Source organism: Helicobacter magdeburgensis, assembly GCF_000765825.2.
Lineage (GTDB): Bacteria > Campylobacterota > Campylobacteria > Campylobacterales > Helicobacteraceae > Helicobacter_C > Helicobacter_C magdeburgensis.
Map to the genome: position 1 here is coordinate 1 of NZ_JRPE02000013.1, position 51689 is coordinate 51689.

Here is a 51689-nt window from a genome sequence, read left to right on the forward strand (position 1 = left end):
GTGCTATTACAGATTCCATTTATAAGTGATTGTGTTGTATATGGAGAATCTAATGCTATCACAGGGCAAAGTGTAAGTGTAAAGGTGGTGTTAGATTCTGAAAAAATAGAAGCAGTAGAATCTAAATCCCACGCTAATTCAAACTTAACGCTAAAAAAACATATCCGCACTTTCTGCAAAGACAAACTCGCCCCCTTTAAGATTCCAAGTAAAGTAAGCATTGTGGAATCTTTGGAAGTGAGTGAGAGATTGAAAAGGAAAAGAAGGTGAGAGAGAATATTATCATTTTAGAAAATAGTAAAGAGAAATTGGACCATAAAGCTGAGATTCAAAGTCTATTTCACACAATCTTTCGTAAGCCTATGCCGTATTATGAAAGATTCTTTACCACCACACCATTTGGCAATAAAATGATTTGCTATACTCACAATAATGCGATTAAAGGTATGGGGAATATCACAAGAATCCAAGCCAAGCTTAATGAGCAAAGCTACAATTATTATCTCTTTACAACATCAATGATTGATGAAAGTGTGCGGAAAGACGGAGCGTATTTTGCCATTCTCAACACCATAAAAGAAGTAGCTATGGAAGATAAAGTTGATTTTATCCTTGCCTTTCCAAATGCTAATGCCTATCCTATCTTGTCAAAACTCGGTGGTTTTGAGCTTATAGGTAAATATGCTTTTTCAACCCTGCCCTTACATCAGGTTCTGTCTCTGCCTTGGCAACAACTTCGCTTTACGCAAGGAATGTTGCAGTGGAGATTATCATTCCATCAATATTATAAGCATATTGATACAAACTACCAAATCATTTACAAGCTTTATAATGATGTGATTGATGTTTTACACATCTTTGATAATCAAGTGCAAATCCCTATACCAACGCAAAATTTTAATCATAAGGAAGTACTAATGCCACTAAAATTCGAGAGTAAGGTTCATAAAAATACTCAGCCCATTTGTATGACTTTTTTTCCTGTGCTGAAAGATAAAATCTCTTTAGATTTTTCACCTATTTTATCGGATGTGTTTTGATGAAAAAGATTCTAGCCTTTAGCTCTATTCGTTCAGAATATGACCTCTTAAGTCCATTGTATAAACTGCTTACACAAGATTCACAAATAGATTTTCGCCTTTTAGTGAGTGGAGCACACCTTTCGCATATTTATGGATATTCTGTGAAAGAAATTGAAAAAGATAATATCCCTATCCTTGCAAAAATAGAAACACTTCTTGCAAGTGATTCTAAAATATCAAGGATTAAAAGTGCTAGTCTTTTATTGCAAAATTCACTAGAGATTATTGCAGATTTTGCCCCAGATGTCTTATGCTATGCGGGAGATAGGGAAGATGTGATGATTTACAGTATGATAAGTGGTTATCTTGGTATTCCTTCAATTCACTTTTTTGGTGGAGACCACGTCCGTGATGGCTATATTGACAACCCAATACGACACGCCACATCAAAGCTATCAAGCCTACATTTTGTATCGTGTGAAGCACACTTGAAACGACTTGTAGCAATGGGGGAAGCAAGGGAGAGAATCTATAATATTGGAAGCATTGCCCTAGATAAATTTGTGGATTTTAACCCTATGCCCTTGAAACAGATTTTTTCAAAATTCAATAGAGAACAATTTGAAAGATTCGCCATTCTTATTTTTCACCCTGTTACACAAGAGGCAGGTATTGTTGATGTGATTTTTACAAATATTTTAGAATCTTTACAAGAAGCAAATATAGGAGCTTTTGTAAGCTATCCAAATGTTGATTATGGCAATCAAAAGCTTATTGCTACAATAGAGCGTTTCAAGACACATCAAAATTTTATTTTTTACGCAAACATAGATAGAGATTTATTTTTATCTATTTATAAACAAGCGGAGTTTATAATAGGAAACAGCAGTTCTGGGATAGGCGAGGCAGCTTCTATCCCAATACCTGCGATTAATGTCGGTATGCGACAAACCGGTCGTATGGCAGATAAAAATGTCATTTTCTGCTCATCAAACAAACAGGATATTAAAGATTCTATTACCAAAGCAACAAGCATAGCATTTAGAGAATCTATCCAAAACATACAAAATAGCTATGGTGATGGCAGAAGTGCAAAAAGGGCGTATGAGCTTATAAAAACTTTGGACTTTTCTCAATTTTTAAGCAAAAAAGAAGATCCTCTCGATCAAACCTTGAGATAAAATAAAGGATACAAATGAATAAAGACATTCTAGTTATTGCCACGCACCCTGATGATGAGACGCTAGGGGCTGGTGGGACGCTTCTTAAGCACAAAGCTAATGGCGATAGAATCCACTGCATTTTTTGCACAGATGTTTTTGAAGAAGAGGGCTTTAGTCAAAAAGTAATCCAAAAAAGAGAGCAAGAAATCGCCGCTGTATGCGAAGCCTATGGATTTTCAAGTGTGCATAGACTAGGGCTTAAAACAATGAAAGTTGATGAATATCCAAAAAGCAAGATTATTAACGCATTTTCTGGCATTTTTAAGCAAATAGAGCCCAATGTCATTTACCTGCCCTTTGCCTATGATGTGCATAGTGATCATCGTGTGATTTTTGAATCCGCCTTTGCCTGCACGAAGTCTTTCCGCTACCCAAGTATTGAACGCGTATTAATGATGGAGACTTTGAGTGAGAGTGAGTTTGCCCCGAGCTTTGCTGTACAGAGCTTTGTGCCAAATGTGTTTGTAGATATTAGTGAGTTTTTTGCTAAAAAATGCGAGATTATGGCAATTTATGAAAGTGAGATAGGCACTCTGCCCTTCCCCCGTTCAATGCCAAACCTCAAAGCCCTAGCACTCTATCGTGGCTGCACCCGCGGAGCGGACGCGATTTCTACGGATAAAAACGGCTTGATTTTAGCTGGGGGGGGGGGCGATAGATGAAGTCCCCCTTTACGCAGAATCCTTTATGCTCCTTAAAGAAAAACTCTAAACCCCTTAAGTCCATAGCTCTAGTAACCGGCACTCGTGCGGAATGGGGCTTACTCTACCCTCTTGCTAAAGCCCTAAAAAATACTCCATTTTTTAAGCTATCCCTTATCGTTACGGGTGCTCATCTTAGCAAAACGCTGGGCAATACCTATAAGGAAATACAATCCGATGGCTTTAAGATTGATGTTAAAATCCCCATTTTACAAGATTCTAGCTCCACTCAACTTGACATAGCTAAATCCCTATCTGCCGCGATTACAGCTTTTAGTCAGTACTTCTCTCACACTCCTTATGATATGGTGATTATTTTAGGCGATAGATATGAAGCCTTTGGAGTCAGCATAGCCTGTGCTAATCTCAATATCCCCATAGCTCATATTAGCGGTGGTGAGACCACACAAGGGGCGAATGATGAGTATATGCGACATTGTATCACTAAGATGAGTTATTTACATTTTACTAGCACAGAGATATATAGGAGACGCGTTATTCAGCTAGGTGAAAACCCATCGCGTGTGTTTAATGTCGGCTCATTAGCGGTTGAAAATATCCATAACACACCATTGCTTACTCAAGCAGAGCTAGAATCTACGCTTCAAACCCCTGCGGATTTTCTCCATTCCTTTTGTGTGCTGACTTTTCATTCCACGACTTTGGAATCTACAAATCCAACGCAAGAAATTACACTTATTCTAAACGCCCTTTTACAAAGCCCATATAAGATTCTAGCCACAAAGGCAAATGCCGATAGTGGCGGAACTCTCATCAATGAAATACTAGAATCTTATGCAAAAAAATATCCGCAAAACATTGTGCTTTGTGCGAGTTTAGGCAGAGTGCTGTATCTCTCAAGCCTGAATCTTGCAAGCTTTGTGATAGGCAATAGCTCAAGTGGTTTAGGCGAAGCCCCGATTTTACACACGCCTACAATCAATATCGGCGATAGGCAAAAGGGGCGGTTAATGCCCGAATCCGTTCTTACTATGACGCCAAATCCAAATGATAAAAAGGCGTATATCCAAGCAATTTTAGATTCTATACACACCATTACAAGCAAAGATTTTATGAACAAAGCCATCACTCACCCCTTTGGCAATGGCACAACTTCACAGCAAATGATACAAATCTTACAAAATACACTTTATAACGACACAATCAATCTCAAAAAAGCCTTTTATGATATAGAGCCTTGAATCTTAGCCACTTTGACATTACCAAAGAGTGAAGCAAAGGTGTGCTTATCATTGATTTGCAAATCTCCATATTCATCTTTGCTAAGTAAGCCTTGCTGCTGCATTTTCTGCAAGATTCTACTGAGCGTTTCAAGCTTGATATTGAGCTCGTGTGCTATGACTTGCCTTTGGACTTTATTGAACCGCTCTAGCTCGGTATAGAGCAGATGCCCCACACGCGAAGTGCTGTCATACACTTCTTTGAAGTTAATAAAATTCTTAAACACAATCACCTTGTCCATAAAAGCCGATAAAAAAGCATTGCTTATCTCAATATCCTGCTTAATCAGTAGTTCCAAAGATTCTAATTCAATAAACGCCACCACACTTGGCTCTATGCCCCGCACACTCGCAGCTGCCTCATAAGGCTTAAAAGAACCAAAAGCATTTATCAGTCTCACCCCCTTAGCCCTACTCTCCACATAGCACAAAAAATAATTCATTATCATTTTTATCCATTTTGTATAGCTCCAAACGCCCACTTATAAGCATACAAGCCCATTTGAGTAAATCCCCTTCATAATACAAAATCTCATTTTTATCTATCTGCCTTATCTTTGTGATAGATTCTAAAGATTTTAAACTCTTTTCACTTATATGCTCAAAATCTCCTATGTGCCGTAATGATTGCTTTTTCATCTTCTTTTCCTTATTTTTTCCTTATTTGTTATTTATCCGCGTGAGAATAGCAAAAAATAACCATTCTAGAGTAAAATACGCTCAAAAATCTTTAAGGATTCTAATGGAATATGATGTTTTAGTCGTGGGTGGCGGACACGCTGGGCTAGAAGCGAGTATAGCAAGTGCGAAAATGGGAGCAAAAACACATCTGCTTACACTTTTGGTGCAAAATATTGCTCTAGCAAGCTGCAACCCCGCAGTAGGTGGGCTTGGCAAAGGGCATTTAGTAAAAGAGATAGACGCATTAGGGGGCGTTATGGGGGAGATTACCGATAAATGCGGGATTCAATTTAGAATCTTAAACTCTTCTAAAGGTCCTGCTGTGCGTGGTACAAGAGCGCAAATTGATATGGATAGATATAGCATTATCGCTAAAGACATAGCCCTAAACACGCCAAATCTCACGCTCTCACAAGAAAGCGTAGAATCCCTTATCTATGAGAAAGATTCACAAGGGCGATTTATCGCTAAAGGTGTGAAAACAAATATCGGCAAAGCTTATTATGCTAAGGCTGTGATTCTTACCACAGGGACTTTTTTGCGTGGGCTAGTGCATATCGGGGAGAGTAAGATTCAAAATGGACGCTTTGGCGAGATGAGTCCGCAGAATCTTAGCACTTCCCTGCAAGAGCTAGGCTTGTCTCTAGGGCGGCTTAAAACAGGGACTTGTGCTAGGATTGATGGGCGGAGTATTGATTTTTCACGCCTTGAAACGCATAGTGGCGATAGTAACCCTCCGCATTTTAGCCATAAAACAAAGGATTTTGCCCCTACACAACTGCCCTGCTATGTAACCTACACAAATGAAAAAACGCATAATATTATCCGTAGTAACTTCCATCGCGCTCCGCTTTTTACAGGGCAGATTGAAGGGGTGGGACCGCGATACTGCCCAAGCATTGAAGATAAAATCAACCGCTTTGCCGATAAAGAGCGACATCAGCTTTTCTTAGAGCCTCAAACACAAGAAGCGGTGGAATATTACATTAATGGGCTTACAACCTCTCTGCCTATTGATGTGCAAGAGCAAATGATTCATAGCATTGAAGGGCTAGAAAACGCCCATATCACGCGATATGGCTACGCCATAGAGTATGATTATGTAGAGCCAACCGAGCTTTACCATACGCTAGAGACTAAAAAATGTGCGAATCTTTTCCTGGCTGGGCAGATTAATGGCACAACAGGCTATGAAGAAGCTGCCGCTCAAGGCATTATGGCTGGAATCAACGCTGCCCTTTCATTAAAGGGAGAATCTTTTAGCCTCGCACGAAATGAAGCCTATATAGGCGTGATGATTGATGATTTGGTAACAAAAGGCACAAAAGAGCCTTATCGTGTTTTTACCTCTCGTGCGGAGTATCGGCTGCTTTTGCGTGAGGATAATGCGTATTTGCGGCTTGTGCCTTATGCCTTTGCTTTGGGCTTAGTTACAAAAGAATATTATGAAAAAACTATGCAAGATAAAGAGCATATCACAAATACGATGAACTATTTACAAAATAATTACCTTACCCCATCGCAAATCTCACTTGATATGCTAAAATCGCTTAATCTCTCGCCCATTAGCGATAAGACTTTGCTTATTCATATCATTGGAAGACAGGAGCTAGAAGCCCAAACACTTAAGACACTTTTAGCAAAATGTGGGGTAGAAAATGTGGAATCTATGAGCAAGGAAGCCATTGAGCAGATTTTCATAGAATCTAAATATTTTGACTATATCCAAAAACAAAAAAAGCAAATCGGGCAGATGAAGCAAATGCTACAAGTGGAGATTCCACGGGATTTTGTGTTTGATAAGATTCCCGGACTTAGCCTTGAAGTGATAGAAAAGCTCAAAAAATTCACACCAAAGAGCCTTTTTGAAGCAAGTGAGATTAGCGGTATTACCCCTGCTAGCATTGATGTCCTGCATTTGTATATCCATTTACATCATAAAAAATCAGCTTTGGTATAATCTTTTTAAGTCAAAAGGAGTGGCAAATGAAACATATCAATACCATTAAAAACTATGCAATGGTTGGCGGACTTGGGGTGATGGCTGTTTTTGGACTAAATGCTTGTGATTCAGGTAACAACAATAACAACCTTAACTCCACTTTGCAAAATACGCAGAAAAACGGGGCGTTTGTGATTATTGAAGAGCAGTTTGATGGGAGCTACAAGGTGCTTGAAGAATATCCAAGTGAGCAAACACGCGTTATGCTTAAAGATAAAAATGGCGGGGAAAGAATGCTAAGTCAAGCTGAAATTGATGAGCTTATCAAGCAAGAAGAAGGCAAGATTAATGCTGGGACAAGTGAGCTAACAAACCCAAATGGCGGAGGACTAGGGCTTGGCGGGGCGATACTAGCAAGTGCGGCTGGGGCGATTCTAGGCAGCTATATTGGCAATAAGCTTTTTAATAATCCCAACTATCAAGCTAATCAACAACGCAACTACAAATCCCCACAAGCCTATGAAAGAAGTCAAAATAGCTTTAATAATAAAAATGCTACAAGCACAAGCGGCACAAAAAGCAATACTGGAAAAAGTGGATTTTTTGGGGGCAATAATGCGGGAGCAAACACAAATAGAAGCACACAAAATTACGGCGGATAATCACGACATATAGAATCTATTAAACGTGTAAAAAAACACGACAACAAAAGGAAATCAAATGACAATCACTACCCTTTCACTGCCTAGCATACAACAATTTGAATCTATGGGACTACAATGGCATACAGACTTAGATAACACCTCTTATATCAGTGATGAGCTTATCCATATCACAGAGCAGGAAGCAAATGCCTTTTATGAAGCGGGAAATACGCTGTATGATATGTTTGTAGAAGCAGGAGAGTATGTTATAAAAAATGATTTATTTTTTGAGCTTGACATTCCCCCTAGCCTTATTGGTGCGATAAAACAGAGCTGGGAAGAAGACATACATTGGCATTTATACGGACGCTTTGATCTTGCTGGTGGGATTGAAGGCAAACCTATTAAGCTATTAGAATTTAATGCCGATACGCCAACAATGCTTTATGAAACCGCCCTTTTGCAATGGGCGTTACTCAAACATAATGGACTAGATGAAAATAAGCAGTTTAATAATATTCATAACGCTTTAAGCGAAAATTTTAAGCGACTTATTACGCTTGATAAAGACACTTCTAGCTTTAGCTCACTCTATGAGGGCTGGAAAATACTCTTTTCTTGTATCACAGATTCTAGCGAGGATATTAGCACAACACGATTTTTAGAGTATATCGCTAGGGAATCTGGCTTTATATGCGACTTTGCCCCTATTGATAAGATAAATTTTTCTGCGACCCAAGGGGTTAGCTTTGAAGGGGTAAATTATGAATTTTTATTCAAACTCATTCCGTGGGAGAATATTGCCATTGATGAGCCTGAACTCGCCTTGCTGATGAGTGAAATGATGCAAAATCACAACACTATTTTTCTAAACCCCACCTACACACTGCTTTTTCAAAGCAAAAGAATGCTAAAGATTTTATGGGATCTTTTTCCAAATCACCCATTATTGCTCCCTGCGAGTTTTGAGCCACTGCCAAAAACAAAGCAAGTGCATAAAAGAGCGTTTGGCAGAGAGGGGGCAAATATTGAGATTATAGATTCACAAGGCAAGATTTTAGAATCTAAAGATGGCATATACACTCATCACAAAAGCGTGTATCAAGCCTATTATGAGCTAAACTCACACAAAGACGCCTATTATCAACCTAATGTGTTTTTTGCCTATGAATCTTGTGGGCTTGGATTCCGCAAGGGCGGGAATATAATAGATAATTTTTCAAAGTTTGTAAGTCATTGTATAAAGTAAAATCTATAATTACGCCCCATAGCCCACCCAAAATGGGCTTTGCAAAAGACAGGATTCTAGAATCTTTACAAAATCTTAAGGCTGTAAAATATCAAGATTCTTATCATAATCTTGTGTCTGCACATTTAAAATATGTAAAAGTGTATGAAATACATAATCCTGACTAAAATCCTGCTCCACTCTTTTTCTTGCTAAATGCGGAATCTCCCCCCACGATTGACTAAACCACATAATTGAGGGGATATGTTTTTGATACTTTGGAGCTAGAGTATAGCCAAGTCCGCCGTGCATATACAGCCCAAGCTCCCCCAAACTCTCGCCGTGATCACTCACATACCACAGCATAGAACGCACAGGGTTAGAATCTTTACTTGTAGAATCCTTTTGAAGCATACCTATCATTTGAGCTAAAACCCAATCTGTGTAAAGCAATGAATTATCATAAGCATTGCTTATCTCTTTAGTCGTGCATTTTGATAGCTCCTTTTGCTCACACACAGGAGTAAAACGCTCAAACTCCTTTGGGTAACGGCTCGTATATGAAGCCCCGTGGCTACCATAGCCGTGAATGACAATAAATGTGTTGCGATTATTTTGCTTTGCTTTTTCCACAATCTTGGCAATGTCTTTTAGCATTACACCATCAAGGCTATCTGTGGGATAAAAAAGCGTGTTGCGGATATTCCTATCACAGCCTCCCACACATTTACCGCCATTATTCCCCAAATACCACACATCATATCCTACACTTTGGGCAATATCAAGGATATTATTGACATACAATGAAAGGTTTCTGTGCGTATAAGTCTCTCTCGTATAATGTGTCAGCATACACGGCACAGCAATAGCTGTAATCACACCGCAAGAATAAAATTCCCTAAAACTTATGACATTGAATGCTTTTGTATAGGGATTTGTCTCTTTTTCATAGCCATTGAGTGAAAAATTTGCACTCCTTGCACTCTCGCCAATCACAAACAGCACAATTTGCTTTGGGGAATCCACGCTCAACACCGCATCTTCAGCCACAAGTATAGGGGTAAAATTTTTCTCTTTTGAATGCTGGATATACTGCACAAAGGAGCGGATAGGGGCAATGGGATTTGGCATATCCCCAAGCACTTTTTGCGTTTTAAACACAAAAGTAATGTCTTTTCCCATAGTTGCGTAGCTTCCGCTAATCATAATGGTTAAAGCCGCTACAAAGAAAAGTTTCTCTCGCAATGCTTTTTTTAGGCTAAAACGCTTTATTTTTGTAAAAAATACAAGCACACTTGGTAAAACACCAAAAAGCAAAACATACGCGATAAACCCAAAGCTTATCATATCCAAGGCTTCATCGGTATGTGTCTCAAACACACTTTGGATAATGTCCTCATCAAGCACCACACCTAAAGATTCCATATAGAATCCACACACACTACACAAAAGTAATACAAAAATCACAACATATTTAACACTCAATCTTAAGCTTAAAATCTCAAATGCCAAAGCTAAGATGGCTATATGCACGATATACTTTGCCCATACAAGATAGCCAAACCCAGCTTGCAAAGCAACATTATCAAATGTCTTATGAAAAGAATGATTAAGACATAAGACAATATAGGCACTCACGATAAGAATAAGCCAATGATAACTGATAGAATGAGAAAAGATTTTTTTGAAAAGTTTAAGCATTTATGTATTCTAAAGTCCTAAGCCCCACATTTGCAGAGCTTAGATTCTAAAAAAGTTTAAGATTCTTAGAGAAGTGAATCTATTTTTTGGCGGATAACATCTTCTGGCTGAACACCAGTGATTTGATCAACAATCTCTCCATTTTTCATAAACAACATAGTGGGGATATTGCGGATTCCAAATCGTCTTGAAAGCTCACCCTCATTATCCACATTCACCTTGCAAATCTTTGCCTTACCATCATATTCCTCTGCAAGTTTATCAATCACAGGGGATAGCATCTTACAAGGATTACACCAAGGCGCCCAAAAATCAACCAACGCTACGCTATTTGCGATCTCTGCATCAAAATTATCATTACTTAGCTCTATATACTTAGCCATAACAAACTCCTTCTTTAAGGTTGTTTAAAATTATTTTAACCTTGCATTGCAAGTTTAAAATCCGCTCATTATACATTGCTTTTTTCAACAAAAAATATCTTTTGTAATATTTTCACAATCTTTGTTTATGATTCTTAGGATAGCAACCTGCCTTTGCTTCTTGCTTTACCATATTTGCAAAACCCACTTTTCACACTATCACTTTTTGTAACTTTTATTTAAAAATATTTTACTTTTTCTCATAAGCCACAATTTTATCTTAAGAAAATCCCAAAAATAAGATAATATTCCAAGAATTTCAAAACAACAAAAGGAGAATCTGCAATGAAACTACAAGATGCAAATGATGAGCTGTTTAAGCAAGCTTCCAAACGACTTGATGAGTTAGCCAAGCTCCCCGCACACAATGGCAATAAAAATTTGATACAAGAGCTAGAATCTAAAGGTTTTTCTCGCCGTGATTTTATGAAATGGTCTGGTATGATGACAGCTACACTTGCCCTGCCTGCGAGTTTTGCTCCCTTGACTGCAAAGGCTGCTGAAGTGGCTAATCGCCTACCTGTTGTGTGGCTACATATGGCAGAATGCACCGGTTGTAGTGAGAGTTTATTGCGAAGCGATGCACCAAGTATAGATTCTCTTATCTTTGATTACATTAGCCTTGAATACCACGAAACCGTTATGGCAGCGGCTGGTTGGCAAGCAGAGCAGAATCTTCATCACGCTATTGAAAAATACGCTGGAGAATATATCCTTATGGTAGAAGGTGGGATTCCAAAAGGAAGCAGTGAGTTTTATCTCACTATCGGGGGACACGCACGCACAGGAGCAGAGGAAGCAAGAATAGCAGCAAAAAATGCAAAAGCCATTTTTGCCATTGGCACTTGTTCTAGTTTTGGCGGGATTCAAGCCGCTCACCCAAACCCCACAAATGCCGTGCCACTTAGTGAAATCACAAGTCGCAGTGTGATAAATGTGCCGGGCTGTCCGCCGAGTGAAAAAAACATTGTCGGCAATGTCTTGCACTATATCCTTTTTGGCTCACTTCCTACACTTGATGCCTATAATCGTCCAACTTGGGCTTATGGACTTAGAATCCACGATTTATGCGAAAGACGCGGGAGATTTGATGCGGGGCAGTTTGTAGAACATTTTGGCGATGAAAACGCTCAAAAAGGCTATTGTCTTTACAAAGTCGGGTGCAAAGGTCCTTATACATTTAATAACTGCTCAAAGCTTAGATTCAATCAACACACAAGCTGGCCTATTCAAGCAGGACACGGCTGTATAGGGTGCAGCGAGCCACATTTCTGGGATACGATGAATCCATTTGAAGAACCCATTGGCAACAAGCTTTATGCAACAAGCTTTAATGGACTAGGAGCGGATAAGACTGCGGATACAATAGGGGCTGTTGTGCTTGGGGCGACAGCCATTGGGATTGCCGCTCACGCGATTATCAGCTCAACACAAAATGCAAAATAAGGAGTAGAAAATGACAAAGCGTATTATTGTAGATCCTATTACAAGAATTGAAGGGCATTTGCGTATTGAGGTGATTGTTGATGAAAATAATGTTATTCAAGATGCGTTTTCTAGCTCAACACTTTGGCGCGGAATAGAAACGATTGTAAAAAACCGAGATCCGCGTGATGCTGGATTTTTGGTGCAGAGAATCTGCGGTGTCTGCACTTACTCACATTACAAAGCTGGGATTGTGGCGGTTGAAGATGCGTTGGGGATTAAACCTCCGCTCAATGCCATTCTCACACGCACTTTGATGAATATCTCTCTTTTTTTACACGACCACGCGGTGCATTTTTACACACTGCACGGACTTGATTGGTGCGATATTACTTCAGCTTTGCAGGCTGATTGTGCCAAGGCGGCTAAACTTGCTTTCAAATACACTAAAAATCCGTTATGTGCGGGAGAAGCGGACTTAAAAGTCGTGCAAGAAAAAGTGAGTGCCTTTGTCAAACAAGGTGCGTTAGGACCATTTGCAAACGCATATTGGGGGCATAAGACTTATAGATTTTCCCCAGAGCAAAATCTCATTGTGCTTTCACACTATCTTAAACTCCTTGAAGTGCAACGCGTCATCGCTCAAATGATGGCGATTTTTGGTGCGAAGAATCCCCACCCGCAAAGTCTAACCGTTGGTGGTGTAACTTCTGTTATGGATATTTTAGATCCCAGCCGTTTGGGCGAGTGGCTCACTAAACATTTAGAAGTGGTAGATTTTGTTAATCGTGCGTATTGGGCGGATATTATTATGGCAGCAGAAGCTTATAAAAATGAAGATTCTGTGCTAAAAGGCTGTGGGGTTAAAAACTTCATTAGCTTCCAAGAAATGCAGGTGGGAGCTGAAGAGTGGCTTTTCAGCAGTGGGATTGTCAAAAATGGCGATTTAAGCAAAGTTTATCCTATTGATGAAAGCAAGATTACAGAAGAGGCTACGCACTCGTGGTATGAAGATAATGAGCCGCTCCACCCCTATGATGGTAAGACAAATCCACACTACACAGGCTTTAGAGATGCTCAAACTATTGGAGCTGATGGCAAACTTGTAGATTCTAAAATCCTTGATGAGAGTGGTAAATACTCGTGGATTAAATCTCCACGCTATGATGGTGAGCCTATGGAAGTAGGGCCTTTAGCGAGTGTTGTGGTGGGATACGCAAGTGGCAATAAGGCAATTGTAGATGTTGTGAATGAATTTTTACAAGCCACAGGTTTGCCAAAAGAAGCACTTTTTAGCACACTTGGTAGGACTGCTGCTAGGGCTATTGAATGTAAGGTTGTCGCAGACCACGGAGTGAAGGCGTTTAACGCACTCAAAGATAATATCGCAAAGGGCGATAAAAGCACTTGTGCGCCTTATAGCATAGATAAAAATAAAGAATACAAGGGACGATTTATCGGTAATGTGCCACGCGGAATGTTAAGTCATTGGGTAAGAATCAAAAATGGCGTGATTGAAAACTATCAAGCCGTTGTGCCTTCCACTTGGAATGCAGGACCACGCGATGCCAAAGGGCAAAAAGGACCTTATGAAATGAGCCTTATTGGCACACAGGTTAAAGACATTACCCAGCCACTTGAGATTATCCGCCATATCCATTCCTTTGACCCTTGTATTGCTTGTGCGGTGCATTTAATGGATACACAAGGCAATGAACTCAGTCAATACAAAGTAGAGCCATCATTTGCTAGACTCCGCTAGAACTTAAAAGGAAAAAGTATGAATAAGGTTGAAATGTTTAAAAAAGAACTCCATATGCACGAGGAGTTTTCAGGGCTTACGCGGATATTCCATTGGATTAGAGCATTGTGTATTTTTACACTTATTGCCACTGGATTCTATATTGCTTATCCTTTTATCAGCTCAAACCCAGAGATGACACAAGCCACCCTGCAAGGTGTCATACAAGGCGAGATTGTTACAGAACAACAAGTAGGTGCAGTGAGTAATTCCTACCTTCAAGCCTACATCCGCAGTGTGCATTTGATTATGGGGTTTGTGTTGATTGGTATTTCATTTTTTAGAGTCTATCTTTTTATTTTTGATAAAAAATCTTTACCAGAAAGAGTGTCGTTTGCTCAAGTCAAACAACCAAAAGTGTGGCTAGATACCATTAAAGCCTACTTATTTATAGGCGGTCATCCACACATTGATGGTGCATATAATCCATTGCAATTTGCCACTTATCTTTGCCTTGGCATACTTGTTTTACTGATTTCACTCACAGGTGTTGTGCTATATTACAATGTCTATGATGATGGACTTGGAGCGATTTTAAGCTTTTGCTTTAAATGGGTAGAGGTGCTTTTTGGTGGGTTATCAAATGTGCGTGATTTACACCATATCCTTACTTGGGCATTTGTAATTTTTATCCCTGTGCATATTTATCTTGCTGTGTGGAATTCTGTCAAATACCCAAATGGTGGCGTAGATGCGATTGTAAGCGGTATGCGTTATACTGATGATGTGAAAGTTTAAGGCAGAATGAAGATTCTTGTCCTTGGCATTGGCAATATTCTTTTTGGTGATGAGGGCATTGGGGTGCATTTATCCAATCTCTTAAAGCTCAATTACCGCTTCAGCGGGGAAAATAAAGTGGATTTTGTAGATGGTGGCACACTTGCTTCTATGCTTATCCCCCTTATCACTTCTTATGATAAGGTGCTTATCCTTGATTGCGTGAGCGTTAAGGACGCCAAAATAGGCGATGTATATTATTTTGATTTTGATAATGTCCCACAAATCATCACTTGGGCAGGGAGTGCCCACGAAGTAGAAATGCTCCAAACACTAAGAATGACAGCCATTTATGGCGATTTACCCCCGGTTAAAATCATTGGCATTATCCCAGAAATCATCGGCGAAGACACAGCTTTCACCCTTTCATCAGCAGTCAAAAATGGAGCAAAAACAATGGAGCAACTCGCCCTAGACTTTTTAGCAGAAAATGGAATAACTGCCCACAAAAAAGATGATAGGGATTTACAAGAGGTTGCCAATGGCTCATTTAGAGGCTATGAATGATATATGATTTTAGATTCTTAAATACAAGCGAAGATGCGGATTTTTTTCTCTATCTGCTTGCTTCACAAGCCAAAACTCTAAACCTTGAGGTATTTTTCTACACGCAAGATTCACACACACATTGCATTATCCCAGACTTATCAGCCCTTATGGAATCTTATCTGCAAAGCCAAGCCACACAGAATCATCAAACCCCACAAACTAGCCAAGATTCTATACAATCAGCACCTACGCACACAGCCCAAACCAACATATTACCCCACGCTTTCACACTTTATCACAACTCACAAAATATTGTAGATTCTCAAAAAATCTTAGACTTTGCCAATGACATCTCACTCACTCTGCCGCTCTCGCTTTATTTTACCTTTAAAGAGATTACACCCATTAGCCCAAATCAAGCCTTTTTTGAAAAGCTCTCCTTGCAAGAATCTAACCACGCTAAAGAATCTAATAAATCCAGCCACACCCATAAAAATCTAACGCAGATTCTATCCCTTGCCTTGCTTGAGCTGTTGCCCTGCTCTACACTTTTTAGCTCTCATCAAATCATTGCTCTTTTTAACACACCCAAAACCTATTACTACACGCCTATGCAAACAAGTCAGATTCTAAATCCTAAAAGCGATGGCTTTGCTTTTCTTAATCCTCCGCTTTCCATTACCCATAAACCACTTGCCACGCAGGACAAAACATATTTTTTACAGATTCTCCACGCCCTAAAGGATAATCAGCAAGTCCCCCTCCACACCCAACGCGGCATTGTCTCACTCTCTCTTACCCCAACGCCAAACACCCACGCAACCATTGCTTGTGATATTGCCTCGCTTAAAACCTACTTCCGCATACATAAAGCACAAATTGACATTCTCGCAAGTTTTGAAAAACCCCTAACCCACCTTGTGCCAAAGGAAGTTTTTGAAAAGCATTTTCCGCTTAATGCCACGGGGCTAGTTAGAATCGGTTTGCCCTATGATATGCCTTTAGCTATTATTGGGGCTTTACTTTTGCAAGATGATATAGGCTATTTTTTTCTATCCACGCCCAGTCAAGATTCTAAGCCACCCTTTGATTTTTGCCACTCTCCAGCCCCAAAGGAGCAGATTCTTACCATATCACAGAGTGGAATCTTTATTGACAATCACATCGCCACATCACATACGCTCACTTCCCTTATACAGGAGCATATCACAGATTTAACCCAAAGGCATTTAGTCATCTATCTTAGCTCACGGCATAAAAGTGCCTTCCTTGTGTATGACAATACACCAAAAGTCCTGCTTGACATTCATTTTGAAAACAATCCAAAGCTTATTTTGCAAAACATCGCCACATCTTATAAGAGCGGAGATAATCTCATCAAAAACTTCACTTCACGCTTTCCACATCTTATAGAATCTATAAACGCCCTGCCAGATTTAGAGCAGCCAACTAGCAATCTTATTGACATCTTTGATAGTGCGGCTTTTACTCTAGGCTTTAACACAAATGGAGCGAGTGATAAAAATGCCCTTTTTTATCGTGCGTATCGCTTCGTGCGTGAGCGGGGACCTCGCATTGATTATACACTTTTGCGGGAAAACAACACACTTAGCCTTGATTATCATCGCATTATCCGCTCAAGCATTAGCTTTAAATGTGCGGATATGGAAGATGAGATTTTAAGCTATGGAATACTAGATTCTCTAAGTGAGTTTATCGCCACCCTTGTGCGGGATACAAAAACAAATTTGCAGATTAAAAAAGTATTGTTACTTGGAGATATGCTAAGCAATAGCATTTTCCTTGATAGAATCTTAGGCTATTTGCCAAAAGATATTCATCTTATTTTGCCAAAAGATGGCTTACTTGATTACTAGCAAGTTACTCAAAAAAGCTATAATCCGCAGCATTTCACACCTACAACTTTTCACAACAAGGAGAATCTAGTGAGAAAATCCATAAAACTTCAACCTTTTGCCATAGCGTCATTAAGCCTTGGGTTACTTTTTTTTACCGCGTGCAGTGATGATAGCACAACTCTAGCCACAAATGAATGCCCTAGCCACGCTCTATGTATCTACAAAAACATCTCCTTTTCTCAACCCATTATGCCTGATGTATATAAGGCAAGTATCCGCATTACCGAAAGCGATAGTTTGCGTAAAGGTGGCGAGATAGAATCTAGTGCTAAAAAAGAAATCGCCAACACCCTTAATGATATTTTGAATCTCAATAAAGAAAAGGGCTTGTGTGAAGGGGGCAACTATGACTTGCGTCCAAATATCCAATACAAAGATGGAGCGGCACGAGACACAGTTGGCTATACGCTAAGCTTTAGCTTAGAATGCGATGTCCCAAGTGAGCAGAAAAAAGATTATGATAATTTTATCGCCGCGGTTGATAAAAAAATCAACAAAAACAAATTCCTAAGCTTTCTTGCACCAAATGTTACTATAATCGCCACACCTGAAGCGTGGCAAAACACGCAAGACAAAGCTTTTGCTGGAGCGTTGAATCTTGCTAAAGAAAGTCAAAAAGAGCTAAGTGAGATTCTAGATAAAAAATGTGTCTTAGCAGGAGCTGATGGCGTGAATAACGCTATCGCACCGCGTGAGTTTGCAAAACTTAGCAATATGAGTGCATCAGCAGACATCAGTTGGGAGCTTCCCGCACCAAAGGAACAGGAAGTGAGTGCTAAGATTCAAGTTAAATATATTTGTAAATAAAGGATTTCTATGCAAAGTAGCTTTGATACCACACTAATCCACGGGGGACTCACCACAGACCCACGCACAGGTGCGGTAAATACGCCTATTTACCAAACCTCCACTTACGCTCAAGATGAGTTAGGTAAGCACAAAGGCTATGAATACTCTCGCACCAAAAACCCCACAAGAGATGGGATTGAAAGTCTTATAGCCGAATGTGAGGGCGGGAAATATGGCTTTGCCTTTGCCTCTGGTATGGCAGCCCTTGGCACGATTTTAAGCCTATTTAAAAGCGGAGATTCTATCATCATCTCACAAAATGTCTATGGTGGGACTTTTAGAATCTTAGATAAAGTCTTTAAAAACTTTAATATTAACTATAAGATTGTGGATACAAGGGATTTAGACGCTTTGGATTCTGCCCTAACCCCTGAAGTCAAAGCCGTGTTGATTGAAAGCCCAGCAAATCCGCTTCTAAGCGTTACGCCTTTGGCAAAAGTCGCTGAAATTTGCCGACAAAAAGGGGTGTTAAGTATCGTGGATAATACCTTTATGACGCCCTATTTGCAGCAACCTTTGAGACTAGGCATTGACATTGTGGTGCATTCTGCGACAAAGTATCTCGGCGGACATAGCGACCTTGTAGCCGGGCTTGTGGTGGTAGATGATGAGAATCTAGCTGAACGCATAGGATTCTTACAAAATAGCATTGGCGGTGTATTGGCTCCATTTGATAGCTTTTTGCTTATCCGCGGTATGAAAACTTTAGGCTTACGAATGCAGCGACATTGTGAAAACGCTCTATTTCTAGCAGAAGCCCTAAGCGAACACAAAGCGGTGGAAAAGGTGTATTACCCCGGACTAAAAAGTGATAGCGAATATGAAGCCCAAAGCTCTCAAGCGCGTGGTGGCGGGGGAATGCTAAGCTTTATATTAAAGCCAGAATATGATTATAGAATCTTTTTTAAATCCACGCGTATCATCGTTTTAGCCGAAAGTTTGGGTGGCGTGGAGAGCTTGCTTTGCCACCCTGCGAGTATGACTCACGCCTCTATCCCTAAAGACTTGCGTGAATCTATGGGGATAACTGAAAATCTTATCCGCCTATCTGTTGGCATTGAATATGGCAAAGACTTGCTTGAAGATATAAATCAAGCGATTGAAAAAAGTCGTGTGTAATATATAGCCTTGATATTAAGATTCTAGCCGCCTATGCTTTTAGCTCAAACGACATCTATTGAAATTCTCAAAGGAAGCTATTTGTCGTAAATCATTTATTTTGGATTCTATCTCTTTAAATTTAGAATCTAACTCTCCCTTACGCTTTATACCTAAATCTATAAAGCTAGATTCTCTCTCAATGCCTACAAACTGCCTACGCAAAAGATTTGCTGCAATCCCTGTGGTGCTAGAGCCTGAAAATGGATCGCAAATGATAGAATCATCATTACTTCCCATTAAAAGCAGTCGCACTAAAAGGGCTAAGGGCTTTTGTGTGGGGTGTTTGCCAAAGGTCTTTTCCCAAGGAGCAATCGCTGGGAAGATCCACACATCACGCATTTGCTTATCATTGTTTAGCTTTTTTAGAATCTCGTAATTAAAAATATGCTTATGTTTATGGCTTTTTCTAGCCCAGATGATTTGCTCAGTAGAGTGCGTAAGATAGCGACAGCTAAAGTTTGGCGGAGGATTAGTCTTCTGCCAAGTGATGATATTTAAAATCTTAAAATCAAGCTTTTGCAACGCCCTGCCAAGTGAAAAAATATTATGATATGTCCCGCTTATCATAATGCTGCCTGTGGGCTTTAGGGCTATTTTTGCATTTGCAATCCACTCCATATTAAACCTATCAATTTCATCAATATTTTCTCCCCTGTCCCATTCGCCTTTATTCACACTCACAATCTTGCCACTTTGGATACTTAAGCCATCGTTTGAGAGAAAATAAGGCGGATCGGCAAAAATCACATCAAAACTCTCTTTCATCTGCGGCAAAAGGGCATTACAATCGCCTTGATAAAGACTAAATTTAGAATCTAAGCTTGTAAAAGCGGGGATTAGCGTGTGAAATTTAGCGGTCATTTTGTGCCTTTTTGATAAAATCTTTTACATTATTGAGATTATACATCTCTACGCTTTTATAGGCTTCTTGCAATTTATTTTTACTGCTGTGCCAACCTTGACCATCAGTAATCCATACAAAGTTTTTATCGGCAAATCTATCAAATTTTGGGGCTAATTCTTGATATGCTCTAGCTGTTTCGTTAAGCTTACTCCCACCGCTTGTATAAAAATTGCATTCAATAAAATAGCTCATAGTTTCCCCAAAAATCACAAAGTCAAATCGCTTTTTATCATCTCCAAAACTTCCCTGTAAGTCGCTAAACTCTACAATATTCACTTGTTCTTTAAAGTGTAAATTAGCCTTTGCAAAAAGATCTCTTAAATAAGATTCCATAAAAGCACCGCCACGATTTTTCCTTGCATTACTATCTAACCCCACTTCAATGCCAAAGACAAAATCATTTAAATCTTTAATTTTTCTATCACTAAAGATAGAATCTAGCCCACTCTCACAGATAAAATCATAAATCCCTTTAGGGCTTTGTAAATATACATTTATGGATATTTCATTACGATTAGAATCTAGCACCAACTCTTTTTCATTGCGAATCGCTAAAATCAAAGGCAAAACATCAAAAGCCTTAGCATACTCATCAAAAAGCAAAGTAATCTTATCTTGCAAATTCTCCTTTGATACGCCCAACAAAAGATTTAAATGATTAAGACTAATACTTAATTTATCTTTATTTGCTAGACACTTCTGTCAATCTACAAAAAAGCCCATATCTCTATTTGTCGCTCTAAGAGTGCTTAGAAAAGCCTCAAATGGTAATGTATTTTTCACAATTATTTCCTTATGTGTTGTGCATTTTAGATTTACTTCCCCAAACACCCTTTTGAAGATAGAATCTACTTATTCCTCAAACTGCAAAGGTTGCTATTTATATTGTTAAAATCCTTTTGTGCCTACAATCTTTTAAAAGCTAGATTCTATCTTTTTTCTTTTAATTTTTATATATTTCGTGCAAGATAAAAAAGTTGTAACAACATTTACCATAAAATTAAAAGCCTTATTTACTATATTTCGTAATTTTAAAAACAAAGGATGCACAATGCTTTTTCACTCAAGCCTTGAACTTATCGGTAATACGCCACTTGTAGAGCTTTCACGCATAGCCATTCCAAATAACAACCGCATTTTTGCAAAGCTAGAATCCTACAACCCCGCTGGTGGCGTGAAAGATCGCGTAGCCCTGCATATTTTGCAAAAGGCACAAAAGCAAGGTAAGCTACATAAAGATTCTGTGGTGATAGAAGCCACTGCAGGGAATACGGGGCTAGGCATAGCTTTTGTATGTTTGCATTTTAATATCAAGGCGATTTTAGTCGTGCCGGATAAATTTTCCATTGAAAAGCAGATTCTAATGCGAGCGTTAGGGGCAGAAGTGATTAACACGCCAAAAGAGCTAGGCATACAAGGTGCGATTGATAAAGCACAAGAATTGCTAGATTCTACTCCGCATTCTTTTAGCCTACATCAGTTTGAAAATCCGCTAAATCCTGAAGCACATTATCTTACTACCGCAAAAGAGATTTATGCGGATATGCAGGGTGTGCGGGATTCTAATATACGAGATTTTTTTGGGGATTTATCCACAACACACGCAACAAGCAATGGCAAGAAAAGTAGCCAAGCTAATTTGGCAGATGAATTTTGCGATGATTTTAAGGGTTATCAAGCGAAAAGCGAAGGGAGTTATCTAAACGATAATGACCGAGCTTTGAGTGCAGATTCCCTTAAAAGCACGCAAAAGTCGCTGCCAAATTTGGATTATTTTGTATGCGGTGCTGGGAGCGGCGGCAGCTTTAGCGGAATAGCACAATACCTAAAAGAGCAGGATTCTAGGATACAAGCTGTGCTATGCGATCCTATCGGCTCAATCATCGGCGGAGGGCAAGAGGGGTGTGCAAATATTGAGGGTATTGGCAACAACTTTATCCCAAAGACTATGGATACAAGCCTTATAGATTTGGTGCAAAAAATCAGCGATGAAGAAGCGTATCAAGGGCTAAAAATCTTAGCTGGAGAGGAGGGAATCTTAGCTGGAATCTCATCAGGAGCGTGTTTGCAAGCGTGTTTAAAACTCGCCCAAGAAGTAGAAAACAAACTCATCGTTACACTCTTTGCCGATGATTTAAGCAGGTATTTGAGCAAGAATTTGGTGTAATTTTGCTTCGCATAGTAGTAAAAAAGATTCTATAAATCCGCTACAATAACACACTTAATCCTAATAGGAGATTGATTAAAAAGCTAGGAAATACTATGGACTTCACACAAGAAAAAGACTTGCAAAATGAGATTGCAAATAATCAAAGTTTGCAAAGGGATATTTGCAGTTTGCTTGATATGGATTTTTATCAAACAAAACACTTCAATACTATTATTAAAACAATAGTTTTTAAATACCTAATAGGGCTTCAACAATGACAATACCATTACACAATACATCTTTTAGCTACAAAAACACAACATTATTCAATCATACCTGCCTTGATAAAACGATTTTGCAAGAAAACTCGCTTAATTTAATCATCACTTCTCCACCTTATAATGTGGGTATTGAATACAACTCAAATGAAGATTCTAACTCTTATGAAAGTTATTTAGAATTTTCTCAAAAATGGATAGAAAATTGTTATTTTTGGGCAAAAGATGGGGCAAGATTCTGTCTTAATATCCCACTTGATAAAAACAAAGGCGGACAGCAAAGCGTGGGGGCGGATTTAATCATTTTAGCAAAGCAAATTGGCTGGAAATATCACAGCACAATTATTTGGAATGAGGGAAATATCTCACGCCGCACAGCTTGGGGGAGTTGGCTTAGTGCATCTGCTCCTTATGTTATCGCACCTGTTGAGCTTATAGTTGTGCTATATAAAGGGACTTGGAAGAAAAGGTATAAAGGGGAGAGTGATATAAGCAAAGAGGAATTTATGGCTTGGACGAATGGATTATGGAGTTTTAATGGGGAGTCTAAAAAACGCATAGGACACCCAGCCCCTTTTCCTAGAGAACTGCCGAAGCGGTGCATTAAACTTTTTTCTTATGTAGGTGATGTGGTGTTTGACCCATTTTGTGGCAGCGGCACAACAATGATAGAATCTTATCTTAACAATAGAAAGTTTATAGGCATTGAGCTAGATAGGGAGTATTGCGAACTAAGCAAAAAACGATTTTTAGAAACAATCCAAAAAGAAAGGGGAATTTTTGATGAAAAATAATGGCTCTCAACTTGATCTAATAATGGAATTTTTTAAGGCAAATCCAAAACGAGATATTAAACACCCTGAAGTGGTGGATTGGGTTGTTAAAGAATGGCAAAAACGCACAGGAAAAGTTTTTAGAGACCCAGATAGAGGTATTAGAAGTTTGCACCAAAAAGGCTATTTGCAAAAGATTGCAAAGGGAGTTTATCACTATAACCCAGATTCTATCAATTTAGGGCAAGATTTAGAGGATTTTAGTCAAGCCTTAAAAAAGCAAATTTTAGAGCGAGATAATTATAAATGTGTGATATGTGGAATGGGTAAAAAAGAAGGAGTTGAGCTTCATATAGACCATATAAAACCAAAGGATTTAGGTGGAAAAGCGGTTTTAGAAAATGGGCAAACTCTATGTAGTAGGCATAATTTTTTAAAGAAAAATCTAAAGCAAACCGAAACAGGTAAAAAGATGTTTATCCAAATGTTAGAATCTGCAAAAGATTCTGGTGAGAGTGAGCTTGTGGCATTTTTAGAAGAGGTTTTAAGCATTTATGAAAAGCATAATATCAATGGGCATATAGTATGGAAAAAGTCAAGTGATATATAATCTTAGAATCTTATTTTATTCTATGTGCTAGAATCTTTGCATTTAACAAACAAAGCAAAGGCGGTGATTTATGGGTGTTTTTATAAGATTATTTAAGGTTAGCACAAAGGCTAAGATTCTAATGCCTTTGGCGTTTATAGCGTTTGCAAATGTGGCTTTTGCTGATAGTGAAAGTTTGCAAAAGTTGTTTAAGGAATACAATATAAGCAAAGATAAGCAAGAGCATATCAAAAAGCAATGCGATATGGCTAATTTTGACTTCAATCCTAAAAATAAGCAAGAGCAAACCTATCTCTTTGAAACAACGCAAATTGATTGTTGGGTGCAAAGCTTAGGCGAAGTGCTAGGCTCAACGCAAGGCATTCTAGCTTCACTTAATTATGGCTATAATGAGTATGACAAGCTTTTAAACAAATACTACAAACTCTACCGCACTGAACTCAAAAAGAAAGGCAAAACCACACCAACAGGGGCTTTCTCTCACGAGCCAAGTATAGAAAAAGGGCAAGACACACTGCTAGAAGAGCAAAGAGCGTGGCTTAAACTCCGCGATAGCTATGAGGCATACACAAAGACACACCACGCACATATCTATGATATAAATGGCGGTGGCACGATATATAGCATTGAAGCAAGTAATGCAAGGCTAGGATTCTTAAAAATGCGTGTAAATGAGCTATTTTCACGCTATTTGATGATGATAACAGATGGTGACATAGGGTTTGATAGTCTCTTTGGGTGTAATGTAGATGGGGATATATAGGCGTTAAGTTATAGCTAAATCTCGCAAGATTCTATGTTTGGCAAAGTCTCTCTTTTAGCAAACTTTTAGCAAAACAGGGTGCATTAATCCTTGCATTATCAGAATCACACCTTGCTCAAATCACTCAAAATATAAGAATCTAGCCTTTCACTTTACTTTCCAAAGTTTTAGAATCTAGCCTTATAAAAATCTATACAGATTCCTAAAATCTTAGAATCTTAGCCTACAAACACAATACCCCAAAGCCCTAAAACTTCTTCATATTTGCATCTTGTAAAATATCTTGTGCGATGTGTTCTACACCTAAGCTAATCTCTTGCGTCTTATGTGCGGTTTGCGTGTTATGACTTGTTATCTCTTCTAGCTCAACAATACTTTCATTAATATGCTCAATACCCTCCATTTGCACCTTAATCGACTCGCCCATATCATTGATACTTTGCACAAGCAAATTCACACTTGCCCCTATCTCGCCCAAGCTCTTTTGTGTGCGTTCAGCCAAGTTTCTCACTTCATCAGCTACGACTGCAAAGCCCCGCCCGTGCTCCCCTGCCCTTGCTGCTTCAATCGCTGCATTTAGTGCTAAAAGATTAGTTTGATCAGCAATCTCTGCGATAAATCCTAGAATCTTTTTAATATCATCGCCCTGCTGCACCACTTCTTGTGCCTTACTATCAACACCCTGCATAGATTCTGTAATCTCTCTTACCGCATTTGCCGTCTCTTCTAGCGACTTGCTTTGCTTCTGTGTGCTTTCACTCATCGCCATTACAGAATCTTCTAGCTCTTTTGCCTTAAGATTTAGCGATTTTGCAAAATCAAGGCTAGTAAAAAGCATTTTGCGTATCTCTTCGCCCAAATGCCCCACACCTTCATTCATCGCTTGAAGTTCGCCTTGCAGATTCTGTGCCGACTCACTCTCTTGCTTTTGGAAGTCATTGTCTGCATATCGCTTCAAAATCACAAGCACACGCGAGACATTCTCATCAAGGGAAGTTAGCATTTCATTAAACAGCACGCCAAGCTGGGTTAATTGCGGATTGTTCGCATTTGTCTGTATCTGCAAATGCAAATGCCCCTGCTTGATACTCTCAACCGCTTGAAAAAAGTCTTCCAAACTCTTTGTATCCTTTAAGAGATTCTGCTGAATCGTCTCTACATTTTCATTAATCGCTTCTGCCATTTCTTGAAACTCATCGCTGCTGCGGAGTTTCAAAGGATTCACACTTTTTTGCTTGTGATTTAAAAAGTCAAAAAACTCTAGCAAACTCTTTTTAATGCGTCTAATGGGCTTTAGCAAATACGCCAAAATCACATAGAGTGCGACAACGAGAATAAGGGCAAAAATGCCTAGCATAATGAAAATAGGCTTGTTGTTTTGACTAAGCTTATCGGCAATGCGAGATTCTGGGATAATGGAGCAAAGCAGCCATTGCGTTTGAGATTCTACCTTGCAAGTTGCGATATTAGAATCTAGTTTAAAAGTCGGTGTGTCCGCGCTAAAGCTACTTTTTATCGCCTTAGAAAAATCATCACTTTGCAAAATCTTACTCTCATCATTATGGCTGACATAATTGCCATTTTTGTCTATGATGATAATCTCTTGTTCGCTTGTATTCTCATCTTGTGCGTGGATATAGGCATTGAGTGATTTTAGGGCAATATCGCTACTAGCCACACCGATGAATTTACCATTTTCAATCAGTGGGGAAGCAAAGCCAAAAACTGGAATCTTATATGAGTTTTGTATCCACGGCTCACTTAGCACTTCATCTTTAAGTGAATTTTTAGGGATTTGATACCAACTTCTTATGCGGGGGTCATAGCCATCTTGTGGGTATTGGTGTTTGCCATTACCCCGTAGCATTCTCCCGCTAGATTCTATACCGATATAAGTGAGATTAAAATCGCCAGATTCTTGGATAAGGCGGAGATTTTGTGTCATTTGAGATTCATTTAAGCCACTTGCAAGGGCTTCTTTTGCGAGTTTTTGAATTAACCGCTTTTTCTCATCAATATAGACATTGATGAGATTTTCTAATTGCGTTACTTGCTTTTCTTGCGTCTCATACTCAATGAGTGTAATGGTCTTTTGTGCGTTAAAATACACAAACCACGCCAAAATGCTAAAACTCACAAGCACCATTAAAGTCGTGCTAATTGATACCTTTGCGTTGATTCCTAGTCTTAGTTTCGCCATTTACCACACCTTTGTCATAAGATATTCCAACATAGGTTAATCATATACACAAAACATAAAAACAAACTTTTTAACGCTAATAATTAAATAAAAAACTCACCTTCTCATATATTTTACACATTATTCATACTCCTAGTTTATCAATCTTTGCTTTTTCATACACATAAAAATCACAAAATGAACTCTCATTTGGCTTATTTTCATCATAAGGATAGGCATTTGGTATCATTGTCTTAAACTTCCACTCTACCGCATTTTTTTGCACCCAACTACTAAACTGCCTATGTCGCACGTGTTGAGTATGGGGCTGATCCTTGTTTGATGAGTAGATGATTGCAAATTTTTGTGCGTATGTAAAAAGATTACGCATACAAGATTCAAAAATTTCATCATTTACAAGATGATAAATCACATCTAATGACAGCCCAAGCTCCGCACTGCTAGGATTTTCTAAAAAATCACTCACTTCATAAAATACCTTAGTTTTATCATTAGCAAACTGCTTTTTTACTTTTTCAATCACACAAGGCGAGACATCAAGCCCTGTGTATTGTGGATATTCTGCCAAGGAGAGCTGATTCCCATCGCCACAGCCCCATTCTATCACACTTTGAATCTTATGCTTTTTTACAAAGTCATTTATTACCTTTGCCTTAAAAATCGCTAAATCCCCATAGCTCCCAGCCCCAGAAGCCCATCAAGCCTTGATTGAAGCCCATTTTGTTTATGCTGATTTTTCAACTTTTGCCTTTAATCTTTATTTATACGCAATTTTTAGTTTGAATCTCCGCAGGGTGCTTAATCTCCTAGTCATTTGTTAGATTCTTATTTAAAAATTATTCACCACTCTCACAACTTCTTCTGCTTGTTCCTTGCTCATAATCGGGCTAATCGGCAAAGACAACACTTCCCTATGAATCTTTTCAGTAATGGGTAAAGAGAGATGATTATATTCCTTATAGGCTTCTTGCTTGTGCGGTGGGATAGGATAGTGGATAATTGTCTCAATCCCATTGTCCTTTAAATACGCTTGGAATCTATCCCGCTCTTCGCAACGCACGACAAATAAATGCCACGCGTGCCCTTCTTCACTCACACATTCGGGCAAAATAATCTTTTTATTTGTGATATTTTCGCGGTAAAACTTCGCCACTGCTCTGCGAGATTTATTATCAAAATCCAAATGCTTTAACTTTATTTCTAGGAATGCTGCTTGAAGCTCATCAAGCCGAGAATTTAGCCCCTTGTAGAGATTGACATACTTTTTATGTGAGCCATAATTCCCCAATGCCCTAACTTTTTCCGCTACATCTTTATGCTTTGTGGTTACCGCTCCGCCATCGCCTAATGCCCCTAGATTCTTCCCCGGGAAAAATGAGAATCCAGCCACATCGCCAAGTGTGCCAACCCTTTTGCCTTGATAGATCGCGCCGTGCGCTTGTGCGCAATCCTCTATAATAGCAAGTTTGTGCTTTTGTGCCAGCTCCCACACCTTTTGCATTTCCACGACCTGCCCATACAAATGCACGACCAAAATCGCCTTTGTGCGAGGCGTGATAGCAGATTCTATTTTCTCCACATCAATGTTATAAGTTTGCAAACTAGGCTCAACAAAGATAGGTTTGCAGCCATTATCAGAGATAGCCAAAATTGAGGCGATATAGGTATTTGCCGGGACGATTATCTCATCATTTTCCCCAAAGCCTAGTGCCTTTATACCTAACCGCAGGGCATCTAGCCCATTACCACAACCTATACAATGTTCTGCCCCACAATACTCAGCAAATGCCTTTTCAAAAGCCCTGCTTTTTTCTCCTAAAATATACCAGCCAGATTCTAGCACCTGCTTCATCGCCGATTCTAGCTCGTCTTTAAAACGCGAATTAATTGCCTTTACATCAAGAAATGGGATCATTGTATAACTTCCCCTATCCATCAATCTTTAGCACAGCCAAAAACGCTTCCTGTGGTAACTCAACCTTGCCGATAGCCTTCATACGCTTTTTACCTTCTTTTTGCTTCTCTAGCAGTTTTCTTTTACGCGTTATATCCCCACCATAGCACTTTGCCGTTACATTCTTACCCATTGATTTAATCGTCTCTCGCGCGATAATCTTATTGCCAACACTGGCTTGAATCGCCACTTCAAAAAGCTGCCGCGGCACAATCTCTTTCATAGATTCTACTAACGCCCTGCCTTTTTCATAGCTTTTTGACTTATCTACAATGATTGACAACGCATCTACAACTTCCCCTGCCACGCGTATATCAAGCCGCACCAAATCGCCCTCCCTATACTCAATAGGCTCATAATCAAAACTCGCATAGCCCTTCGTGCAGGACTTCAGCTTATCATAAAAATCCATCACAATCTCATTGCTAGGCAACGCATACACAAGCATTACGCGGCTTTGGGTAAGATAATCCATCTTTTCTTGAATCCCGCGGCGATTTGAAAGTAGCGTGATGATATTCCCCAAATACTCGCTAGGCGTGATGATACTTGCCCGGACATACGGCTCTTTTATAGATTCTATCTTTTGCACTTCAGGCAACTCACTGGGATTTTGCACCGCTACCATACTGCCATCAGTGAGATAGACTTCATACACCACCGTGGGAGCTGTTGCAATGAGACTTAGCCCAAACTCACGCTCCAAACGCTCTTTCACCACTTCCATATGCAAAAGCCCCAAAAAGCCAACGCGGAATCCAAAGCCTAATGCCACACTCGTTTCCGGCTCAAAACTCAAAGCAGAATCATTAAGCTTTAGTTTATTTAACGCTTCGCGTAGCTCTTCAAACTTATCTGTCTCAATGGGGTAGATTCCAGCAAATACAAAGGGCTTTGCTGGGCGAAATCCCTCCACTGGCTCTTGTGTGGGATTCTTCGCATCTGTAATCGTATCGCCAACTGCCATATCTGTAAGGCTTTTTAGCCCAAGTGAGATAATGCCAATCTCGCCACAAGCGATACTCTGCGTTTGAATCTTTTGCACCGGGTGGGGATAATATAACGCCAACACTTCATACTTTTTCCCACTACTCATTACCTGCACTTCCTGCCCAACCCTTAGCTCCCCATTCACAAGCCGCACGAGTGCTAAAGCACCAAGATAGTTATCAAACCAAGAATCATAGATTAAAGCCTTTGTGGGAGCGTCTTTATCGCCTTGTGGAGCTGGGATTTTCTCAATGATAGATTCTATAAGCTCCTTAATGCCCTCCCCACTTTTTGCACTCACTTTCAACGCCTCCGTACAGTCAAGTCCTATGGTAGATTCTATATCTTCAGCCACTTTGAGCGGGTCAGCAGCAGGCAAATCAATCTTATTAATCACAGGGAGAATCTCAAGGTTATTTTCCATAGCGATATAAACATTTGCGATTGTTTGTGCCTCCACGCCTTGACTTGCATCAACCACGAGCAAAGCCCCCTCGCACGAGCTAAGAGAGCGTGAAACCTCGTAGCTAAAATCCACGTGTCCGGGCGTGTCAATGAGATTTAGAATATAAGTTTGTCCTTTGTAGGGGTAGCTAAGACGCACAGATTGTGCTTTGATGGTAATACCGCGTTCTTTTTCAATATCCATTGTATCCATAATCTGTGCGGTCATCTCCCGCTCACTCACCGCCCCACACTCTTGGATAAGCCTATCTGCAAGTGTGGATTTGCCGTGATCAATATGAGCGATGATAGAAAAATTACGAATATATTGCTGTTTAAAAGCATTTTGCGTATTCATCTCGTGCCTTTATGTAGAATCTAAGGCGTGATTGTAACACACTCAAGGCACTTTGTCTATATGCTATGCCTTGTGCTTTATCTCAAGCAAAGAAAAATGAAGCAAAAGTCCTAACCCATTAATAATCGCCCTTTTGCCATTCTCAAGCCTAATCGTCCAGGAACGCAAATAATCATCATCTCTCTTAGGTAAATCAATACCTATTTCAAAGTCATTGTGAAATACACCCTGAAATCCAAGCTTATCGCATAATTGCAATGCTGTTTGCCTACTATGCATATTCCAGCCAGATTCTAGGTGCTCACTCCCAACAGCACGAGATTTGATAAACACATCGTGTGGATAGGGATTAAAAATACCCATAATAAATCCCCTACCCCCATTTGCAATCATTTTAGTAAAATTTCTCAAAGGTTGTTCAAGGTCATCAAAAATACTTAATACACCGTTACAAAACACTAAATCAAATGTTTGCTTTGGTAATCCCTCTCCACTGACTATGTCTCCTTGCCACAAAGTAGGAATAGGCTTATTACGCGCTTGAAAATCCGCCTTTGTCTTTTCAAGCAGACTTGGCAGAATATCAATCCCAAAAAGTTGAGATTCAGGGAAAATCCCACTTAGATAGTAGAGAAAATCCCCATTTGAACAGCCAATATCTAAAATACTTTTAGGGAAATTTTGAGATGAAGGCTTTTTAGTATTGCCCCCCCCCCCGCACATAAAGTGCTAGGCATTACTTTATTGTTTTCCATATTTTACTCCTTTTGTTTTTTTTAAGATTCCCATACAGGGTTTTTTAACACCCAACGCCCAAAGCCATCTTTTGTGAAAATATCACGATTATAGAATCTATCCATAATCGCCCAAAACTCACTCTCTTTATATCCTGCAAATTTACAAAAATCTTCTACCGCTTTTGCATCAAGATTATGATCTCTTTGCTTGACAATCTCTACTGCCTCATCGCGACTCATCATTCCATAGCGAATAAATCTCGCCGCATAGTCAGTTGCACAGGCGTGTCCAAATTTAGGATATTTCATCCACGCGTGAACAAGATATGCCACAGAATCTACCTGATCAAAGCTCTCTGCACACATTGTCCTATCCCATTCTCCAACCAAGTCGTGGAAGCCTCGGGATTTAGCAAAAATATAATTTGAATAGGAATTCCAAGGAATAAAATAAGAAAGATAAATAGGATCTAGCTTACTAAAAGCAGTGGGGGGGGGGGCAATAGTTAATTCAAGGTCTTTTTTTGAAAGATTTTCATCAATGAGTTCTTCTAATGGTATATCACTTGCCACACCATTGCTTAAAATCTCTCTCGCACTATATGTCTCTTCACTATCACCGCCGCCATATTCATAGCTCACATTTTCGCCATACACAAGCAGTGGTGTATTAAACTTCAACGCCATATGGATAGGATAAGTATAAATCAGCCTATCTATAAACCAAGTGGGCTTACCATATTTTTCAAAAGTTTTACGCATAAGGGCTTTTTGCGTCCGTAAATCCGGCTTTAGCGTTATAAGATGACAGCCAAAGGCTTCAGAAATATTGCGTAAATTATGCCTACCTGCTTCGGTCATAGAAAAATTATCTTCCACTGAAAACAAAATAGGATTCATACCCATTACTTCTTTCATCATATAGGTTTGAAAATGTGAATCTTTCCCGCCGCTTACAGCAATCGCACAATCCCAAGAATCTCCATTGCACCCACGATACTTATCGCATAGCTTTTTAAACTCTTCAAATCGTGCTTCATAATCCACCTTTTGCTTACGCTCGTGGTTTTTACACGGCATACACACGCCATCACTATCAAATGTAATACCCGGACGCGTATCAGGCATTACACACTTCTTGCAATACTTCATTTGCACTCCTTTAAAATTAAGATAGGCAAAAATTATATCACACTTTGCGTTTTTTTTTTTTTTTTGTAAATCATTCATTACTTTTCATAAATATTTTTCCTGCAAAACCTAAATTTTCTTAGAATAACTTTTAGCTTGTTTTGCTACAATGGCACACGAAAAACCTACAAATTAGACATTTTTTAGTTATGAAAATTTGACTTTTTGTATTAAATCTAAGTGTAAAGGATTATTCAAAAGCTATGCAAAACACCATTATGCAGGACATCAAGCAATTATCCGTGTTCTTAGATACAAGCATTCAAGATGCACTAAAGATTTTTGGCACTTATGATGGCGTAAGATTGCTTGTTGTCAATGATAAAAATGGCAAGTTTTTAGGCATTCTTACCGACCCAGATATACGCAGGGGACTGCTTAAGGGCTTAAGCCTATCAAGCCCTGTGGAATCCATCGTGCAAAAATCGCCCATTACCGCAAATATCAAAGATTCTAAAGAAAAGCTTATTGAGCTTTCAGCACGACATAATATTTATGAGATTCCGCTTTTAGATGAGAATGGCAAAATCGTGCGGATAGAATCTATTGCTTCTTTGCTAAGGACACCCACTTTTGATAATCCCATTGTGATTATGGCAGGGGGCTTGGGGAAGCGTCTTAGACCTTTGACAGATTCTATCCCAAAGCCAATGCTTAAAGTCGGCTCAAAGCCTATTTTACAAATCATTTTAGAGCGATTTAAGGCTCAAGGCTTTAGCAATATTATTCTTTGTGTGAATTACAAGTCTCATATCATTGAAGATTTTTTTGGCGATGGGAGCAAGTTTGGGCTATCTATACGCTATATTAAAGAAGAGAAAGCACTAGGCACAGCTGGGGCGTTAAGCCTTGTTGATGACATAGGAGAAAAACCGTTTTTTGTGATGAATGGCGATATTTTGAGCGATATAAACTTTCAAACAATGCTAGAGTTTCATAAGGAGCGTGGCTCTCACGCTACAATGGGTGTGAGAGAGTATAACTATCAAGTGCCTTATGGTGTAGTAGAATGCGATGGTAGCAAGATTCTTAACATCATAGAAAAGCCTACGCAAAGCTTCCTTGTGAGTGCGGGAATCTATGTGCTAGAGCCGCAGATTCTGCCCCTTATCCCCAAGGATTGCTTTTTTGATATGCCTAGCTTATTTAATCTTATTTTTAGCCAGGCACACTATAATGCCCACTCGTATTTAATCACTGACTATTGGATTGACATCGGTCGCCACGAGGAATATGAAAGAGCTAATAGTGAGATAAACATTTAACTTATCCCACTACAAGTTATTATAAAACTAACTAGAAACATAAAATTACATAGCAAAGGATTCACACTTGTCTTCTCATAACCACTCATTCCTTTCAATCATTCCTGCCAGAAGTGGGAGTAAAAGACTGCCTGATAAAAATATCAAGCTTTTATGTGGGAAACCTCTTTTAGCGTGGAGTGTAGAATCTGCGTTAGATTCTAAATATATTGATGAAGTGGTTGTTAGCACGGATTCTAGTGTGTATGCGGATATTGCTAAGTCTTATGGGGCAAATGTGCCGTTTTTAAGACCTGAATCTTTAAGTAGTGATACAACGACTACTTTTGATGTATTAGAGCATTGTATTAGATTCTATAAAGAATCTTTGGGAAAAGAGTTTGATTATATCGTGCTACTTCAGCCCACTAGCCCCTTGCGACAAGCTTGGCATATAGATGAGGCGTGTGAAAAAATTATCACAAAAGAGATGGATTCTCTTATCTCTGTGTGTAAATGCGAACACCCGCCCCTATGGAGCAACACCCTACCAGAAAATGAGAATATGAATGATTTTATCCCCAAAGCGGTGCGAGAGATACGCTCCCAAGACTTGCCGCAATATTACCGCCTAAATGGCACGATTTTTATCGCTAAGACTGAATCTTTACTTACACATAAAAGCTTTCTCACCCCCCAAACCATCGCCTATAAAATGGACAATCTCTACTCAAGCGACATAGATTCTGCACTTGATTTTACATTTGCGGAGTTTTTAGCTTCACATATAAGAGATATTAATGGGGGGGGGGGCAATACACAACTAAAGCCAAAAATCCTTTATATTCCACTTCTTACACCTTTTGCCACAGCATTATCAAGCCACACATCTTTATCCGCCCTAGATGTAGCCCCAGCGGAGGCAGCCTAAATGTCGCTTAAGATTCTTATCATAGGCTATGGCTCTATTGGCAAACGCCACGCACAAGTTTTGCAAGAATACTTTTCAAACACAAACATCACACTTATCAGTTCTCAAAATCTCCCAAACGCCTACCCCAACCTAGAATCTCTGCCCAATATCCACGCTTTTGATTATTATATTATCAGCTCTCCCACCGCTCATCATCTGGCCCATTTGAGTTATCTAGATTCTCAAGTAAAACATAAAAAAATCTTTGTGGAAAAGCCCCTTTTTGAATCTGCCCACAGCTTTACCCCAAGTGGGCAAAACACAATCGTGGTGGGATTTTGCCTAAGATTCCACCCACTCTTAAAGCAGCTTAAAACAATCCTGCAGGATTCTGCTCCCTATGCAGTAGAAGTCTCGTGTGGCTCATATCTGCCATTGTGGCGTAAAGGTGTGGATTACCGCCAAGTGTATAGTGCGGATAAAACGCAGGGTGGGGGTGTTTTACTTGATTTAAGCCACGAGCTTGACTATATACAATGGCTTTTTGGGAGCTTCCAAGATGAAAGCCTTGTAGGCTTTAATGGCAAGATTTCCGAGCTTGAGATTTCAAGCGATGATACACTTATGCTTATTGGCAAAACAAAGCAAAATACCCTTATCCAGCTCAACCTTGACTACTTTAGCAAAAATCCAAAGCGACTACTAAGAATCCACACGCCAAAGCACAGCATAGAGCTTGATTTAATCGCAAATTCCCTTAGCATTACCGACACGAAGGGCAAGACACAGCATTCAAACGCCGCATTTGAACGCAATGAACTTTTTGCGATAATGCACCAAAGTGTGCTAGATTCAGCAGATTTCTTAAATACAAAAATCCCTAAAAAACTTTTAGATTCTCTTAAATCCAAAGCTCAGATTCTCCCCACCCTAGAAGAATCTCTTCTCTTAATGCAAACTCTCACAAGGATAAAAAATATGAAACCACATCAAAAAATTCTCTGTGTCATCGGTGCTAGAGGCGGAAGCAAAGGTGTGAAAAATAAAAATATCACGCCCATTGCCGGAAAGCCCCTTATTGCTTATACTATTCTCCAAGCCCTGCAAAGCAGTCTCTTTACGCATATTGTGCTTAGCACAGATTCTAAAGAGATAGCCAAAGTCGGCAAGGAATGGGGAGCAGAAGTGTTTTTTCTAAGAGATAAGGAGTTGGCAAGTGATACTGCCGGGAAGCTTCCAGCCATACGCGATGCACTTTTAAGAAGTGAGGAGTATTTTCAAACGCATTATGATGTTGTGTTTGACCTTGATGCGACAAGCCCTTTGCGACTTGTGAGTGATATTACACAAGCTTATAGTCAATTTGTGCGTGATGATAATGATATTTTAATCACCGCCGCCCCCGCACGAAAAAGCCCATATTTTAATCTCGTAGAAATATTTGAAAACAATGGCAAACAACAAGTAGCCTTAAGTAAAACCCCCGATAAGCCCATTTTACGCCGACAAGATTCCCCCAAATGCTATGATATGAATGCCAGTATCTACATTTGGAAGCGTGAAGCGCTGCTTAGTAATGAAAGCGTCTTTACGCCAAACACAGGGCTTTTTGTAATGCCAGAATCTAGAAGCGTAGATATTGACACGCCACTTGATTTTGAATTTGTAGAGTTTATGCTGAATAAAGCAAATAAGTTAAATCTAACGGGGGGGGGGATAGACTAAATATTTTTGTGCGAGATATAATATCCCATATAGCCCCCATAAAGGAGGCTGTATGATAAAAAATCTTGCTATTATTCCTGCACGAGGCGGAAGCAAAGGTATTATAGGTAAAAATATCAAGCCCATTTGTGGCAAACCTCTCATCGCTCACACGATTGATTTTATAAAACAAATCCCTGCTTTTGACAAAATCATTGTATCCACTGATGATTCTAATATTAAACGCGTAAGCCTTGAATATGGTGCAGAAGTTATTGATCGCCCAAAAGCATTAGCCACGGACACTGCTTTAGCTATGGATTCTATCCGCCACGCTGTACAAGAGCTAGAATCTAGCGGGGAAACAATAGAGTATATCTATATACTTGAGGCAACTTCGCCCTTGCGTAGAAAAAGTGATATTGTGCAATGTATGGAGATTCTAAGAAGTGGCAAGTATGATAGCATAGCCACCCTTATACCCTCTAGCATATCGCCCGGACGAATGTTTCAAATCAATAACAACACCATAAGCCCTTATATTGAAGGTTCTGTAGCGTGGATGCCCCGCCAATCCCAGCCAAAAGCCTATCAATGTGATGGAATCCTTTATGGCTTTAGCAATGCCATTCTTCAAAAGTATAAAGATTCTCAATCCGCCTTTTTAGGCAAAACTTACCCCTATATCACGCCCTATGAATGCCTTGATATTGATACGCTCTTTGAATTTGTCATTATTGAAAAGCTCCTTGAAATGGGCTACCCAGAAAAAAGTTTGAAATAAAAGGAGTGCGTTATGAAAAAGCCTTATCTTTTAATCACAGGTGCAAGCAGTGGTGTGGGGAATCCCCTTACACATTATCTTTCTCAAAGATTCCATATCCTAGCCCTAGCAAGACGCAAGGAAAAAATGCAAGAATCCTTTGACAATAACGCCAATGTAGAGATTATAGAATCCGATCTTGCTTCACTTACAGACCTAAAGCACACACGAGATTCTATTACACAACGCTACAATGAAGTGCTATATATCATTAATTGTGCAGGGACAAACCAGCCCCAAACTCCACTAGAATCACTCAATATGCAGGATTTAGACTATGCCCTAACACTCAATGCAAAAGCTCCTATGATGATTATCAACCACTTTTTGCCCATAATGAAAAAACGCAACTTTGGCAGAATCATCAATGTAACAAGCGGTGCGCCACTGAATTGTGCGGAAAACTTTGGCATATATAGTGGGAGCAAAGCCCTGCTTAACACCCTAAGTGTAACTTTAAGCAAAGAGCTAAAAGATACAAATATTAAGCTTAATCTCCTATCCCCCGGACCTGTGCGTTCAGAAATGAGCCCTAATGCGACTTTAGAGCCAAACATCTGCTTTGATATGGTGGATTATCTACTCAACATAGATAAATCTTCTGTCGGCGGGGGATTTTACTGGATTAAATGGCGGGTGCCGCTCTTCCCGGATTTAGAAGGGGTAGAGTGACTCAAAGGTATTGGCAATCACAAATTAGAAAGGATTTTAAATGAAAACACTCAAGGAATTAGCAAACTTGAAAGGCAAAACCGCTTTGATTACAGCGGGGGGGGGGTATCTAGGAATGTCTATGAGCGAATGTGTGGCTGAGCTTGGTGCAAATGTCATTGTGGCTAGTCGCAATAAAATAAAATGTAAGGAGAGTGCGAAATATTTGCAAGATACTTTTGGTATTAAAGCTATAGGCGAAGTGGTAAATATTATAGATACCAAAAGTATAGAATCTCTAGCAAATACCATAGAGCAGGAGTTTGGAGGGCTTGATATTCTTATCAGTAATGCCGCCCAAAGAAAGAAAAATACCTTAGAAAGCATAGATAAAGAGGATTGGCTTTTTGATATGGAACATTGCTTAAATGGCGTATTTTATCTCATCAAAGCCTTTATGCCCCTACTTAAACAAAGCAAGGGCTGCATCATTAATATTGCTTCTATGTATGGACATATAGCCCCTGATTATAGAATCTACAATCGTGACTGCTACACAAACCCACCAAGCTATGGTGCGGCAAAAGCAGGGGTTATACAATTTAGCAAATATCTAGCTAGTTTTTTAAGCCCTTATGACATTAGAGTAAATAGCATTAGCCCCGGTGCGTTTCCCTATGGATTCACAAATGATGATGAAGAATTTATACAAAATCTTTCAAGCAAAGCTATGCTTAATCGCATAGGTGAGCCTGATGACTTAAAGGGGGCAATTATGCTCCTTGCAAGTGATTTAGGCAAATTTATTACCGCACAAAATATCTGCGTTGATGGAGGTTGGAAAGAATGGTAAAAAAAATAAATCTAGGCTTAATCGGCTTAAGTGAGGGGAATGGACATCCCTACTCTTTTTCTGCCATTATTAATGGCTATGACAAACAAGCAATGCAAAAAAGTGATTGGAGTGTGATTTATAACTATCTTTTAAAATGTGATAAGCAGGATTTTCTTAATCGTAATGATGTGGCTATCACCCATCTTTACACACAGGACAGAAGCGTGAGTGAAAATCTCTCCCGTGCGTGTAAGATTCCATATATTGTAAATTCACTTGAAGAATTAGCTCTAGCCCCCATTGATGGAGTGATTCTCGCGCGTGATGATTGGCAAAATCACAAGGAAATGGCAAAGCCATTTTTAGAATCTCATAAGTTTGTTTTTATTGACAAGCCTTTAAGCCTTAATATGCAGGATATAGCTTATTTTACACCATTTTTAGAGCAAAATAGGCTTATGTCCTGCTCAGGTATGCGATATGCTAGGGAGCTAGATTCCATCCGCAAAGCCATAAAAGAAGATGGGGAATCTATACGCTTTATTGAAGCAAGTATTGGCTCCGCGTGGGATAGATATTTTATCCATTTGATAGATGCCATTATGGGACTCACCCCCTTTAAAGCCACGCATATTGAAGTGATGAAGCTAGATTTTTGTGTCAGTGCCTCGATACAAACACAGAGATTTCATATCCAGCTGAATAATATCAATGCCTCTTTTCAGCCCTGCACCCTTGCTATCACAACAGATAAAAATCGCTACACCATTACACTAAGCGATAATTTTAGTGCCTTTAGACGCACAATGGGACATTTTGTAGCCTTTATGGAGGGAGAGTCTTTTGACTATCAAAGCACTTTGGAAGCAATGAATATCTTAAGCCAAATAAAAGCCAAACTAGACGAAATAAGTTTTTCTAGCGAAAGATAAGACTGATTCTTGTGTAAATACAGAGATTGTAAAAAAAAAGATGCAAATGGCGTATGGAGACGCATTAAAGAAGTGGTGTAGAGTCCTTAAAATCTCATTTTGCATTTTTTGATGTTTTATTCTTAATGTTTTGATAAAATGGCGTTTTTAATCCCCAACGCAAACAAAAGATTAAACATAACTTTAAAACAAAGTGAGATTTATGGCAGATTCTAGGCTTTTTTATGCGGTTACGCTTTTATCTTGTATCGGTGCGGTGATGTCCTACTCACTCGCAGCATATATCACAAGTCATAATGGCTATACGCATTTTCACTTTTTTGTCAGGCAGATTATCGCTGTGATTTGTGGCATTTTGCTGATGTGGGGACTTTCTAAGCTTGATGTTGAAGCCCATTTTAAACGCATTGGCGTTACTATTTTTCTTTTATCTATCATTCTTATGGTGGGTATGCACTTTTTGCCCCAAAGCTTTGTAAGCTCGGCTGGTGGGGCAAAGAGATGGATTAGACTTTCTTTTATCTCCCTTGCACCATCTGAACTTTTTAAAATCGGCTTTGTGTATTTTTTGGCTTGGAGTTTTTCTCGCAAGTTTGTAAGCAATGTGCAGCTTTCCATTAAAGATGAGATTAGAATCTTTATCCCCTATTTGCTTTTATTTATCGTGGCTGTGGTGCTTATTGCGGTGCTACAAAATGATTTAGGGCAGGTTATTCTCCTAGCACTCACTTTGGGAGTAATGCTCCTTTTTGCCGGAGGGAGTTTGCGGCTGCTAGGCATTATCTTTCTAGGCACGATAAGCACGGCATTTCTAGCCATTATCACAAGCCCACATAGAATCTTGCGTGTCAAGTCGTGGTGGGCAAGCGCACAAGATTCTGTTTTGGCATTGCTCCCGCAAGGCTGGGCGGAGAATCTCCGTGTGAGCGGACTACCTGAACCTTATCAAATCTATCACGCCACAAATGCTATGTCAAATGGTGGATTTTTTGGCTCTGGCTTAGCTGAAGGCTCTATCAAGCTTGGATTCTTAAGCGATGTGCATACAGACATCATTCTAGCTGGAATCACAGAGGAGCTTGGCTTCCTTGGGTTATTTGGGATTATGCTGCTTTTTGGCTATATCTTACTTTTACTCTTTCGCATAGCTAATCGTGCTGCAAACAAAATGCACTATCTTTTTTGCATTGGCGTTGGGCTACTCATTGGTTTTTCACTTATTATTAACGCCTTTGGAATCTCTGGAATCACACCTGTAAAAGGTATAGCTGTGCCGTTTTTAAGTTATGGGGGTAGCTCACTTATTGCAAATTGCATTGCCATTGGCTTAGTTTTAGCTATCTCAAAATCCCAACCTCAAACTCAAACCTCATCATAAGGAGCAAAAATGAATCTTAAAAGCATACTTTGGTTGGCCTTTAGCCTTTCACTCATCATTTTAGGTATTGTGTGTATTGCAAATCCGGATAACACAATGATTGTCCTTGCCTATCTTGTAGGCTTTATTATGCTTTTTAGTGGGCTAGGAAGCCTTGTGTATTTTTTTCAAACGCGTTTTATGATGATACTCATAGATGGGCTATTGTCGTGTGTATTTGGCTTAATATTGCTTTTTGGCGGTGAAGAAATAGCACAAAATTTTATTCCACTTCTTATCGCCCTGTGGCTTATTTTAAAAGGAATCTTGTGGCTTATCCACGCGTGGAGACTTTCAAAAGTCTCAAATCTCGCTAGTGGCGTGATGATTATGGGTGGGCTGTATGTGCTACTTGGTGTGCTTTTTGTCATCTTCCCTGAAGTGCTTGCCACACTCATTAGCCTTATCCTTGGCATTACGCTTATCATCAGCGGCGGTATTGGCTTAATCTTTTGGAATAGTCTAAGAAAAATGCAGTAATCCATAATGGCAGATTCAGTATTACTTGCAAACAAATCCTGCAATCCCCTTGCCGCTCGTGCCTACGAAGTTGTGCTGATAGGCACACGCGAAGTAAAAAATGTCAAATGCCTTATTACAAATAAAATCACTTATCTGCCTATCACACACGATTTACAGGGCATTGATAGCCTTATTTTTACTTCACGCTATGCCATACAAGCCCTGCTAGAATCTGCCAACCCCCTATCCCCACACTACAATCCACATCTTGCTAAGTGGCGTGAGATTCCAAGCTTTGTGATAAGCCCAAAGAGTGCGGAGATTCTCTATAAGCATAACGCAAAAGTGGAATTTGTAGGGCAAAAAGCGCACGGGCAAGAATTTGCTAAAGAAATTATCCCCCTGCTTCAAAATCGCTTTCCACTCTATCTACGCGCCAAAGAGATTATCTCACAGCTTAATGCCACACTTATCAATGCCAAAGTCCTGCTGCAAGAAGCCATAGCTTATGTGAATACACCCTTAACTTTAGAGCAGAATCTTAAGCCAAAACCGCAAAGTGTGTTAATCTTCACCGCACCAAGTGCGTATAAAAGCTTTGTAGCAAATTTTAGCTGGGAAAAAGAGTATATCGCCATTGCCATTGGCAAAAGCACTTTTGCTTCTTTTAGCTCCACACTTCAGGCTTACATTAGCCCAAAGCCTAGTATTCCCCACGCTATTGAGTTTGCCAAATCCATAGCCTTAGAGCTAAATACCCAAAATACAAGAAAGTAGAATCTAGGCTTAAAGTCTATTTAACTTTGATTGCTACAATCCTGCAAATCTTAAATTTTGGAGAAATAACGATGAAAAAACATCTTCCCGCAAAACAACTTTTTGGTGCGATTTTTTTAAGCCTAGCCATTGCTTCTTTACAAGCTAAGACTTATGCTACCATTGATGGCAAACCTGCCGTTACAGATAAGGACTTAGAAATTTTGAAGCAAAGTATCCCTAACTTCAATTATGCTAAACTTTCTGATCAAGAAAAAGAGGGTATTATCCAAGAGCTTGTCAATCGTCAGCTTATCCTTAAGGCAGCTAAGGCTGAAAAGCTTGACACTTCAAAAGAATATACCGAAGCGATTAATAATATTAAAGATCAGCTTCTTATTGACTTATGGAGTAAAAAGCAAGTAGGTGGGATTCAAATGCCAAGTGTCAATGACGCACAGATTAAGGAAATCTACAAAAATAATGAGGGTATGTTTATTAACCAAGAAATGCACGCAAGACATATTTTGGTAAAGACTGAATCTGAAGCAAAAGATATTATTAAAGAGCTTGATAAGGCAGGAAAAAAAGCTGAATCTAAGTTTATTGAACTTGCTAATGCCAAGAGCATTGACCCAGCTTCAAAACAAGCTAAAAATGGCGGGGATTTAGGGACATTCCAACGCAATGTTATGCACCCAGACTTTGCTAATGCTGCTTCAAATCTTAAGCCCGGCACATATACGCAAGAGCCGGTTCAAACGCCATTTGGCTACCACGTTATCTACCTTATCAAAAAGAGTGAGCCAAAAGTCATTCCTTATAATGAAGCTAAAAAAATCATTGAAGAGCAAATCAAAATGCAGAATATGCAAGGTGGTATGATGCAAAAGATTCAGACTTTGCGTGAAAAAGCAAAGATTCAAATTACAAAATAGTTTTTATCACACAAGGAGAGAATATGCTTGTTTCGGGGATTGAGATTCTAAGTAAAGCCCATAAAGAAGGCTATGGCGTGGGGGCATTTAACTTTGTAAATTTTGAAATGCTAAATGCCATTTTTATGGCGGCTGATGTTGCCAAATCCCCCATTATCGTTCAGGCGAGTGAAGGGGCGATTAAATATATGGGGATTGATATGGCAGTGGGCTTAGTAAAGATTCTATCCAACCGCTATCCGCATATCCCCGTGGCATTGCACCTAGATCACGGCACGAGCTTTGAATCTTGCAAAAAGGCAGTGGATGCAGGATTTACTTCTGTGATGATTGATGCCTCTCACCACCCTTTTAAAGAAAACTTAGAAATGACAAAAGAAGTGGTAGCATACGCCCATAGCAAAGGTGTGAGCGTGGAAGCGGAGCTTGGGCGACTTATGGGGATTGAGGATAATATTTCCGTTGATGAAAAAGACGCGGTGCTAATCAATCCTGATGAAGCAGAAGAATTTGTTAAAGCCACGCAAGTGGATTATCTAGCTCCTGCCATTGGCACAAGCCACGGGGCATTTAAGTTTAAAGGTGAGCCAAAGCTTGATTTTGAGCGTCTCCAAGAAGTCAAAAGACGCACAAATATCCCACTTGTTTTACACGGTGCAAGTGCGATACCTGATTATGTGAGAGAAGCGTTTCTAGCCACAGGTGGGGATTTGAAGGGCAGCAAGGGTGTGCCATTTGCATTTTTACAAGAAGCAGTCAAAGGCGGGATTAATAAGGTAAATATCGACACAGACTTGCGTATTGCCTTTATCGCTGAAGTGCGAAGGGTGGCAAATAGCGATAACACACAATTTGACTTACGCAAATTCTTCACTCCAGCAATGGAATTTGTTACCAAACTTATGGTGGAGAGAATGGGTGTGCTGGGCAGTGCTGGAAAAATATAAGGGATATAAGAAAAATCAGCTATTAACCAAACCCCTTATCTATAATATAGAATCTTTGTAAGATTCTATATCCTTTACTTCAACTCTCATTTTTCACTTTACTATTAATATTCTGTTTAATCTTTAAATTTATCCCCCTAAACGCCAAATCTTAATTGCAAATACCACACACAAATGCTATAATACGCGACTTTACATTACTTGAAAGGATTTAAACAATGGCAATTGGAATGAGCGAACTCAAAAAAGGACTAAAAATTGAAATTGATGGGATTCCATATAGAATCACAGAGTATCAACACGTGAAACCGGGTAAAGGTGCGGCGTTTGTCCGTGCTAAGATTAAGTCATTTCTTGATGGCAAAGTGATTGAAAAAACTTTCCACGCGGGTGATAAATGCGAAGAGCCAAATTTACAAGAAAAGACAATGCAGTTTCTCTACCACGATGGCAGTGCTTTTCAGTTTATGGATACAACTACCTATGAGCAAATCGCACTAACTGATGACCAAGTAGGTGAAGTGGCAAAATGGATGCTTGATGGGCTAAATGTGCAGATTTTATTCCATAATGATAAGGCAATTTCCGTTGATGTGCCACTTGTTGTGGAGCTAACAATCACAGAAACCGCACCAAACTTTAAGGGCGATACAAGTAGCGGAGGTAAAAAACCAGCCACACTTGAAACAGGTGCTGTTGTGCAAGTGCCTTTCCACGTGTTGGAGGGCGAAAAAATTAAGGTCAATACCGAAACAGGTGAGTATTTAGAAAAAGTTAAATAAGTCCCTGCAAAAAGGCTGAAACCTCAGCCTTTTTGATATTCCTAAAACAATCTCTTAAATACACTTCACATTTTTTAATTCTCAAGCCTAGATTTTGAGCTATTACTTCACACAACAAGCACTTCATCTCGCCAAAGGACGAGCCTCCACAAGTGCGGGTGTAAAGAAAAATAGCTCACTTGTATCAATCAAAAAATCAAAATCAAGCGAACAAGGCTGTATGCCAAAACGCCGCTCAATAGGCACATTTGGATTTTCAAATGCACTCAAACATTCATTAGCTTCTAGCACAAGAGCGTATCTGCACCGCCCCACTGCTTGTGGGAATGATTGAAAATACACTCTCAAACGCCTTTGATTGTATATCACCCTTGCAAGACTTGTAATGCAAAAAACCATCTTCACCAATGGATAGACATCTATCCTGATTACGCGGATCAACAAACTGCACATAGCCAAAGCCCCAGCTTTTAGCCAAAGGATCTTTACCCCTAATAAAATCAGGATCAAGCCCAAAATCACGCAAAAACCAATTTTGCGTGTTAAAATCACCCTTCCTATCAATATTTAATGCAATGCCATTTCGCACACATTGCGTATTTGAAAACGCTGTGTAATATTCTCAAAATCATCTCTTCTTCCGCCACTATTAAAGCTAAAACCAGACGCACCCTCTTCAGCGACACTCTCCATACTCCCTACACTCATCACGCCAAGCATTAATACAACATAACATAGCTTTTTCATCACATATCCTTTTTTGTATATTTTTTTAATTTGGTGGGAATCTTCTAAAATTCACAGGAAAATGATCCGACACGAGCTGTGTGCGGAAATTTGCCAACATCAAAGCAGCTGCAATAAGCGGTTCTCTAAAGCCACTTCCAGAGTTCCCTATCACTGCATAATCAAGTATGCCACCGCTTCTTTGTGTGGCTATATTTGGAGCGACTATCGCTATCCTTACTCGCGTCTCCAAACTAAGCTCAAGCCGCAAACTCGCAGGGCTACGATTAAAATCCCCAAAATCATCCAATTAATATCTGATCGTCCGCTAAAATGATTAAACACAGCATTTCTTCCGCCATTAGCCAAAGCGTGGATTGAGAAAAACACATCACTACCTATGCGGATTCCAATAATGGGGCGAGAAACCGTTGTGGGTGGCGGCAGGACAATCACATCATCAGCCATTCGCCTAGAAACAATAGCAAGATTCACACGATTTGCCCCAACATCAACCGGAGAATAATAAATATACACCATATCCGGACGAGAGCGAGAGCCTAAATCCCAAGTATATTCAGCAATAGGAATGCCCGGTGGCGTTTGAAAAGTCCTTTGAGTGGGCGTTGCCGTTTGAGGCAAAGACCCTGCCTCTTGCAGAGCAAGTATATCGGCTGCATTTTCTCCACTTATAAGCTGTCGCACACTCACGCTCCATTTGCTTTCAGATGTTGCCGAAGAGCCTTGAAGATTCCAAGAAGCAGTCTTAAAATCATCAATCGCACCAAATGCTACACCAACAACACAAAGCCAAGCACATATTGCTTTTATCATTTTTTTTATTGTTGTTTTTACGCCCATTTTTGCTACCTCCATTATTTTTACCGCCATTATTTTCATTTATCAATATCCCGCCTATACAAAGGACGCACTAAAAAAGTCGGTGGGGCAACATACCACTGCTGATCTAAATTACTCCCTGTCGCACATTTAGTCAAAAAGATACTTGTTACCCTATGGAAATCGCCGAAAATATAGCCTATGGGTGCTTGCACACATTGATCAAAGCCTACATTTTTAAGCTGAAAAGATTCATTAGACATAGGAATGAGTTTGAATCTTTGGTAGCGATTTTTCGTATTACACGCCATATGGATAAGTCCATTTTTATAGGCATTGAGACAGGTTTGTGTCTCGCCATTTTCAATCATCACCTCATCATTATCAAAAAATCTTAATCGCCACACGCGCACCGCCAAAGCCTATACTATCAATAAGCGTATAGCCCCATATCCAATTCCCCTGTGCCAAAGCCCACACGGTCAAAGCCGCACCACCGGGCGACATCAGCACTATCCAATCTCCATTTTGTGGAGAGATAGGTGGTGCATTTACTCCACTACTTCCAACTAATGGTGGATGTTTGATAAGCAACACGGCATTGCGTGAGCTTTTCCCCACCATCTCTTCAGTGATTTGTGTTCTTACTCTTGTATTAAAGCGTTTATTTTTATCTTCAGGCACAACTATGGGTCCAACAACAAGTGCAGGTGTGCTTTGCTTTGCTGGTGGCGTGGGCTTTGAGCCTATTTTCAACGGATCAGAATCCTTAGAATGTCCTATCAGTCCAGCAGTTGGATTCACATCGCCTATTTTCCCCCACAGCCACCAAAAGCTAACACACAGCCAATTACAAAGGCTATAGAGATTCTATTTTTCATATAAGCCACTCTTCTTTATATTAAAATTTCTGTGAAAGCCAAGTCATTATATGACTTCTATCATTTGTTTGATTATGCGATAAGATAGGCGATTCTCCACCGACAGAATATCCAGCCTTTGTAACATCGCTAAAATATTCAATCTTTACACGCATACTTAGCTCCTTATACAGCCTTTGATTCAAGGTGAGTGCCAAAGCATTTTCATCGCTTCGTGGGCTTTGTGTGTGTCGCCCTAAAATCTGCCAAGAAAAATCCCCATAATCCCCGCCAATATAGCCAATAGTTGTTATCGCATTGCGTCCTATCATATCGCTCAAAGAAGCACCTTTATCATACGCACTGCCTATCCAAATATCAAAGCCATTAAACGGATCGCCATACGAGCCTATCCACGCATTTGCATTGCCCCAATTTTTATAGAGCATTACCCCGGCAAAATGTTTGTAAAAATTCACTTGTTCCCTAACAAAAAGTGTTTGCGTGTATTTATCAAGCTTGTCGCCAAAAAGCGTATCTACACCCGCTAACGCAAATCCACCGCTCATTCCTTTGGGATTCTCTTCATTTATAGGAAATAGTCCAATAGCCACAAATTCATTTGAAAGATGTTCCCCTAGAGCCTCATTCCACGCAAACTTCACGCCCGGTGCCACAAAGCGATCTTGCGAACCATAAGTATAAAGCGAAAGTTTTATAGAATCTGTGCCAACATCTAGCCCACCAGCATACACGCCCTTACCAGCCACACTAAAACGCGTATAATCCCAAAACCAATTACTATACACCATAGCCCTACTATCAGAGTAAAATCCCCAGAGCTTCACATACTTATTGCCAACATATAGCTCCCCACCTTGATTCCACGCACCAAACCAATCTAGCCCACTACTCTCATATCGCCCAGCCTTAAAGCCAAAATACTCCCCCTCATAGCCAACAAACGCATTATGTAAAATATATTGTCTCGCTTCCATTGCCTTATCGCCCTTGTAGCCAAACCACGCGCCGATATAGCCATTTCCCAAAGACTGCCCGCCTTGTGAAGAAGTGCTATCATACACCAAAGCATTAATCGCACCGCCTAAAGACGCACTGAAACCATTTTGAGCTTTCACATCAAACTCCATAGCCCCAAATAACGAAGCATAACTATCAGTAGGGTTTTTAAACGCTTTTGAGTCGTATGATCCATTATTAAAGCCAAATTTACCAAAAGATTCAGCTTTTCCTCCAAGCTTATACTCCACTCCAAAAGCACTCAATCCCACACAACAGCACGCACCAACAAGAAACTTTCTCACTCATACTCCTTAAAAATGAAAATTTTACGCGCATTATACAAAACTCACACAAAAAGCCATTTTAAGAATGCAAAAGATTCTCAATAAATTCATATAGAATCAAAATTTTTAGCAACTTGGCATAAACTTTGACAGATTCTAAGCATATTAGCAAAAACTTATCATTTATTTTATAAATAAACTTGACATTAAATGACTAAACTTATATAATGCGTTCCATATAAAACTTAAAGGAGTTTGCTATGAATTTATTTGATAAACTAACTAATCAATTAAAAGAAGCCATTGATAGTGCGGCTTCACTCGCACTTCATTCGCAGAATCAAGAAATCGCCCCTTCACATTTATATTGGGCATTATTAAGCAATCATCAAAGTGTGCTGAATCAAGCCTTAAATAAGCTCAATATTGACAAAGCTGCTATTACGCTACAAGCACAAAGTCAGGTGAATACCCTGCCAAAAAGCTCTCAAGTTTCAAAGGAAAGCCTAAGTATCAGCAAAGAGCTTTCAAATGCGTTACATCTCGCTCAAGGTGAGGCAACAAAGAATAATGATAGCTTTATCGCGGTGGATATGTTTCTCATCGCTAATCTCAAAGAGCGAGATTTTGTAAGTATTTTTAAGCCATTTGTGGATATGAGTGAGTTAAAAAAGACGCTCCTTGCTCTAAGAGGGGATAGCAAGATAGAATCTCAAAGTGGTGATGACAATCTAGAATCTTTAAGCAAGTTTGGCATTGACCTTACACAAAAGGCGTTAGAAAACACGCTTGATCCCGTGATTGGACGCGATGATGAGATTAATGCGATGATGCAGATTCTAATCCGCAAGAGCAAAAATAATCCTATTTTGCTAGGCGAACCCGGAGTTGGTAAAACTGCCGTAGTAGAGGGCTTAGCTCAAAGAATTATCTCAAAATCTGTGCCTTTAAGCCTGCAGAATAAAAGGCTAATCGCCCTTGATATGAGTGCTTTAATTGCTGGGGCAAAGTATCGCGGTGAGTTTGAAGAGCGACTAAAAAATGTTGTGAATGAAGTGAAAAAAGCGGGTAATGTCATTTTATTCATTGATGAGATTCATACCATCGTGGGGGCTGGAGCAAGTGAAGGGAGTATGGACGCAGCAAATATCCTAAAACCAGCTCTTGCACGCGGAGAGCTTCACACTATCGGTGCGACCACACTCAAAGAGTATCGCAAATATTTTGAAAAAGATGCCGCTCTCACACGCCGATTCCAGCCTATTAATGTCAATGAGCCAAGTATGAATGAAGCCTTGCAGATTCTGCGTGGGATTAAGCCAAACCTTGAAGCCCATCATAATGTCAATATCACAGATTCAGCACTCATTGCTGCAGCAAAGCTTTCAAGTCGCTATATCACAGATAGATTTTTACCTGATAAAGCCATTGATTTAATTGATGAAGCTGCTGCGGAACTTAAAATGCAAATAGAATCTGAGCCATTGGAACTTAGCAAAGTCAAAAAGCAAATTGCAAATTTAGAAGTAGAAAAACAAGCACTCAATATGGAAAAAACAGATTCTAATCAAGCAAGGATTGCAGAGATTGACAAAGAGCTAGAAAATCTTAAAGAAGAGAAAATCTCGCTCAATGGACGCTTTGAGCAGGAAAAAAATGTCTTCACGCAAATTGCTAACATTAAAGCCGAGCTTGATAGCCTAAGGCGAGAATCTGAAAATGCCAAACGAAGTGGAGATTACAGCAAGGCGGCTGAAATTGATTATGGCAAGATTCCACAGACTTTAAATAAAGAGGCAGAATTACAAGAGCAATGGGAGCAAATGCAGAAAAATGGCACTTTGCTTAAAAACGCCGTAACGCAAGAGAGTATCGCAAGTGTGGTAAGTCGCTGGAGTGGAGTGCCTATCAAAAAAATGCTCCAAAGCCAAAAAGAGCGGATTTTGGATATAGAATCTGAACTCACAAAAAGCGTGGTGGGGCAAGAAGAAGCAATCAAAGCCATTGCTCGTGCCATTAAACGCAATAAAGCCGGGTTAAGCGATGCCTCTCGCCCCATTGGAAGCTTTTTATTTCTAGGACCCACAGGTGTGGGGAAAACGCAATGTGCTAAGACTTTAGCGGAGTTTTTGTTTGACAATGCCAAATCGCTTGTTAGGATTGATATGAGCGAATATATGGAGAAACACGCTGTAAGCCGACTCGTAGGTGCGCCTCCGGGATATGTGGGCTATGAAGAGGGCGGTGTGCTAACCGAAGCCATAAGAGCTAAACCTTATAGTATTGTGCTGTTTGATGAAGTGGAGAAGGCTCACCCAGATGTGTTTAATATCCTATTACAAGTGCTTGATGATGGGCGATTGAGTGATAACAAGGGCGTGGTGGTAGATTTTAGCAACACCATCATCATTTTAACGAGCAATATCGCAAGTGATAAGATTCTAGAGATACAAGACAAAGAGCAGAAGCAAAATGCTGTCAAAGAGGCGTTGAAAATGTATTTTAAACCTGAATTTTTAAATCGCCTTGATGATGTTGTGATTTTTAATCCTCTAGGAATGGAGCAAATCACGCAAATTGTGGATATTATGTTTCAATCTCTTGCTAAAAAGGCTAAGGAAAAAGGCATAGAGATTAGCCTAAGCAATGAAGCAAAAGAGCATATCGCAAAGGTTGGCTTTGATAGCGTGTATGGGGCGCGTCCGCTAAAAAGGGCATTGTATGAGCAGGTTGAAGACAAACTCGCTGATTTAATCCTGCGTGATGAAGTAAGCAAAGGGGGGAGTGTGCTTTTCACAATTAATGGAGATTCTATTAACGCACAGGTGGAGAAAAAAGAGGGTTAAACAACATACTAGAATCTTTAAAGTTTCTATTGCAGAATCCCAAGTCCTATGCATTGATTTAACAAAATCCTGCAAGATTCTGCAAAAGGAAGTTTATATGAAAAAACTGCCCTAGCCTTTTATAAAAAA

51 protein-coding genes and 3 pseudogenes are annotated in these 51689 nt (G+C 39.6%); 35 read left to right on the forward strand and 19 right to left on the reverse strand.

Features of this window, described 5'->3' with window-relative positions:
• The 5 genes from LS74_RS08395 to neuC (LS74_RS08415) form a co-directional block, all read left to right on the forward strand.
• Positions 1-270: AMP-binding enzyme (locus tag LS74_RS08395; protein ID WP_407920976.1), on the forward strand; the 270-nt coding region annotated here is incomplete at its 5' end.
• Positions 267-1040: a hypothetical protein gene (locus tag LS74_RS08400; protein WP_034589389.1), complete on the forward strand. Its 774-nt coding sequence runs from the start codon at positions 267-269 to the stop codon at positions 1038-1040. The genes LS74_RS08395 and LS74_RS08400, both read left to right, overlap by 4 nt.
• Positions 1040-2203, forward strand: coding sequence for a UDP-N-acetylglucosamine 2-epimerase (gene neuC, locus LS74_RS08405; RefSeq protein WP_034589391.1), 1164 nt, complete (start codon positions 1040-1042; stop codon positions 2201-2203). Before LS74_RS08400 ends, neuC (LS74_RS08405) begins: the two co-directional genes overlap by 1 nt.
• 14 nt (positions 2204-2217) lie before the next feature.
• Positions 2218-2907, forward strand: coding sequence for a PIG-L deacetylase family protein (locus tag LS74_RS08410; protein ID WP_236096882.1), 690 nt, complete (start codon positions 2218-2220; stop codon positions 2905-2907).
• A complete protein-coding gene (neuC, locus tag LS74_RS08415; RefSeq protein ID WP_138129017.1) occupies positions 2904-4148 on the forward strand; it encodes a UDP-N-acetylglucosamine 2-epimerase in 1245 nt (414 codons plus the stop codon). The genes LS74_RS08410 and neuC (LS74_RS08415) overlap by 4 nt, the downstream gene beginning before the upstream one ends.
• Here the strand turns inward: neuC (LS74_RS08415) and LS74_RS08420 are convergent.
• On the reverse strand, positions 4130-4636 hold the full coding sequence (locus LS74_RS08420) for a Crp/Fnr family transcriptional regulator (protein ID WP_236096883.1): 507 nt from the start codon (positions 4634-4636) through the stop codon (positions 4130-4132). The genes neuC (LS74_RS08415) and LS74_RS08420 overlap by 19 nt on opposite strands.
• Entirely contained in the window at positions 4599-4826 is a 228-nt protein-coding gene (locus tag LS74_RS11410; protein WP_236096884.1) for a cyclic nucleotide-binding domain-containing protein, read from the reverse strand. Before LS74_RS11410 ends, LS74_RS08420 begins: the two co-directional genes overlap by 38 nt.
• A 97-nt stretch (positions 4827-4923) precedes the next feature.
• Here LS74_RS11410 and mnmG point away from each other — a divergent pair, with 97 nt between their 5' ends.
• Genes mnmG through LS74_RS08435 form a run of 3 tightly spaced genes read left to right on the forward strand, consistent with a single transcriptional unit; the run spans position 4924 to position 8703 of the window.
• Positions 4924-6828 (forward strand): tRNA uridine-5-carboxymethylaminomethyl(34) synthesis enzyme MnmG, encoded by a 1905-nt coding sequence (mnmG, locus tag LS74_RS08425; protein ID WP_201274722.1) that lies wholly within the window; start codon positions 4924-4926, stop codon positions 6826-6828.
• Between the two features lie 26 nt (positions 6829-6854).
• Positions 6855-7472, forward strand: a complete 618-nt coding sequence (locus tag LS74_RS08430) for a UPF0323 family lipoprotein (protein WP_034588142.1) — start codon at positions 6855-6857, stop codon at positions 7470-7472.
• Between the two features lie 58 nt (positions 7473-7530).
• Complete coding sequence (locus LS74_RS08435; RefSeq protein WP_034588144.1) at positions 7531-8703, forward strand: glutathionylspermidine synthase family protein; 1173 nt, start codon at positions 7531-7533, stop codon at positions 8701-8703.
• Positions 8704-8778: 75 nt separating this feature from the next.
• Here the strand turns inward: LS74_RS08435 and LS74_RS08440 are convergent, their stop codons facing one another.
• Positions 8779-10383 (reverse strand): phosphoethanolamine transferase, encoded by a 1605-nt coding sequence (locus tag LS74_RS08440; RefSeq protein ID WP_034588146.1) that lies wholly within the window; start codon positions 10381-10383, stop codon positions 8779-8781.
• A 65-nt stretch (positions 10384-10448) separates the two neighbouring features.
• Positions 10449-10766, reverse strand: coding sequence for a thioredoxin (gene trxA / locus LS74_RS08445; protein ID WP_034588147.1), 318 nt, complete (start codon positions 10764-10766; stop codon positions 10449-10451).
• Between the two features lie 324 nt (positions 10767-11090).
• On the opposite strand from trxA, the gene LS74_RS08450 reads away from it, so the two are divergent.
• The 7 genes from LS74_RS08450 to LS74_RS08480 all read left to right on the forward strand — a co-directional run bounded on the left by LS74_RS08450 (position 11091) and on the right by LS74_RS08480 (position 19184).
• Positions 11091-12251, forward strand: a complete 1161-nt coding sequence (locus tag LS74_RS08450; RefSeq protein WP_034588149.1) for a hydrogenase small subunit — start codon at positions 11091-11093, stop codon at positions 12249-12251.
• Positions 12252-12261: 10 nt separating this feature from the next.
• Positions 12262-13992 (forward strand): nickel-dependent hydrogenase large subunit, encoded by a 1731-nt coding sequence (locus LS74_RS08455; RefSeq protein WP_034588152.1) that lies wholly within the window; start codon positions 12262-12264, stop codon positions 13990-13992.
• Positions 13993-14010: 18 nt separating this feature from the next.
• Positions 14011-14769, forward strand: coding sequence for a Ni/Fe-hydrogenase, b-type cytochrome subunit (gene cybH / locus LS74_RS08460; RefSeq protein WP_115026312.1), 759 nt, complete (start codon positions 14011-14013; stop codon positions 14767-14769).
• Positions 14770-14775: 6 nt separating this feature from the next.
• A complete protein-coding gene (locus LS74_RS08465) occupies positions 14776-15315 on the forward strand; it encodes a HyaD/HybD family hydrogenase maturation endopeptidase (RefSeq protein WP_034589295.1) in 540 nt (179 codons plus the stop codon).
• Entirely contained in the window at positions 15312-17174 is a 1863-nt protein-coding gene (locus LS74_RS08470) for a hypothetical protein (RefSeq protein ID WP_034589297.1), read from the forward strand. Before LS74_RS08465 ends, LS74_RS08470 begins: the two co-directional genes overlap by 4 nt.
• A 69-nt stretch (positions 17175-17243) precedes the next feature.
• Entirely contained in the window at positions 17244-18023 is a 780-nt protein-coding gene (locus tag LS74_RS08475) for an SIMPL domain-containing protein (RefSeq protein WP_138129021.1), read from the forward strand.
• Between the two features lie 9 nt (positions 18024-18032).
• Positions 18033-19184, forward strand: coding sequence for a trans-sulfuration enzyme family protein (locus LS74_RS08480; protein WP_138129023.1), 1152 nt, complete (start codon positions 18033-18035; stop codon positions 19182-19184).
• 39 nt (positions 19185-19223) lie between these two features.
• On the opposite strand, the gene LS74_RS08485 is transcribed toward LS74_RS08480, so the two are convergent.
• Both LS74_RS08485 and LS74_RS08490 read right to left on the reverse strand, forming a co-directional pair.
• Positions 19224-20087 (reverse strand): DNA-methyltransferase, encoded by an 864-nt coding sequence (locus LS74_RS08485; RefSeq protein WP_034587230.1) that lies wholly within the window; start codon positions 20085-20087, stop codon positions 19224-19226.
• A pseudogene (locus tag LS74_RS08490) lies at positions 20077-20913 on the reverse strand (type II restriction endonuclease). Before LS74_RS08490 ends, LS74_RS08485 begins: the two are co-directional and overlap by 11 nt.
• Positions 20914-21181: 268 nt before the next feature.
• Between LS74_RS08490 and LS74_RS08495 the strand changes: the two are divergent.
• The 5 genes from LS74_RS08495 to LS74_RS08510 all read left to right on the forward strand — a co-directional run bounded on the left by LS74_RS08495 (position 21182) and on the right by LS74_RS08510 (position 24703).
• The gene (locus tag LS74_RS08495; RefSeq protein ID WP_034587229.1) at positions 21182-22297 is read left to right on the forward strand and encodes a PLP-dependent cysteine synthase family protein; all 1116 of its coding nucleotides are present in this window, start codon (positions 21182-21184) and stop codon (positions 22295-22297) included.
• Positions 22298-22392: 95 nt separating this feature from the next.
• Positions 22393-22557, forward strand: coding sequence for a hypothetical protein (locus tag LS74_RS10935; protein WP_004089167.1), 165 nt, complete (start codon positions 22393-22395; stop codon positions 22555-22557).
• Positions 22554-23351, forward strand: a complete 798-nt coding sequence (locus tag LS74_RS08500) for a DNA-methyltransferase (protein WP_004089171.1) — start codon at positions 22554-22556, stop codon at positions 23349-23351. Before LS74_RS10935 ends, LS74_RS08500 begins: the two co-directional genes overlap by 4 nt.
• A complete protein-coding gene (locus LS74_RS08505) occupies positions 23341-23940 on the forward strand; it encodes an HNH endonuclease (protein ID WP_034587228.1) in 600 nt (199 codons plus the stop codon). Before LS74_RS08500 ends, LS74_RS08505 begins: the two co-directional genes overlap by 11 nt.
• 70 nt (positions 23941-24010) lie before the next feature.
• Entirely contained in the window at positions 24011-24703 is a 693-nt protein-coding gene (locus tag LS74_RS08510; RefSeq protein WP_004089177.1) for a lysozyme inhibitor LprI family protein, read from the forward strand.
• 247 nt (positions 24704-24950) lie between these two features.
• On the opposite strand, the gene LS74_RS08515 is transcribed toward LS74_RS08510, so the two are convergent.
• The 6 genes from LS74_RS08515 to LS74_RS08540 all read right to left on the reverse strand — a co-directional run bounded on the left by LS74_RS08515 (position 24951) and on the right by LS74_RS08540 (position 32538).
• The gene (locus LS74_RS08515; protein WP_034587227.1) at positions 24951-26903 is read right to left on the reverse strand and encodes a methyl-accepting chemotaxis protein; all 1953 of its coding nucleotides are present in this window, start codon (positions 26901-26903) and stop codon (positions 24951-24953) included.
• 124 nt (positions 26904-27027) lie between these two features.
• Positions 27028-27510, reverse strand: a complete 483-nt coding sequence (locus tag LS74_RS08520; protein WP_236096885.1) for a class I SAM-dependent methyltransferase — start codon at positions 27508-27510, stop codon at positions 27028-27030.
• A 222-nt stretch (positions 27511-27732) separates the two neighbouring features.
• Positions 27733-28818, reverse strand: a complete 1086-nt coding sequence (locus tag LS74_RS08525) for a DegT/DnrJ/EryC1/StrS family aminotransferase (RefSeq protein ID WP_034587225.1) — start codon at positions 28816-28818, stop codon at positions 27733-27735.
• Between the two features lie 13 nt (positions 28819-28831).
• Positions 28832-30649, reverse strand: a complete 1818-nt coding sequence (lepA, locus tag LS74_RS08530; protein ID WP_138129025.1) for a translation elongation factor 4 — start codon at positions 30647-30649, stop codon at positions 28832-28834.
• A gap of 63 nt (positions 30650-30712) precedes the next feature.
• Entirely contained in the window at positions 30713-31372 is a 660-nt protein-coding gene (locus LS74_RS08535; RefSeq protein ID WP_138129027.1) for a class I SAM-dependent methyltransferase, read from the reverse strand.
• A 53-nt stretch (positions 31373-31425) separates the two neighbouring features.
• Positions 31426-32538: an N-acetyl sugar amidotransferase gene (locus tag LS74_RS08540; RefSeq protein WP_034588393.1), complete on the reverse strand. Its 1113-nt coding sequence runs from the start codon at positions 32536-32538 to the stop codon at positions 31426-31428.
• Positions 32539-32795: 257 nt separating this feature from the next.
• Here LS74_RS08540 and LS74_RS08545 point away from each other — a divergent pair, with 257 nt between their 5' ends.
• The 14 genes and pseudogenes from LS74_RS08545 (at position 32796) to efp (ending at position 44981) form a co-directional block, all read left to right on the forward strand.
• Positions 32796-33842, forward strand: coding sequence for a nucleotidyltransferase family protein (locus LS74_RS08545; protein ID WP_034588395.1), 1047 nt, complete (start codon positions 32796-32798; stop codon positions 33840-33842).
• Positions 33843-33909: 67 nt separating this feature from the next.
• Complete coding sequence (locus LS74_RS08550) at positions 33910-34752, forward strand: acylneuraminate cytidylyltransferase family protein (RefSeq protein ID WP_034588387.1); 843 nt, start codon at positions 33910-33912, stop codon at positions 34750-34752.
• A pseudogene (locus LS74_RS11415) lies at positions 34753-35457 on the forward strand (Gfo/Idh/MocA family protein); the annotation flags it as partial.
• A 255-nt stretch (positions 35458-35712) separates the two neighbouring features.
• Positions 35713-36459 carry an acylneuraminate cytidylyltransferase family protein gene (locus LS74_RS11420; RefSeq protein ID WP_034588397.1) on the forward strand — a complete coding sequence of 249 codons (747 nt, stop codon included), beginning with the start codon at positions 35713-35715 and terminating at the stop codon, positions 36457-36459.
• Positions 36460-36511: 52 nt separating this feature from the next.
• Positions 36512-37222: an acylneuraminate cytidylyltransferase family protein gene (locus tag LS74_RS08560; protein WP_034588390.1), complete on the forward strand. Its 711-nt coding sequence runs from the start codon at positions 36512-36514 to the stop codon at positions 37220-37222.
• Between the two features lie 12 nt (positions 37223-37234).
• On the forward strand, positions 37235-37933 hold the full coding sequence (locus tag LS74_RS08565; protein ID WP_236096886.1) for an SDR family NAD(P)-dependent oxidoreductase: 699 nt from the start codon (positions 37235-37237) through the stop codon (positions 37931-37933).
• 40 nt (positions 37934-37973) lie between these two features.
• Positions 37974-38765, forward strand: a complete 792-nt coding sequence (locus tag LS74_RS08570) for an SDR family oxidoreductase (RefSeq protein WP_138129029.1) — start codon at positions 37974-37976, stop codon at positions 38763-38765.
• Complete coding sequence (locus LS74_RS08575) at positions 38759-39679, forward strand: Gfo/Idh/MocA family oxidoreductase (protein ID WP_034588999.1); 921 nt, start codon at positions 38759-38761, stop codon at positions 39677-39679. The genes LS74_RS08570 and LS74_RS08575 overlap by 7 nt, the downstream gene beginning before the upstream one ends.
• 202 nt (positions 39680-39881) lie before the next feature.
• On the forward strand, positions 39882-41057 hold the full coding sequence (locus LS74_RS08580) for an FtsW/RodA/SpoVE family cell cycle protein (RefSeq protein ID WP_034589001.1): 1176 nt from the start codon (positions 39882-39884) through the stop codon (positions 41055-41057).
• Positions 41058-41066: 9 nt separating this feature from the next.
• Complete coding sequence (locus LS74_RS08585) at positions 41067-41576, forward strand: HdeD family acid-resistance protein (protein WP_034589004.1); 510 nt, start codon at positions 41067-41069, stop codon at positions 41574-41576.
• 6 nt (positions 41577-41582) lie between these two features.
• A complete protein-coding gene (locus LS74_RS08590; RefSeq protein WP_034589007.1) occupies positions 41583-42335 on the forward strand; it encodes a uroporphyrinogen-III synthase in 753 nt (250 codons plus the stop codon).
• 71 nt (positions 42336-42406) lie between these two features.
• The gene (locus LS74_RS08595) at positions 42407-43252 is read left to right on the forward strand and encodes a peptidylprolyl isomerase (RefSeq protein ID WP_138129031.1); all 846 of its coding nucleotides are present in this window, start codon (positions 42407-42409) and stop codon (positions 43250-43252) included.
• Positions 43253-43275: 23 nt separating this feature from the next.
• Complete coding sequence (locus LS74_RS08600) at positions 43276-44199, forward strand: class II fructose-bisphosphate aldolase (RefSeq protein WP_034589489.1); 924 nt, start codon at positions 43276-43278, stop codon at positions 44197-44199.
• Positions 44200-44417: 218 nt separating this feature from the next.
• A complete protein-coding gene (gene efp / locus LS74_RS08605) occupies positions 44418-44981 on the forward strand; it encodes an elongation factor P (RefSeq protein WP_104742551.1) in 564 nt (187 codons plus the stop codon).
• A gap of 123 nt (positions 44982-45104) precedes the next feature.
• On the opposite strand, the gene LS74_RS11425 is transcribed toward efp, so the two are convergent.
• The 7 genes and pseudogenes from LS74_RS11425 to LS74_RS08625 all read right to left on the reverse strand — a co-directional run bounded on the left by LS74_RS11425 (position 45105) and on the right by LS74_RS08625 (position 48732).
• The gene (locus LS74_RS11425) at positions 45105-45323 is read right to left on the reverse strand and encodes a hypothetical protein (RefSeq protein WP_236096891.1); all 219 of its coding nucleotides are present in this window, start codon (positions 45321-45323) and stop codon (positions 45105-45107) included.
• Positions 45259-45570: an RICIN domain-containing protein gene (locus LS74_RS11430; RefSeq protein ID WP_236096887.1), complete on the reverse strand. Its 312-nt coding sequence runs from the start codon at positions 45568-45570 to the stop codon at positions 45259-45261. The genes LS74_RS11425 and LS74_RS11430 overlap by 65 nt, the downstream gene beginning before the upstream one ends.
• Entirely contained in the window at positions 45549-45728 is a 180-nt protein-coding gene (locus tag LS74_RS11435) for a hypothetical protein (protein WP_236096888.1), read from the reverse strand. The genes LS74_RS11430 and LS74_RS11435 overlap by 22 nt, the downstream gene beginning before the upstream one ends.
• 25 nt (positions 45729-45753) lie before the next feature.
• A pseudogene (locus LS74_RS08615) lies at positions 45754-46541 on the reverse strand (cytolethal distending toxin subunit B family protein).
• A gap of 62 nt (positions 46542-46603) precedes the next feature.
• The gene (locus tag LS74_RS11440) at positions 46604-46960 is read right to left on the reverse strand and encodes an RICIN domain-containing protein (RefSeq protein ID WP_268903685.1); all 357 of its coding nucleotides are present in this window, start codon (positions 46958-46960) and stop codon (positions 46604-46606) included.
• The gene (locus tag LS74_RS11445; RefSeq protein WP_236096890.1) at positions 46932-47351 is read right to left on the reverse strand and encodes an RICIN domain-containing protein; all 420 of its coding nucleotides are present in this window, start codon (positions 47349-47351) and stop codon (positions 46932-46934) included. Before LS74_RS11445 ends, LS74_RS11440 begins: the two co-directional genes overlap by 29 nt.
• Positions 47352-47448: 97 nt before the next feature.
• Positions 47449-48732 (reverse strand): outer membrane family protein, encoded by a 1284-nt coding sequence (locus LS74_RS08625; protein ID WP_034588406.1) that lies wholly within the window; start codon positions 48730-48732, stop codon positions 47449-47451.
• 242 nt (positions 48733-48974) lie between these two features.
• On the opposite strand from LS74_RS08625, the gene LS74_RS08630 reads away from it, so the two are divergent.
• The gene (locus LS74_RS08630; RefSeq protein ID WP_034588404.1) at positions 48975-51560 is read left to right on the forward strand and encodes an ATP-dependent Clp protease ATP-binding subunit; all 2586 of its coding nucleotides are present in this window, start codon (positions 48975-48977) and stop codon (positions 51558-51560) included.
• The last annotated feature ends 129 nt before the right edge of the window (positions 51561-51689 follow it).

Excerpts from the sequence above, each read along its gene's own strand:
- LS74_RS08595 (WP_138129031.1), top strand. The coding sequence starts at position 42,407 with ATGAAAAAACATCTTCCCGCAAAACAACTTTTTGGTGCGATTTTTTTA.
- trxA (WP_034588147.1), bottom strand. The coding sequence starts at position 10,766 with ATGGCTAAGTATATAGAGCTAAGTAATGATAATTTTGATGCAGAGATC.
- LS74_RS08435 (WP_034588144.1), top strand. The coding sequence starts at position 7,531 with ATGACAATCACTACCCTTTCACTGCCTAGCATACAACAATTTGAATCT.
- LS74_RS08590 (WP_034589007.1), top strand. The coding sequence starts at position 41,583 with ATGGCAGATTCAGTATTACTTGCAAACAAATCCTGCAATCCCCTTGCC.
- LS74_RS08430 (WP_034588142.1), top strand. The coding sequence starts at position 6,855 with ATGAAACATATCAATACCATTAAAAACTATGCAATGGTTGGCGGACTT.
- LS74_RS08575 (WP_034588999.1), top strand. The coding sequence starts at position 38,759 with ATGGTAAAAAAAATAAATCTAGGCTTAATCGGCTTAAGTGAGGGGAAT.
- LS74_RS08465 (WP_034589295.1), top strand. The coding sequence starts at position 14,776 with ATGAAGATTCTTGTCCTTGGCATTGGCAATATTCTTTTTGGTGATGAG.
- LS74_RS08565 (WP_236096886.1), top strand. The coding sequence starts at position 37,235 with ATGAAAAAGCCTTATCTTTTAATCACAGGTGCAAGCAGTGGTGTGGGG.
- LS74_RS08515 (WP_034587227.1), bottom strand. The coding sequence starts at position 26,903 with ATGGCGAAACTAAGACTAGGAATCAACGCAAAGGTATCAATTAGCACG.
- LS74_RS11420 (WP_034588397.1), top strand. The coding sequence starts at position 35,713 with ATGAAACCACATCAAAAAATTCTCTGTGTCATCGGTGCTAGAGGCGGA.
- cybH (WP_115026312.1), top strand. The coding sequence starts at position 14,011 with ATGAATAAGGTTGAAATGTTTAAAAAAGAACTCCATATGCACGAGGAG.
- LS74_RS08585 (WP_034589004.1), top strand. The coding sequence starts at position 41,067 with ATGAATCTTAAAAGCATACTTTGGTTGGCCTTTAGCCTTTCACTCATC.
- LS74_RS08545 (WP_034588395.1), top strand. The coding sequence starts at position 32,796 with ATGCAGGACATCAAGCAATTATCCGTGTTCTTAGATACAAGCATTCAA.
- LS74_RS08535 (WP_138129027.1), bottom strand. The coding sequence starts at position 31,372 with ATGTGCGGGGGGGGGGGCAATACTAAAAAGCCTTCATCTCAAAATTTC.
- LS74_RS08540 (WP_034588393.1), bottom strand. The coding sequence starts at position 32,538 with ATGAAGTATTGCAAGAAGTGTGTAATGCCTGATACGCGTCCGGGTATT.
- LS74_RS08410 (WP_236096882.1), top strand. The coding sequence starts at position 2,218 with ATGAATAAAGACATTCTAGTTATTGCCACGCACCCTGATGATGAGACG.
- LS74_RS08505 (WP_034587228.1), top strand. The coding sequence starts at position 23,341 with ATGAAAAATAATGGCTCTCAACTTGATCTAATAATGGAATTTTTTAAG.
- LS74_RS08470 (WP_034589297.1), top strand. The coding sequence starts at position 15,312 with ATGATATATGATTTTAGATTCTTAAATACAAGCGAAGATGCGGATTTT.
- LS74_RS10935 (WP_004089167.1), top strand. The coding sequence starts at position 22,393 with ATGGACTTCACACAAGAAAAAGACTTGCAAAATGAGATTGCAAATAAT.
- LS74_RS08570 (WP_138129029.1), top strand. The coding sequence starts at position 37,974 with ATGAAAACACTCAAGGAATTAGCAAACTTGAAAGGCAAAACCGCTTTG.
- LS74_RS08510 (WP_004089177.1), top strand. The coding sequence starts at position 24,011 with ATGGGTGTTTTTATAAGATTATTTAAGGTTAGCACAAAGGCTAAGATT.
- LS74_RS08580 (WP_034589001.1), top strand. The coding sequence starts at position 39,882 with ATGGCAGATTCTAGGCTTTTTTATGCGGTTACGCTTTTATCTTGTATC.
- LS74_RS08455 (WP_034588152.1), top strand. The coding sequence starts at position 12,262 with ATGACAAAGCGTATTATTGTAGATCCTATTACAAGAATTGAAGGGCAT.
- LS74_RS08495 (WP_034587229.1), top strand. The coding sequence starts at position 21,182 with ATGCTTTTTCACTCAAGCCTTGAACTTATCGGTAATACGCCACTTGTA.
- LS74_RS11435 (WP_236096888.1), bottom strand. The coding sequence starts at position 45,728 with ATGAAAAAGCTATGTTATGTTGTATTAATGCTTGGCGTGATGAGTGTA.
- LS74_RS08485 (WP_034587230.1), bottom strand. The coding sequence starts at position 20,087 with ATGACCGCTAAATTTCACACGCTAATCCCCGCTTTTACAAGCTTAGAT.
- LS74_RS08560 (WP_034588390.1), top strand. The coding sequence starts at position 36,512 with ATGATAAAAAATCTTGCTATTATTCCTGCACGAGGCGGAAGCAAAGGT.
- LS74_RS08500 (WP_004089171.1), top strand. The coding sequence starts at position 22,554 with ATGACAATACCATTACACAATACATCTTTTAGCTACAAAAACACAACA.
- LS74_RS08440 (WP_034588146.1), bottom strand. The coding sequence starts at position 10,383 with ATGCTTAAACTTTTCAAAAAAATCTTTTCTCATTCTATCAGTTATCAT.
- LS74_RS08525 (WP_034587225.1), bottom strand. The coding sequence starts at position 28,818 with ATGATCCCATTTCTTGATGTAAAGGCAATTAATTCGCGTTTTAAAGAC.
- LS74_RS08630 (WP_034588404.1), top strand. The coding sequence starts at position 48,975 with ATGAATTTATTTGATAAACTAACTAATCAATTAAAAGAAGCCATTGAT.
- LS74_RS08600 (WP_034589489.1), top strand. The coding sequence starts at position 43,276 with ATGCTTGTTTCGGGGATTGAGATTCTAAGTAAAGCCCATAAAGAAGGC.
- neuC (WP_138129017.1), top strand. The coding sequence starts at position 2,904 with ATGAAGTCCCCCTTTACGCAGAATCCTTTATGCTCCTTAAAGAAAAAC.
- LS74_RS08480 (WP_138129023.1), top strand. The coding sequence starts at position 18,033 with ATGCAAAGTAGCTTTGATACCACACTAATCCACGGGGGACTCACCACA.
- LS74_RS11410 (WP_236096884.1), bottom strand. The coding sequence starts at position 4,826 with ATGAAAAAGCAATCATTACGGCACATAGGAGATTTTGAGCATATAAGT.
- LS74_RS08450 (WP_034588149.1), top strand. The coding sequence starts at position 11,091 with ATGAAACTACAAGATGCAAATGATGAGCTGTTTAAGCAAGCTTCCAAA.
- LS74_RS08420 (WP_236096883.1), bottom strand. The coding sequence starts at position 4,636 with ATGATAATGAATTATTTTTTGTGCTATGTGGAGAGTAGGGCTAAGGGG.
- lepA (WP_138129025.1), bottom strand. The coding sequence starts at position 30,649 with ATGAATACGCAAAATGCTTTTAAACAGCAATATATTCGTAATTTTTCT.
- efp (WP_104742551.1), top strand. The coding sequence starts at position 44,418 with ATGGCAATTGGAATGAGCGAACTCAAAAAAGGACTAAAAATTGAAATT.
- neuC (WP_034589391.1), top strand. The coding sequence starts at position 1,040 with ATGAAAAAGATTCTAGCCTTTAGCTCTATTCGTTCAGAATATGACCTC.